Raw genomic sequence first — 57454 nt, 5'->3', positions numbered from 1 at the left:
CTGGGGCTGCTGGGGCTGCTGGGGCTTTTGCGAGGTCGCCGCGGCCGCTTCCGCTTCCCCTTCCGATCCCGCTGCCCCTTCCGCTTCCGCCAGCACCTCGGTCAGGGTCCGCCCGATGCCGTGGAACATCGGATCGCCGCTGGCCAGCACGCACACCCGGCGCCCGGCGTGCGCGGCGAGCAGTCCGGGGACGGCGGGGCGCAGGGGGGAGGGCCACGGGACGCGCTCGCCGCCGCACTCGCCGGGCAGCAGCGCGAGCTGGCGGGGGCCGCCGATCAGCACCTCGGCCCGTTGCAGGGCCTGCCGGGAGGCGGCGGGCAGTCCGTCCCAGCCATCGGCCCCGATGCCGACGACGGACACGGGTTCAGGAGCGGCCGGGGCGGGTGGTGCGGGGCTCACTGCCGAGTACCTCAGAGGTCGGGAGGGACCGGAGCCGGGGAACCCGTCGACGGCGAAGACGACGAAGGGGCACCGGTCCGGGGGACGGGAGCCGAACTTTACTGACCGGTCGTCTCACGCGGTCCCGCTGCCCCCCGGTCAACCCGCGCGGGGGCCGCTTTGCCCCGGTCGACCCGCGCGGCGGCCCCTGCCCCTGGCTCAACCCGCGGGACGGACCCGTTCGCTCACCCCAGCACCACGAGCAGGAACTGCCACGCGAACAGGAACGCCGCGCAGAAACCCACCCCGGCCGGCAGCCACTGCCAGATGCCGCGCGGGGAGTCGAAGCAGACCAGGTAGCCGAGCACGGCGACCACGCCGGTCAGGGCACCCAGCCAGAAGGGGAGGCCGTCGTGGTACCCGTACAGGATCGCGACGGCGGCCAGCAGGCCGAGTACCGCCAGGATCTGGCCCTTGCCGGGTGCGGGCCGCACGGTCTCGCCCGTAGCGCTCATAGCGCCGGATGCTACCCGGGCGCACACGCCCCGGCGGCTTCCCACGCCAGCCGGGAGCGGACATCCGAATTCCGTTTCCCGGCCCCGCTCCCCATTCCGTCCGCACCGCTCTGACCAGGCACGATAGGCCGTTCGACGGTAATGACAACGGTCACCGATGCAGCCTTTGGATCTTTTGCTGAAGTGCGGTTTGCTTCGCAGCAGGGAGCCAGGAAGGAGCGCGCCCATGACCGAGCACGCCCACAGCCACGGGCACAGCCACAGCCACGCCCACGGGGTCGCACCGGACGCCGACCGGCGCTGGCTGCGCAGCGCGCTCCTGCTGCTCACCGCGTACATGGCGGTCGAGGTCGTCATCGGTGTCCTGGCGCAGTCCCTGGCACTGATCTCGGACGCCGCCCACATGCTCACCGACGCGGTCTCGATCGTGCTGGCCCTGGTCGCGATGCGGCTGGCGGCACGGCCCGCGCGCGGCGGGTACACCTACGGCCTCAAGCGCGCCGAAATCCTCTCCGCACAGGCCAATGGCATCACCCTGCTGCTGCTGTCGGTCTGGCTGGCGTACGAGGCGGTCCAGCGGCTGATCTCGCCGCCCGCGGTGACCGGCGGACTGGTGCTGGTCACCGCGCTGTCCGGGATCGTGGTGAACCTGATCTGCACCTGGCTGCTGTCCCGCGCCAACCGCTCCAGCCTGAACGTCGAGGGTGCCTACCAGCACATCCTCACCGACCTGTTCGGCTTCGTCGCCACCGCGCTCGCCGGTCTGATCGTGCTGACGACGGGCTTCGAGCGGGCGGATGCGATCGCCTCGCTGGTGGTCGTCGCGCTGATGCTGCGGGCCGGTACGGGGCTGGTGCGCGAATCCGGGCGGATCTTCATGGAGGCCGCACCGGCCGGTGTCGACCCGGACGCGCTGGGCGAGCGTCTGGTCGCCACGGACGAGGTCGTCGAGGTGCACGATCTGCACATCTGGCAGATCACCTCCGGGCAGCCGGCGCTCTCGGCGCACATCCTGGTGGCGCCGGGCGGCGACTGCCACAAGGTCCGCCGCGGTCTGCAGGAGCTGCTGAGCGGCGAGTACGGCATCAGCCACGCCACCCTCCAGGTCGACCACGTCGGCGAACAGGGCTCGCCCGACGACGTGCTGACACTGGGGCCGCGGCCCGGGGCCGGCGCGCAGGAGGAGGCCGGCCATTGCGAGGACTCCCATGGTCCGGTGCACCGGTCGGGACCGCACCGGCGTTGAGCGGTGGCCACCGCCCGGGTGAGGGGCGGCGGCCACGGCCCCTCACTCGGGTGAACCCGGCCCGGGAGAAGGCCGCCTGCCGCCGGTGACGGGGGCCGCGGTGCTCGGATGACGACATGAGAACCGCCGTTGTCTGCGCGCTGCTGTGCGCCGCCACGCTCCCCGGACCGTCCGCCGCCGCGTACGCCCCGCAGGCACCGCCCGCCGCCGGGTACGTCGCACAGGCCCTGCCCGGCACCGCGTACGTCCCGCACGCGCTGCCCGCCGCCGGGTACGCCCCGGCGCCCCCCGCCGTCTCGGTGACGGTGGCGGTGACCGACGGCCGGGACGACGCCGAGGCCGGAAAACGGCTCGACTACCGCATCACCGTGCACAACCTGGGCCCCACCGCCGTCCACCGGGCCCGCATCGAGCAGGAGATGCCGGCCACCACGACCTCCGCCACCGCGGCCGGCGCCACCGTCGAAGGGCGCGGCGTGGGCCGGCAGAAGGTGATCTGGCGCTCCGATCTGCCCGCGCACGACATCCAGGTGTTCACCGCCACGGCCGTGCTCGGCGACCGGGCCGGCCGCACCGGCAGCGCCGCCCCCGGCACCCTGCGTGCCGCCGCCACGGTCTGTGTCTACGTGGACGAATCCTTCGCCCCCACGGCCTGCTCCGGCGATCTGGACGACCTGCCGGAGACGCATGCGGACGCCGGGGCCGGCGACGCCTGGGGGTGGTGGGCGGCGGCTGCCGCGGCCGCCGCGCTGCTCGGGCCGGGAGTGGTGCGGGCGGTACGGCGGCGGCGCGGCGCCGCGGCGCGCTGAACCCATGGGCCGCGCTGAGCCCACGGCCGCCCGCCGGGTCACCCGGCGCCGGAGCCGGAGCCGCCCGCCGGGTCACCCGTTGGCACCGGCCCCGCTCGCGGGCGGCGAGGGTTCGCACTTGCCTGGAAGCAGGCCGTGGAGCGCGCTGCGGGGGGACGTCCCGCGCCCGGCCGGTCCATGGGTCCGCCGGGCAGGAAGGACCAGACGCGATGTCGGCGAACGCTCCCCTACACCCCGGCGGGCGGGTGCCGGAGCGGGAGCGGTCGCCATGGCGGCGCGGGCGGGCGGTGGCCGGCGGGGTGCTGCTGCTGTGCGGGGCGTTGCTGCTGCCGATGGGGCTGGCGGCGACCTGGGCGCGGGCCGAGCTGACCGAGACCGACAGCTATGTGGCGGCGGTGGCACCGCTGGCCCAGAACCCCGCCGTGCAGCACGCGGTCGTCGACGATGTGACGGACGGGGTGATGGCGCATGTCCGGCTCGACGGGCTGCTGGACGCCGTCCCGCGCGCCGAGCGTCCCGCGCTGCGCAAGCACTTCACCCGCGGCCTGCGCCAGTTCGTGGCCACGCAGGTACGGCAGGTCGTCACCGGGCGCGGCTTTCCCGCGGTGTGGAACGGGGTGCACCGGACCGCCCACCGGAGCCTGGACGGCAGTCTGACCGCCTCCGGCCGCTCCGCGGTCACCCTCGATCTCACACCGGTCGTGGAACGGGTCAAGCGTCAGCTGTCGCACAACGGCATGGGCCTGGACCTCCTCCGCCGGGTGCCGCGGGCCGGGGTGGAGATCGTGCTGCTGAAGGCACCGGACGTGCCGCGGATACGGGCCGTTTACCGGGTCGTGCGGACCGGGGCGCTGCTGTTGCCGCCCGCCGCGGCGCTGTGCCTGACCGGCGGGCTGCTGCTGGCGCGGCAGCGGCGGCGGGCGCTGATCTGTACGGGGCTGGGCTGCGCGGCGGCCGCCGCCCTGCTGGCCGCCGCGCTCGCGCTGGTCCGCGACCGGGCGCTGGAGGCGCTGCCCGCCGTGATCTCCCGGCCCGCCGCGGGCGCCTACGCCGATGCGCTCACCGGTCCGTTGCTCACCGGCGTCTGGCTGATCGTCGGCGCCGGCACGCTGACCGCGGCGCTGGCCGCGGCGGGTCCGCCGGCGGCCCGGACGCTGCGGGCCCGTCGGCTCGCCCGCGACGCCGCCGGGCCCTGAGTCCGCTCAGATCGCCAGGACCGTCTTGCCCTGTGCCCGGCCGCTGCGGCTGGCTTCCAAGGCTTCCGGCGCCTCCTCCAACGAGACCTCGCGTCCCACGAGGACCGTCAGCCGGCCCGCGTCGACCTGGCCGGCAAGGATCTCCAGCAACTGCGGGGAGGGGCGGTTGACGAAGTTGAAGCCGCGCAGGTTGTTGTCGGTCAGCTCATCGGCGTCGGCCGAGCCGAGGAGCGAGACGGCCGTCCCGCCGTCGCGTACGGTCCGGGTCAGCTCGCGGAACTCGGCGGGCCCGCCGACCATGTCGATCAGCACGTCGACGCCGTCCGGATGGGCCGCCAGGACCTGGTCGGCGAGCGGGCCCGCGGCGTGGTCGACGGTCTCCGCGGCGCCCAGGGTCCGCATCAGCTCCGCCTTCGACGGGCGCGCGGTGGCGATCACCTCGGCGCCGCGGCCGGCCGCGAGCTGGGTGACGAAGGTGCCGACGCCGCCGGTCGCACCGACGACCAGCACCCGGGTGCCCTCGGTGACCCGGGTCTCCTCGACCAGGTTGTACGCGGTCATGCCGGCCGTCGGCAGTCCCGCGGACGTGGCGTAGGTGACGCTCCGGGCGGCGTGCGCGAGGCGGCTCTCGTCGGTGACGGCGAGCTCGCAGTAGGAACCGCCGCCCTGCTCCGGCCGCTGGAACTGGCCGAACACCGCGTCGCCGACGGTGAATCGCCGTACGCCGTTCCCGATCGCCAGGACCTCGCCCGCCCCGTCCGACCCCAGGACCAGGGGGAAGGCCGCCGGCACGGCATCGCCGAACATGCCGTCGGCGAGCTTCCAGTCGACGGGGTTGAGTCCGGCGGCGGACAGCCGCACCAGAACCTCACCGGGCCCTGGTTCGGGCTGTGGAAGATCCATGAGCTGCGGCTTCTCACCGAATGCGCTGACTGCTACGGCTCTCATCGTGGCGTTCCCTTCCACCCTTCCGAACGGTGGCCGAAGGGGATCGTAAGCACGCCGGTGGGGCCGGACGCGGCAGGAGGAGAGGCGGTGCGGCGGAAGCAACTCGTACGGCCCCGCGCACCGGGGCTGTCCGGCCCCCCGTTCGACGGGACGCGTCCGCACGGGCCGTCGGCCCGGCCCGTACGTCCCCGGCGCCGGCGGCCACCCGATTGCCCGTGTGACGGGTCGGTTCGCACCCCGCGGGATTCAATGGCGCAATGATCCGGTTCGAGTCCGTCACCAAGCGCTACCCCGACGGGACCACCGCCGTCGACGACCTCTCCTTCGAGGTCGGAGAGGGGGAGTTGGTGACGCTGGTCGGACCGTCCGGCTGCGGCAAGACGACGACCATGATGATGGTCAACCGGCTCATCGACCCCACCCACGGCCGGATCTCCGTCGACGGTGCGGACGTCGCCGGGGTCGACCCGGTCGCCCTGCGCCGCCGGATCGGCTATGTCATCCAGCAGACCGGCCTCTTCCCCCACCGCACCGTCCTCGACAACACCGCCACCGTGCCCTTTCTGACCGGCTGGAAGAAGGCCAGGGCCCGCGAGCGGGCCGCCGAACTCCTGCACCTGGTGGGCCTGGACCCGGCGGTCCACGGCTCGCGCTACCCCGACCAGCTCTCCGGTGGCCAGCGTCAGCGGGTCGGGGTGGCCCGTGCGCTCGCCGCCGACCCGCCGGTGCTGTTGATGGACGAGCCGTTCGGCGCGGTCGACCCGGTCGTCCGCGACCGGCTGCAGAAGGAATTCCTGCGGCTGCAGGCCACCCTGCACAAGACGGTGCTGCTGGTCACCCATGACATCGAGGAGGCCATCCGGCTCGGCGACCGGATCGCGGTCTACGGGGAGGGCCGGATCGAGCAGTACGACACCCCCGCGAGCGTCCTCGGCGCCCCCGCCACCCCCTATGTCGCCGAATTCGTCGGCACCGACCGCGCGTTGAAGCAGCTCTCGGTCACCGGGATCGACCGTGGCGACCTCGAACGCCCTCCGCTCGTGCGGCTCGGCGAACCGGCGGCGGACGCCGGAAGACGGCTGCGGGCCGAGGGCGCCCGCTGGGCGGTGGTGCTCGACGAGGAGGGCGCACTGCACGGCTGGGCGGGCACGGAGGAACTGGCCGCGGTGGCGGGCACGGTCGCCGGTCATGCCCGCCGGATGGAGGCCTGGGTGCCGGTGAGCAGCACGCTCAAGGCAGCCTTCAGCGAGATGCTGAAGCATGACGCGGGCTGGATCGCGGTGCTGGACGGCCACCGTTTCCTGGGCGTCCTCACCCCGACCAAGCTCCATGAGGCGCTGCGCCGCACCATCGGCTCCGACGAGCAAGGGGTGCCGCGCGAGCGGGCCGAGGTGGATTCCGTTCCCACGGAGTGAGGGCGCGGGGCGGGGTGGGCTGTTTCACGTGAAACGCCCCGCCGCCCCACCGTCCCGCTCCCTGCTCCCCGTTCCCCGCGCCGGCGGGCGTCACCCCCTGGGCAACAGTCCTTCGGACCGCAGGTAGTTGCGGGCCACATCCGCCGGCAGGCGCCGCCAGCTGTCCACCTCCTCATTGAGGTGGGCCAGATCGGCGGTGGTCAGGACCTTGTTGAGCCGGTTGAGCGCGGCGGCCACCCGTGCGCTGCCCGCGCGGGCGCGGTGGACGACGGGGACGACGTAGTCCGCGTTCTGGAGCTTCTTGTCGTCGGCGAGCAGCACCAGGCCGAACTGGTCGAGGGTGGCATCGGTGCTGGTGGTCAGCACCATCTGGTCCTGACCGTTCTGGACGGCCTGCTTGGCGGGCGTGGTGCCGACACCCTTCGGGTCGATGGCGGTGAGGTGGATCCCGTACTTCTTCTTCAGCCCCGGTGCGCAGAACGGCCGCTGGACACACTCCTCGCCCGCCGCCAGACGCACCGGCAGCTTGGCGCGGCCCAGGTCGCCGAGGGTCTTGAGGTGGTGCCGGCGGGCATGGGCGGCGCTCACCGCGAAGGCGTTCTGGTCGACGGCCCGGCCGGCCGGGAGCACGGTCAGACCGCGGGGGCCGGCGAGGCGGCGCAGCGCGGCCATGGTCGCGTCGAGGTCCGGCGAGGCGACCGGGGCCGCCTCGGCCCCCTTGTTCTTGGCGTTGAGCCAGTCAGCGAAGGTGGCGGCGTACTCGGGGACCACATCGATCTGCCCGGCCTCCAGGGCCGGTTCGTACAGCTCACGGTTGCCGACCGTCAGGACGTGGGTGCGGTAGCCGGCGTGCTGGAGCAGCGCCGCGTACATCTGGGCCAGCAGCTCGCTCTCCGTGAAGCCCGCCGAGCCGATGGCCAGATCGTGGCTGTCGCCGGGGGAGGCGGTGATCGCGGAGCGGTTCTCCAGGGAGGGGCCGCCGGCGCAGGCCGAGAGCCCGAGTGCGGTGACGGCGGCGACGGCGGTGAGCGCAGCACGCGCCGCACCGGCCGCCCTCACCGGATCCTCCCCCGTGACCGGTCCGGCGCGTACCGCTGGGCCAGCTCGAAGGCGGCCTCCATCAGCAGCGCGAACACCGCGACCAGAACCGCGCCGGCGACCACCTGAGGCGTGCTGGCCAGGTTGAACCCCGCCGTGATGATCCGGCCCAGGCCGCCGCCGCCCACCAGCGCGGCGAGCGTGGCGGTGGCCACCAGCTGGACCGCGGCGATCCGGATGCCGGTCAGGACGAGCGGGAAGGCGAGCGGCACCTCGACCCGCCACACCAGCTGCGTCCCGGTCATTCCCATGCCCCGCGCGGCCCGCACCACGTTCCGGTCCACCTCGCGCATCCCGACATAGGCGTTGGTCAGCAGCGGCGGGACGGCGAACAGCACCAGCGCGATGATCGTCGGCCACTGCCCGTGCCGTCCGAGGGGAGTCAGCAGCAGCAGGACGAGTACGGCGAAGGTCGGCACCGCGCGGCCGATATTGGCGAGGTTGACGGCCAGGGCCCCGCCGCGGCCGAGGTGGCCGAGGGTCAGCGCGACCGGCAGCGCGATCAGGGCGCTGATGACCAGACAGGCGAAGGTGAGCACGAGGTGCTGTTCGAGGCGGTGCCAGACACCGTTCTCACCGGACCAGTGGGCGGCGGTGGTCAGCCAGCTCCAGACCGCGGAGAGGGTGTTCATGTCCGCCGCCCGGCAGCGGTGACCAGCCGCTTCACTCCCTCGCCGGCCCGGGTCCGCCCGCGCGCCCGGTGTCCGGCCCGGCGCCACGGGGTGAGCAGCCGCTCCGCGCCGAGCAGCAGCAGATCGAAAAAGACCGCGAGAATCACGCACAGCACGGACGCGGTGAGCACCTGCGCCTTGAAGAAGGAGTTCATCCCGGCGTAGATGAGGTTCCCCAGCCCGCCGTACCCGACGATCGCCCCGACGGTGGTGAGCGCGACCGCCGACACGGTGGCGATCCGCAGCCCGGCCATCGCGGCCGGTACGGCCAGCGGCAGCTCGATGGCCAGCAGTTGCCGCGTCGGCCCGTACCCCATCCCGCGGGCCGCCTCCTTGGCCTCGGCGGGGACGCCGTCCAGTCCCGCCAGGATGTTCCGTACGAGCAGGGTGAGGGAGTACAGGGCGAGGCCGACCACGACGAGGGTGGCGGACAGCCCGTAGACCGGCAGCAGCAGCGAGAACATCGCCAGCGACGGGATGGTGTAGAGCACCGTGGTGATGCCGAGCACCGGCCCGGCCGTCCAGCGCCTGCGGCGGGCCAGCAGCGCCAGCGGAACCGCGATCACCAGCCCGAGCGCCACCGAGATCACCGTCAGCTGGAGGTGCTGGACGACCGCGTCGAGCAGGATCTGCCGACGGGTGCTCAGGTAGTCGCCGCAGATCCAGTCGTTACGGGCCAGACAGTCGTCCGGCGAGGGCGCGGTCACGGTACGAGTCCACCCCGGCGGGGGCGGGGTGTCGCGGCGGACGCGTCCGATCGGGGTGGGCGCGGACGGCCGCCCCGAGACCCCGGCGCCCGCCCGCCTCCCTTCCCCGCCTCATCTGCGCAGTGCACCTACACACCCCACGTATACACGCAGTGTGTACTGCCTATGTATAGTCCCTATCGGTCTGTTCGACCCCTGTGACCGGAGGGCGGCGCGAGGCGGTGACGCCGCCGTACGCGTCGGCTTTGCCATGCGCAAAAACGCAGGTCATGGGCCCGCTGATGACCGCACCCGCCAGAAGAGAGGCCCGTATGCCGAAGCAGATGTCCACGGCCCGCCGTACGTCCATAGCCGGGCTGCTGGCGGCCACCACCCTGACCCTGGCCCTCAGCGGCTGCGCCACCTACGACGTCACCGCCCCGGCCGACGCCCGTGCCGACGCACCGGCCGCCGACGTCAAGGCGAAGGACGCCCGGCTCGCCGCGGCCGGGGACGCCAAGAAAGCGGAGGGCAAGCACGCGGACGGCAAGCACGCGGACGCCAAGAAAGCGGACGGCAAGGACGGCAGCGGCGACGACGTCGACTGCCGCACGGCGAAGTGCGTCGCGCTCACCTTCGACGCCGGCCCCAGCGAGAACACCCACCGCCTGCTGGACATCCTCAAGAAGGAGAAGGTGCACGCGACCTTCTTCATGCTCGGCCAGAACCATGTCGACAAGCGCCCCGCCGAGGTGAAGCGGATCGACGCCGAGGGCCATGAGCTGGCCAACCACACCTGGTCGCACCAGATCCTGACCGACATCGAGCCCGACGAGGCCACCCGCGAGCTGTCCCGCGTCCAGGACGCGGTCCGCAAGATCACCGGCAAGACGCCGAAGCTGATGCGCCCGCCCCAGGGCAGGACCGACGGAGAGGTCTCCGAGATCAGCAAGCGGCTCGGCCTGGCGCAGGTCCTGTGGAGCGTGACCGCCAAGGCCTACCAGACCAACGACTCGGCCCTGATCACCAAGCGGGTGCTCGACCAGACCGAGCGCGACGGCATCATCCTGCTGCACGACATCTACCAGGGGACCGTGCCGGCCGTCCCCGGCATCCTCAAGGAGCTGAAGAAGCGCGGCTACACGGTCGTCACCGTCTCCCAGCTGCTGTCCCCGGCGAAGCCGGAGCCGGGGATGGTCTACCGCCCGTAGTGTCCGGCACGGGGCGGATGTTTCACGGTGCTACGGGGCGGACCCTACGGAGCGGGCGCCTTGGAGGCTTGGGCGGCTACTGCCCCACTGCCGAGGCCTTTCCCCCGATCCGGTGCCACCAGTGGCGGCGCCGCGGATGCACCGCGCGGCCCAGCCGGAGCCCCAGCAGCAGGTAACCGATCAGCGCGCCGGCGCAGTTGAGGATCACATCGTCGATGTCGAACGCCCGGCCGGTGATCAGCGCCCCCTGCACCAGCTCCACCAGCAGCATCACCAGTGCCGTCGCCACACCGACCCGGAGCAGCCCGCGCGCCCGGGGCAGCAGCACCGGCAGCAGCACCCCGAACGGCACCCCCAACAGGACGTTGCCACCGAGCTGCTTGACCGTATCGGCCAGGTGCGGCTGCGCCAGATAGCTCCGGATCGAGTCGCCGGGGCGGAGGTTGGGGTGGGTCAGCGGCACCGAGGCCGCCGACGGGGTCAGCGTGACCCGGGCCAGCGCCACCGCGAAGGCCACCATCGCGGCGAAGGCCAGCACCAGCAGCAGGATCCGGACGGCCAGCGGGGCCCGCGCGGCCACGGGGGACCACACCGCCTCGTCGCCCTGTTGCGTACGCGCCATGAGGTCACTCCCGGGGGTGCGAGGTGCGCTGTGCGCCGATGGGACATCCAGTTACCCGGGGCCCGGCGAATCATGTGACCGCCACGGACGGCCGCCCCACGCTGCACACACGTCACCCCGCGGGCACACCCGCCGCCAAATCCCGCACCCCGGCCACAGCCCCACCACACGCCACAGGGGCGCCGGACAACTCCGACGCCCCTGCTCTCAGCTCCTCTGCGGCTCACCCCTGGGGGCGCTCCGCCTCCACCCGCCGGCGTCCCTTGTCGTCGGACGCGGTCGGCGACTTGGACGGCCCGGCCTGCTGGTCGGCGCCCGAAGCACTGCCCTTACCCGGCGCGCCGCCCTTGCCCGGTGCGCCCGCGCCCGGCTTCCGCGACGGGGAGGCAGCCTCGGTGTCCTGCGGGAACGTCAGCTGCTGGCTCTGCCACTCCAGGGCCGGCACGACCTCGCGCCGCCAGGTCGTGAACTGGTGACTGCCCCGCGGCAGGATGATCGAGTCGACCGACATCGGCGACTTCGCGGCATGGATGAACTTCATCGTCTCGCCGTAATCCGCCTCGCCCTGGCGGCTGCTGGCGACCAGCGCGGAGATCTGCGGCGCGGGCAGGTTCTTCAGCCGCCACAGCAGATCGTGCTCACGCTCCCGCTTGGCGCCCTCGGGGCCGGGGCCGAAGAGGCTGCCGGTGGTCAGGTCGTCCTTGATCGCGTAGTCACCCGAGAGCGAGACCGCAGAGGTGTAGGCGTTCGGGTTGCGCATCGCCAGCTGCAGCGAGCAGCTGCCACCGGACGAGTACCCGAACGCACCCCAGGCGCTGGGGTCGTGGCCCACCCGGTAGGCCGACTTCATGGCGTCCGGCAGGTCCTTGGTGAAGAACGTCTCGGCCTGCGGCCCGCCCGGCACATCCACACACTCGGTGTCCCGCGGCGGCGCGATCGTCGGCCGGACCATCACGATCACGGTCGGCTGCATCTTGCCCTGCGCGATCAGCCGGCCCGCGTTCTGCGGCACCTGGAGGTGCTGCGCGAGGTTCATGATCCCGCCGGGGTAACCGCTGATGACGACCATGACAGGGAACCGCTGACGGCGGAACTGCTGCTGGAAGTACTGCGGCGGCAGGTAGACGAAGCCGGGGTTTATGGCCCGGCTACGACGGCCGACGATCCGTACGGACTCGACCTTGCCCACCTTGTCCGCGGCCCCCTTGGGCAGTCCGGTCACCCGGTCGAGGCCCTGCGGACCGGCCGGCTGGACCAGCCCGCCCTTCATGTTGCCGACCGAGGCGTACTCCCCGCCCCCCTGGCTCACGGACACCGGGGCCTTGTCGTTGTTGCCCAGCAGCTCGTCCCAGTTGCCGTAGAACTCGAAGTTCGTGTTCACGGCGAGGGCGAGCGCACACACGATCGACACCTGGGTGACCAGGATGGCGCCCAGTCTGCCCAGGACGGGACCCACCCCGCGCCGCGACAGCCGAGGCCAGAGCCACACCGTGGCGGCGACACTGGCCACCGCCAGCACGATCACCGTGTATTCGAGCGACTGACTGGTCAGCCCCATGCGCCCACATCTCCCGTCACCCTCGAAAGGGTTCTTGCCTTCTTACCGGCCGCCTAAGGCACAACGGGCGGCTCTGGACAATGGTCACCGGAGAAGACGGGCACACCTGCCCATCGGATACATGCGCGACTCACTTCTTACCCAGCTCTTGCCACATCGTTTCCGCGGCGTGATGTGGGCGGGCCCGGAGCCGGTGCCGGGCCGGCGCCGTGGCCGGAGTCGTGGCAGGGGTCGCACCAACGCCCCTTCCCCTGCGGCCCCTTGCTGCGCAGGACACGTCGAGCCGGCGGGGACGGGCCGTCGGTGCAGTCAGTGCGCGGCCGCCGGGGCGGTGGGTACGTCCCGGCAGGAGGCTCGTACGGACTGCGGGGAGGTTTTGTGGACGGCCGAGGAGCAGGTGCGGACGACCGGACCACCTCGTACGCAGGGCGAACGCGCCCGGGCCGCGCCGGCTGAAACCACCGGCCTCCGCAACACCCCCGGATGGCCCACCGCACAAGGCGCGGGGTCCCACGATGAGGCCGGTGTCGGCGGCTACCCTTACGTATCCGTCCTGGTCAGGGACATGTCCGCGCTTCACGGACATACGCCGCACCCACCACACGCAAGAGAGGTTCGCCGATGGGCATTCGGAGTCTGCTGCGCAACGCTTTCGGTCGCTCCAAGGCGACCCGTGAAGAAACCGGCGCGGCCCCGAGCGGCGCCGACAAGCCGGAGTCCGCGACCATCCCGGAGGCTCGCGAAGAGTCCACCCCGACCGCCGCTCCGGAGGCCGAGGTGCCGGCCGCACGGACCGCCCCCACGGAGAGCCCCGACGCGGACCCGGCTCCGGCCCCGACCACCGCGACGCTGCCGGCACAGGGCGGCCCGGCGGACCGGGGAGACCGGGCGGACCGGGGAGACCGGGCTGCGGAGACTTCCGTGGTGCGGGAGGACGAGGCTGGTGCCGACGCCGACGCCGACGCCGACGCTCACGCCGACGCCGACGCCGGTGCGCCCGCGGCGGCCGAGCCGTCCGCCGCGGAAGCGGCCCCGGCTGCCACCCCGGCCGCTGCCGCCCCCGTCTCCGACCTGGTGAGCCAGGCCTTCGACAAGCCGGAGCCCGTGACGGAGGCCGAGTCCGTGGTGGAGGCTGAGCCTGCGGAGGCCGAGCCTGCGGCGGAGGTCGTCGCGGAGCCTGCGGACAAGGCCGCTGCCGCGGCTGCCGTCGCCGAGTCCGAGGCCGAGGCCGCTGCCGAGAACGCGACCGAGACCGAGCCGTCCGCGGCAGAGGCGGCGGCAGCGCCGGAAGCCACCCCCGAGCCGGAGGCCACCCCCGAGCCGGAAGCGAAGCCCGAAGAGACGGCGGAGGCAAAGGCCGACACCGAGCCGAAGGCCGACACCAACACCGGCGCCGACGCCAAGGCCGCCGACCAGCCGGAAGCCACCTCCCAGGCTGCCCCGGCGACCGCCCCCGCACCCCGGACCGAGGAGGCCGAGGACAAGGCCGCCGACGTGAAGGCCACCGAGGACAAGGCCGTCGAAGACACGGCAGCCGCCGAAGAGACCGCCGAGGCAAAGCCCGCAGACGCGGAGACCCCCGCAGCCGGCCCGGCGACCGAGGCGAAGCCGCAGGCGACCGAGGCGAAGCCGCAGGCGGAGGACCGGTCCGAGGGCGCGGGCTCCCTCCCCGCCACGGCCCCCGCGCTCCTCAGCCTCTACAAGTCCGCGGCCGCCACCCTGGACAAGAACGGCCTCGCCACCCAGCGCGCCGCCGTCTACCTGGTCCTCGACCGCTCCGGCTCGATGCGCAACTACTACAAGGACGGCACGGTCCAGAACCTCGCCGAGCAGGCCCTCGGCCTCTCCGCGCACTTCGACGACGACGCCACCGTCCCCGTCGTCTTCTTCTCCACCGACATCGACGGCACCGCCGACATCGACCTCACCAATTACGAGGGCCGCATCGCGGAGCTGCACGCCGGCCTCGGCCACATGGGCCGTACGAACTACCACTGGGCCATCAACGCCGTCGTCGAGCACTACAAGAAGTCCGGCTCCACCGCCCCGGCCTTCGTCATCTTCCAGACCGACGGCGCCCCGACCTCCAAGCCGGCCGCCGAAAAGGCGCTCTGCGAGGCGGCCGGACTCCCCATCTTCTGGCAGTTCATCGGCTTCGGTGACCCGGACGCCAAGGGCTTCGACTTCCTCCGCAAGCTCGACGACCTGGCCGTCCCGGAGAAGCGCGTCGTCGACAATGCCGGCTTCTTCCACGCCGGCCGCGCCCCGCGCAGCCTCTCCCACGACGAGCTCTACCAGCAGCTGATGGTGGAGTTCCCCGAGTGGCTTGCCGAGGCCCGCACCGCGGGCATCATCAAGGACAGCTGACCGCTCTTCAGCGGATTGCGCTTCCGCTCCCCTGACGACACCTCACCGGCCGCGGCCGGGCCCCCGGGCCCGCCGCGGCCGTCCCCTTTCGTGCCCGGCGGTACGGGGCCGCCCGCGGGAGAAAGAAAAAGAACCCCGGGGACGGTTATCCGCCGGACACCGCCCCTGGCGTTACCGGTCCCGTATGACAGAGTGTTCCTCGAAATCACCGACCGCGAATACTCCAGGGTGCCGCGCCACGACACCCGCCTATGACGAATACGACGGACGGAATTCGACACGGGAAAGCGTTCATCCGTGAATGCTGAACAAGCCCGAAAATGTGGAACGAGTCCGTCAATCCGGAACGAGGGGGAATAAATGAATACGCCGCAGCAGCCCCAGCCGGGGTCCGGGAATGCACCCGGACACGGTTTCCCGCCCGGCGCGCCGCCGCCCGGACAGCCGGGCGGCCCCCAGCAGCAGGCTCCGGGAGGCTGGATACCCGCGCCCCCGGGTCCGGCCCCGGCTCCGGGTCCGTACGGACAGCCAGGCCCCTACGGACAGCCAGGGCCCACGCGCAGCCAGGCCCCTACGGCGCCCCGCAGCAGGCCCCGTTCGGGTACGGCGGGCCGGGGATGCCGCCGCCCTTCCCGCCCAGGAAAAGCGCCGGGCAGAAATGGGCGATCGCCGGCGCGACGTTCGGCGGTCTGGCGCTCCTGGGGATGGTCGCCTCGGCGGTACTGCACGGCGGCCAGAGCTCCGGTGGCGGCTCCGGCGGTGACGACGGGAGCCCCAAGTACCGGATCACGGTTCCGCAGACGCTGGCCGGCGGGAAGTACAAGCTCGTCAAGGACCTGTCCCAGCAGGCCGATGCGTCGGTGCCGCACGACGGGGCCTACGCGCACGGGCTGAAGACCGCGGGCGGGCAGTACGCGAACGGCACCACGACGCTGGTGATGATGGGTATTTACGGCACCATCGACGACCCGGCGACAGCCGTCGATCACACCTTGCGGGGAATGACGAGCGACGGGAACACGGCCGTCGCGGTGTCGGACCGGAAAATCACCCCGAGCAGCGGCGGAGGCCCGCTGACCTGCGGTGTGGATGTGCGCCGGCAGTCGGGCCAGAAGATCACCCTGTCGTATTGCGTCTGGGCCGATTCCCGTACGAACGCGAGCGTCGCCAAGGCCGACGGCGCGGACCTGGCGCAGGACCCGCAGTCCATCGACCTCCAGGCCCTCGCCGACGAGACGGCCAAGATCCGCACCGAGGTCCGGAAACCCATGGGCTGAGACCGAAAGCCCACGGACCCCGGCACAGCAGGCGCCCTCCCGCCCCACTGCCTACGCTGAATGGGTGAAATGCCCCGCTTTCCCCCTGCCGCTCAGGTGCCGGCCGGCGGGGCGTGCCGGGGCGGCCGTACCAGCGAGCGAGGTGGGTCGTGATGGGTGAGGCGAGCCGAGAGGGGGGCGGCGAGCCGCCTCCGGCGCCGCGCGGGCCCAGCATCCCCTCCTGGGCCACCGCGTCCGAGCCCGATCCACGGCGCTGGTGGGCGCTGGTGGTGATCGCGATTGCCCAGTTGATGGTGGTGCTGGACGCGACCATCGTGAATATCGCGCTGCCGTCGGCCCAGCGGGACCTGGGGATGTCGGACGCGAACCGCCAGTGGGTGATCACCGCGTACACGCTCGCCTTCGGCGGGCTGCTGCTGCTCGGCGGGCGGGTCGCCGACCTGGCGGGGCGGAAGAGGACCTTCATGATCGGGCTGGTCGGCTTCGCCGTCGCGTCCGGGCTGGGCGGCGCGGCCACCGGATCGGGGCTGCTGTTCGGGGCGCGGGCACTGCAGGGCGCCTTCGCGGCACTGCTGGCCCCCTCCGCGCTGTCGTTGCTGACCACCACCTTCACCATCGGGAAGGAACGCAGCAAGGCCTTCGGGATCTACGGGGCGATCGCGGGCGGGGGCGCGGCCATCGGGCTGATCGCCGGCGGGCTGCTGACCGAGTATCTGAACTGGCGCTGGTGCCTGTACGTGAACATCCCGATCGCCGTGATCGCCCTCACCGGCGCCGCCGTCTTCCTGCGCGACCGCCCCGAGCGGGGGCGCGTTTCCCTGGACGTTCCGGGTGTGGTGCTGGGCTGCGGTGGTCTGGTCGCGATCGTTTACGGGTGCAGCGAAGCGGAGCCGCGGGGCTGGGGGGACGGGCTGGTCCTCGGGCTGCTGCTGGGGGGCGTGGTGCTGCTGGGCGTCTTCGCGTGGTGGCAGACCAGGGCGCGCCACCCTCTGCTGCCGTTGCACATCGTCCGCAACCGGAATCGTGGCGGTGCCTTCCTGACCATGGCGCTGGCGGTCATCGGGCTGTTCGGAATGTTCCTGTTCATGACCTATTACCTGCAGACCGTGCTCGGATATTCACCGCTCAGGACCGGGGTGGCCTTCCTGCCGATGGTGGCGGCGATCGTCGTCGGGTCGACGCAGATCTCGGCACGGCTGCTGCACCGGATCCCGCCCCGGTTCCTGATGGTCCCCGGCGCCCTCCTCGCCTCCGCGGGGCTCTTCACCCTGACCTTCCTGACGGCCGAGCCCGCGTATGTCTCCCATGTGCTTCCGGCCATGCTGCTCGTCGGCCTCGGCATGGGCCTGACCTTCATGCCGGTGATGGCGACGGCCACGTCCGGGGTGGCCGCGCACGACTCCGGTGTCACCTCCGCGACGGTCAACACGGCACAGCAGGTGGGCGGTTCGATCGGTACGGCGCTGCTGAACACGATCGCGACCTCGACGAGTGCGGCGTACATCGCGGACCAGCTGGCGGCCGCGGCCCGCAGCAGCGGGGCGCTCGGCCTCACCCCGGCGGTGCGGGAGGGGATCGTCAAGAGCGGAGTGGTGCACGGGTTCACCGTGGCCATCGGTGCGGGTTCAGCGATCATGCTGCTGGCCGCGCTGGTCGCCGGAGTACTGGTCAACGGCCGGCCCGCGAGGCAGGGCCGGACCCCGGCGGAGGACAGCGCGAGGCCGGCGGACGCGGCGGCGTGAGAGGGCGGAACGGGCGGGCCGGTCACCCCGGAAAAGGCCGCGCGGGCACCCCCACCCCGTCCAGTACGATATTGACGTTCCGTAAAGCAAATCCTCACTCACCGTAGCGACTTGGGAGCAGCCGGCAATGGCTCGACACCTCATCACCAGCGCCCTTCCGTATATCAACGGGATCAAGCACCTGGGCAACATGGTGGGGTCCATGCTCCCGGCCGATGTGTATGCGCGCTATATGAGGCAGCGCGGGCACGACGTGCTCTACATCTGCGCGACGGACGAGCACGGGACCCCCGCCGAGCTGGCGGCGAAGGACGCGGGCCAGTCGGTCGACGCGTTCTGCGCGGAGCAGCACGACAAGCAGAAGGCGATCTACGAGGGCTTCGGCCTCGAATTCGACTACTTCGGCCGGAGCTCGTCGCGGGAGAACGTGGAGCTGACGCAGCACTTCGCGCGCAAGCTCCACGAGAACGGCTTCATCGAGGAGCGGGCGATCCGCCAGGTCTTCTCGATCGCCGACGACCGCTTCCTGCCCGACCGCTACATCGTCGGTACGTGTCCGCACTGCGGCTACGACAAGGCGCGCGGCGACCAGTGCGAGAACTGCACCCGGGTGCTCGACCCGACCGATCTGATCGACGCCCGGTCGGCGATCAGCGGCAGCGGTGAGCTGGAGGTGCGCGAGACCAAGCACCTCTTCCTCCTCCAGTCGAAGCTGCAGCACGAGGTCGAGGGCTGGCTGGACGGCAACGGCAGCAAGGACTGGCCGACGCTGGCCTCGTCCATCGCGCACAAGTGGCTGACCGAAGGCCTCCAGGACCGGGCGATCACCCGCGACCTGGACTGGGGCGTTCCGGTGCCGGCCGATGTGTGGCCGGAGCTGGCGGCCGAGGGCAAGGTCTTCTACGTCTGGTTCGACGCCCCGATCGAGTACATCGGGTCGACCAAGGAGTGGGCGGACGCCGTCTCCGACGGCAGCCGCGACTGGAAGTCGTGGTGGTACGAGGCCGATGACGTCCGGTACACGGAGTTCATGGCCAAGGACAATGTGCCGTTCCACTCCGTGATGTTCCCGGCGACGCAGCTGGGCACCCGCGAGCCGTGGAAGAAGGTCGACTTCCTCAAGGCCTTCAACTGGCTCAACTACTACGGCGGGAAGTTCTCCACCTCCCAGCGGCGCGGCATCTTCACGGACGCGGCGCTGGAGCTGCTGCCCGCCGACTACTGGCGCTACTTCCTGATCGCCAACGCCCCGGAGTCGGACGACACCTCCTTCACCTGGGAGCTGTTCTCGGCATCGGTCAACAAGGACCTGGCGGACACCCTCGGCAACTTCGTCAACCGGGTGCTGTCGTTCTCCCGCAAGCGCTTCGGTGACGAGGTGCCCGCGGGCGCCGAGGCCGGGGCCGCGGAGCAGAAGCTCGGCGAGGAGATCGCCGGGCTGCTGGCGGAGTACGAGGGCCACATGGAGGCCCTGCAGTTCCGTAAGGCCGCGGCCTCGCTGCGCGCCCTGTGGAGCGCGGGCAACTCCTACCTGGAGGAGAAGGCCCCGTGGCTGGAGATCAAGACCGACAAGGACGCGGCGGCGCTGACGCTGCGGACCGCGATGAACCTCATCCACCTCTACTCGATCGTCTCCGAGCCGTTCATCCCGTCGTCGGCCAAGGCGATGCGGGGGGCCTTCGCCCTGGAGAACGACACCGCGGTGTGGGTTTCCACGGAGGAGGCGAAGGCGCTGGCCTCGGTGCCCGCCGGGACGCCCTTCACGGTGCCGCCGGTGCTCTTCGCGAAGATCACCGAGGACGATCTGGAGTCCTACCGCGAGCGCTTCGGCGGCGCGGAGCAGTAGGCCAGGTCCGCCCGTGCGCGCCGGCTGCGGCCGGCGCCCCGGGGCGGTAAGCCGGTCCGGGCACGGGCGTGTTCGCGCCCGGACCTCTCAGCACCACACTCGCGCCCGTCCGCCCCCTGGGCCGGACGGGCGCACTGCGTCCGGAGGCCGTCCGGTCCCCGGCAGGACGTCGCTCAGCGCTTGCGCGGCGAGGACACATAAGCGGCCAGCCGCCCGAAGTCCGGCACCGGCGGCAAGGTGACCCGCCGCCAGCCACGGGCGTAGGCCGGCGGCCGCTGACCGCCGGCCACCACGACGGCGACCGGACGGCGCGCCCCCAGCCGGGCCAGGCCCGCGGGGGTGACGCTGGCGTCATGGCCGCGGGGCTGGCGGGACGCACAGCCCGCCCGGTACGCCACCCGTACCGCCTCCTCGCCGCTCACCACACACGGCGGCCGTACGCCGGCCGCCCGCAGCGCCGTGGCGACCCGCTCGACACCGGCCTGTGCCCGTGCGGTGCTCCGCACCATCGTGTGCCAGACCGTCAGTTGGATGACCTCGTGGCTCAGCAGCGCAAGGACGAGGAAGGCCACCGCCCAGGCGTGCCGGCGGCGCGGCAGGAGGGTCAGCCAGTACAGGAACCAGGCGGCCGGCATCATCAGCAGGGCGTAGGCGGGCAGCAGGAAGCGGGGCGCCGCGTAGTCCACCGTCAGGAGGTAGGGGGCGGCCAGGCAGAGGCCGACCAGGGCCGGGAGGACGACGGGAGCCGGGCCGTACCGGTGCAGCGGGCCGCGGGGGTCGCTCAGGCGCACCAGCGGCCAGGCGGGGCCACGGCCGTGCCGCCCGCAGCCGGGCGGGGGACCGTCCGGGTCCGGTCCGATGCTGCGGGGCCGGATGGGCGCCAGCCCGAGGGGGTGCCGGGCCCCGCTGCGCTCCGCCGGCCCGTACCCGTGCAGCCCGCCACGCGGCTCGCGGGCGCGCAGCGCCGCCCACACCGCTCCGGCGACCGCCAGGGGCAGCACCAGCCACCACACCGCCGTCACCGGGTGTTCCCAGCTCAGATGGCAGGGGCGGCACAGGGTCTTGCCCTGCAGTGCCCGTGCGTGGTCGTCGAAGGTCAGATGCCAGCCGAGACCGCCCTGAATCTGCGCGGCCCTGTGCAGCCGCGCCAGCAGCCCGCCGTAGGACAGATACGCCTCCACGACCCAGGGGGCACACCCCAGTGCCAGGCCGGCCGGCAGCGCGAGCAGCACGGCGGGGCGCCGCCAGGACGGGACGCACAGCGCGGCGGCGCAGAGCGGCACGGCCAGCCAGATGGCGTCGGTGGGACGCATCAGCGCGGCCACGGCGACCGCGGCGGCGAGGCCGGCCGCGGCACGCCAGTCGCGGCGCGGGGCCAGTTGGCGGGGCGGCTGCCGTACGGCCCGCAGGAAGCAGCCGGTGGCGGCGAGCGCGGCGTAGCCGACCCACAGGTTGGGCATCGCCTGTCCGCCGTAGAAGAGCGTGACCCACAGCCCGGCGAACAGCGCGCCGCCCAGGGCCGGTACGGGGGCGGGCAGCACCCGGCGCCAGGTGCACAGGGCGAGCAGGAGCGCGGCGCCGGAGAGCACCGCGAGGTAGCAGTGCAGCACGGTCGCCGAGGTCGTCAGGGCCGCCACCGGGGCGAGCAGGAAGGTGACACCGCGAGCGCGCGGGGCGCTGAAGAACGCGGCCGGCGTATGGGGGTCGACCTGGCTGACGTACACCGTCTCGTCCCACCCCAGGCCGGAGGCGGCGACGGCGGAGGCGAGCAGGCAGGCGGTGAAGACGACGGCCACGGCGGTGAGCCACCGCAGGTCGCCGGCCGGAACGGGGCGGGTCACCCGAGCCGGCGGCCCCAGGACGGACCTGGCGGTGAGGAGACTTGCTTGCTGCATGGGCACCACAGTGCGTGCCCTGCCGGGGCCCTGCCACACGGATGGGGCGGTCGGGGCACGCGGCCGGATCCGGAGCCGTCCGCGGGGACGTGCCGCTCCCGGCCGACGGGGCCGCACACGGGCCGGGGCGGCGTTTCACGTGAAACGCCGCCCCTGAGCCTGTCCGGGGCTTCTCGCCCCGGGCGGATACCGCCTACTTCGCCTGCGGCTTGCGCAGGGAGAGGTGCAGCTCCTTGAGGCGCGCCTCGTCGACCTCGCTCGGGGCGCCCATCAGCAGGTCCTGGGCGTTGCCGTTGAGCGGGAAGGCGATGGTCTCGCGGATGTTGGGCTCGTCGGCCAGCAGCATGACGATGCGGTCGACGCCGGGGGCGATGCCACCGTGCGGCGGGGCGCCGAACTTGAAGGCACGGAGCATGCCGCCGAACTCCGCCTCGACCGTCTCCTTGTCGTAGCCGGCGATCGCGAAGGCCTTGTACATGACCTCGGGCTCGTGGTTACGGATGGCGCCGGAGGACAGCTCGGTGCCGTTGCAGACGATGTCGTACTGCCAGGCCAGGATGTCCAGCGGGTCCTTGGTCTCCAGCGCCTCCAGGCCGCCCTGCGGCATGGAGAAGGGGTTGTGCGAGAACTCGATCTTGCCGGTGTCCTCGTCCTTCTCGAACATCGGGAAGTCGACGATCCAGCAGAAACGGAACTCGTCCTCGACGAAGCGGCCGACGCGCTTGGCGGCCTCGACGCGGACCGCACCCATGATCTTGGAGACCTCGTCGAACTCGCCGGCGCCGAAGAAGACGGCGTGGCCGGGCTTGAGGTCCAGGGCGGCGACCAGCGCCTTGACGTCGTCCTCGGTGAGGAACTTGGCGATCGGGCCGGTCAGCGCGTCCTCGTCACCGACGCGGACCCAGGCCAGGCCCTTGGCGCCCTGCTGGACGGCGAAGTCGCCCAGCTGGTCGAAGAACTTGCGCGACTGGTCGGCGGTGTCCGGCACGGCCAGGGCGCGGACGTGCTTGTCGGCGAAGGCCTTGAAGCCGGAGCCGGCGAAGACATCCGAGACATCGACCAGCTCCAGCTCGGCGCGCAGGTCCGGCTTGTCGGAGCCGTACTTGAGCATCGCCTCGCGGAACGGGATGCGCGGGAAGGGGGAGGTGACCGTACGGCCGTTGCCGAACTCGGTGAACAGCTCGGTCATCAGCTTCTCGACGGGCCGGAAGACGTCCTCCTGCTCGACGAAGCTCATCTCGATGTCGAGCTGGTAGAACTCGCCCGGCGAGCGGTCCGCGCGGGCGTCCTCGTCGCGGAAGCAGGGCGCGATCTGGAAGTAGCGGTCGAAGCCCGCGATCATCAGCAGCTGCTTGAACTGCTGCGGGGCCTGCGGCAGCGCATAGAACTTGCCGGCGTGCAGACGCGAGGGGACCAGGAAGTCGCGGGCGCCCTCGGGAGAGGTCGCGGACAGGATCGGGGTCGCCATCTCGTTGAAGCCGAGGGCCACCATCTTGTGGCGGATGGCGGAGATGACGGCGGTGCGCAGCATGATGTTGCGGTGCATCCGCTCACGGCGCAGGTCGAGGAAGCGGTACTCCAGGCGCCGCTCCTCGTTGACGCCGTCGTCCGCGTTGATCGTGAAGGGGATCTGGTCGGCGGCGCCGAGCACCTCGACGTCGGAGACCTCGATCTCGATCTCGCCCGTCGGCAGGTCGGGGTTGACGTTGTCGGCGCCGCGCGCGCTGACCTTGCCGTCGATCCGGACGACGGTCTCCTTGGTCAGGGAGCCAAGGGCCTCGTTGGCGGGGGTGCCGGGGCGGGCGACGAGCTGAACGAGACCGTAGTGGTCGCGCAGATCGATGAAGAGGATGCCGCCCAGGTCACGTCGATTGTGCAGCCAGCCGCTGAGGCGGACGTCGGTGTCGACGTCCGCGGCTCGGAGCTCGCCGCAGTTATGGGACCGGTACCGATGCATCGCTCATCCAAGTCGTCGCGAGGTCGAGGCAGGGAGTTGTCGGGAGAGGGAGAGGAAAAGGAGTACGGGCGCGGGTGCCCGGTCGCTCTCCCCGTGGATCACCCGAAAGGCCACCCCAGGATTGACATAACCGCTCCAGGTTACCGTCCCGGCCCGCACGGCTTCGTTGACATATACGCATCAGCGGGGCGGGGTGTCCGCATTGGGACGATGGTCACGTCCGGATCGCTGGTCCGGTCCCGCTAAACACACATAAAGTGAGGCAATGCGCACCGAGGATCTCCTGGCCGCCATCGCGACCGGCCTGTGGCGCTGGGACAACGCGGCAGGACGGGTGACCCTCGACTCCGAAGCGGCCCGGCTGCTCGGGCTGCCCGCCGCCCCCGTGGAGCTGACCGAGGCCGCGGTGCGCTCCCGTTTTCATCCCGTCGACTTCGCCGAGATCAACGGGATCGTGCAGCTCGCACTCGCCGAGAAGACGCTCGCGGAGGCCCGGCTGCGCATCGTGGACGAGCGCGGACGGGTGCAGCGCATCGTCCGCTCCCGCTCCCGCCCCCGCATCGTCGACGGCGGCTTCGAGCTGGTCGGCACCCTTCAGGAGGTGCCCGAACCGCAGCCCGGCACCTCCGCCGCGCACACCCCGATCACCGGCGACTGGCGCCGCTCGCGCGAGGCGTTCCTGCTGGACGCGGGCCGGGGGCTGGCCGAGGCGCGGTCCACCGCCGAGGTGCTGCGGGTCGCGGCCGGACTGTCCATGCCCGGGTTCATGCCGGACGGGCTGGCGGTCTTCGGCATCGAGGGCGACCGGCTGTCGGTCATCGGCCATCACGGCCACCACGGCGACGACGAGCGGCCGTTCGTCGCCATGACGCTGGAGACCGACTACCCGGCCGCCGAGGTCATCCGTACCGGCCGGGCCATCTACCTGCCCACGCCCGAGGAGTACAGCCGCCGTTACCCCGGCACCTGGCCGCTGGCCGCCCGCTTCCGCCGGACGTCCTGGGCATTCCTGCCGCTGGTGAACGCGGGCCGGACGATCGGCGCCTGGATGGCGGCGTTCGCCCAGCCGGTGGCGTTCACGCCCGATGAGCGCTCGGTGCTGACCACCGTTGCCCGGATGCTGGCACAGGCGCTGGCCAGGGCCGGTATGCAGGAGGAGCAGCAGGAGCTGGCACTGGGGCTGCAGCGCAGCATGATGCCCACGGTGCAGCCGGACATCCCGGGGATGACGGTCGCGGCCCGCTATGTCCCGACTGGCGGCGGGCTGGCGGTCGGCGGCGACTGGTACGACATGATCCCGCTGCCGTCCGGCCGGATCGCGCTGGTCATCGGGGATGTCCAGGGGCACGACGTACGGGCGGCGGGCCTGATGGGGCAGCTGCGGATCGCACTGCGGGCCTACGCCTCCGAGGGCCACCACCCCGATGCGGTGCTCTCCCGTGCCTCCCGGTTCCTGGCCGGGATCAACGAGACCGAACTCCGCGGCCACGGCGAGGACCAGCGCTTTGCGACCTGCCTCTACATCGAGGTGGACCCGGCGACGGGGCTGCTGGACATCGCACGGGCCGGCCACCCCGACCCGGCGATCCGGATGAGCGACGGCACGGTGCTGGTCCGGCCCACCGCGGGCGGGCTGCCGCTGGGCATCGTCCCGGACGCCGACTACCCGACCACCCGGCTCGTCCTGGAGCCCGGCGAGACCATGATGGTGTGCACCGACGGGCTGATCGAGACCGGCGGCCACGATCTGGAGACCGGCCGGGAGCGGCTGCGCGACATCATCGAGGCGCATCAGCCCGACGGGGACGGCGAGAGCCTGGAGCGGCTGGCCGACGCCCTGGTCCAGGCTGTGCACGGACCGTCCTCGCACCACACCACCGGGCCGCTGGCGGACCGCCGCGAGGACGACATCGCCGTGCTGCTGCTGTGCCGCGAGGCCGCCGGCTGCGGGGTCGGGACCGGCGGCCTGTTCGCGCCGCAGCCCATACGGCGCACGGTGCTCTCCGTCGCGCAGGCCGAGCCGGAGCGGATAGCCGAGGCGCGCCGTCAGGTGCGTGACGTGCTGCACGACTGGGCCGACCCGGACCAGGTGGACTCGGCGGTGCTGATGGTCTCCGAGATGGTCACCAACGTCCTGCTGCACACCGACGGAGAGGCGCTGCTGGTCGCCGAGATCACCGGTGAGCGGGGCGCCCGGCGCATCCGCGTCGATGTCGCCGACAGCAGCGATGAGCTGCCGCACCGCCGCTGCCCCGGCGAACTGGCGTCGTCGGGGCGCGGTCTGATGCTGCTGGAACTGCTGGCCGGCTCCTGGGGCGTGGACCCGCGCGGGGACGGCAAGTCGACGTGGTTCGAGCTCTACGAGGACGCGGGGGAGGCGGCGGGTCCGGTGTCACCGGAGTCCGGTCCCGCGGCGTAGTGCTCCCGCAGCTCGTGGAGGATGCCGGTGACGGCCGCGGTCAGCGGTACGGACAGCAGCATGCCGAGGATCCCGGCGACGCTGGCACCCGCGGTGATCGCCAGCAGCACCGTCGCCGGATGCATCTTGACCGTCCGGCTCTGGATCATCGGCTGCAGTACATGCCCCTCCAGCACCTGCACGGCCAGGACGACGCCGAGCGCCCAGAGCGCGATCACAAAGCCGCGGTCGGCCAGCGCCACCAGGATCGCCACGGCGCCGGAGATGAAGGCGCCGAGGTAGGGGACATAGGCGCCGACGAAGACCAGCGCGCCCAGCCCGACGGCGCCCGGCACCCGGAGGATCAGCAGTCCGACGGTGATGCAGACGGCGTCGATCAGGGCGATGAAAGTGGTGCCCCGCATAAAGCCTTCGATGGACTGGAAGCCGCGGCGGGCCATCCGCTCCAGCTGCGGTGCGGAGCTGCCGGGCGCCCAGTGGTGCAAGGTGCGGACGGCCTTGTCCGCGTCCCGCAGGAAGAAGAAGGTCAGCAGCAGGGCCAGGACCGAGGCGGCGAGGAACTGGCCGACCGCGCTGACACCGGTCAGCAGCCCCGAGGCCGCGGTGCCGCCGAACTTGGTCACCAGCCCCTTGGACCGGGAGGCGAGATCGTCGAGCGAGGTACCGGCCGCACCGAAGTGCTGGGAGAGGTCCTTGGCGGCTTGCCTGAGCGAGGAGATGATCTGGTCACCGGTGTCGACCAGCGCGCTGACGACGATGTACCCGGCGCCACCGACCACCACCAGCAGGACCGCACAGGTCAGTCCGGCGGCCAGTGAGCGGTTGAGCTTCATCGCCACCAGCCGCCGGTGGAGCGGTCCGAGCAGCCCGCTGCCGAGCAGCGCCAGCAGTACGGGCGTGACCGCCGCGCTCAGTTCGATGCACAGCCACACCACGAGGGCCGCCACGGCCGCGAGCAGCAGCGCCACCAGACACCAGGCCGCGGCACGGCGGGCCTGGACCGGCAGCAACGGCGGTGCGGACCGTGGCCGTTCACGTCCGGCGCCGGGCCCGTTTTCCTCCGAGTCGTTTTGCACCTCGACAGTCCACCACGGCCACCCGCCCGGACCCGGTCCCCGAAACGGGTCAGGGGCGGCGTTTCACGTGAAACGCCGCCCCTGCTGCCGGCCGGGCGTCAGTGCCCGTCGGCGGGGATCGTCCCGAGCCGGCCGGCCTGGAAGTCCTCGAAGGCCTGCGCCAGTTCGGCGTGGGTGTTCATCACGAACGGGCCGTAATGCATCATCGGCTCGCGGATCGGCAGCCCACCGAGCAGCACCACCTCGAAGTTCGGACTGCGCGACTCCTGGGACTCGTCCGCCCGGATCGTGAGCGAGTCCCCGGCACCGAACACGACCGACTGCCCCATACGGAACGGGCGCCCCTCCGCACCGGCCGAGCCGCGTCCGGCCAGGGCGTAGGCGAGGGCGTTGAAGTCCTTGCGCCAGGGGAGGGTCAGCTCCGCGCCCGGGCTCACCGTCACATGCATCATCGTGATCGGCGTATGGGTGATGCCCGGCCCGTCGTGGCCGTCGAGGTCACCGGCGATCAGCCGCAGCAGCGCTCCGCCGTCGCCCGAGGTCAGCAGCTTGACCTGGCCGCCGCCGATGTCCTGGTAGCGAGGGGCCATCATCTTGTCGCTCTTCGGCAGGTTCACCCACAGCTGGAGGCCGTGGAAGAGGCCGCCGGACATGACCAGCGACTCCGGCGGCGCCTCGATGTGCAGCAGGCCCGAACCGGCCGTCATCCACTGGGTGTCGCCGTCCTTGATGACGCCGCCGCCCCCGTGCGAGTCACGGTGCACGAAGGTGCCGTCGAGCAGATAGGTCACCGTCTCGAAGCCGCGGTGCGGGTGCCAGGGCGTGCCCTTGGCCTCTCCGGGTGCGTACTCCACCTCGCCCATCTGGTCCATCATGATGAACGGGTCGAGGTGCTGGTAGTCGATGCCGGCGAACGCCCGGCGCACCGGGAAGCCCTCGCCCTCGAAGCCGCTCGGAGCGGTGGCAACGGCCAGCACGGGACGGGCGTGCGCCGTGACGGGCGCCGCCACACGCGGCAGGGTCAGCGGGTTCTCTACGGTCACTGCGGGCATGACGGCCTCCTCGGTCGTGGCAACAACTTAGTTGAATGGTGAACAACCCGCAAGGCGTGCCGCATTCCCGTCCGTGTTGCCGCAGGTCAAAGGGGCTGCTCCGGGCCGGCACGACCCCGGCCCCGGACACACTTCGGGCCGGCCCCGTCCCGGGACCGGCCCTCGATGCCGCCGTGACGGCGACCCTTGACCCGCTGCGCGGCAGGGGTGGTCAGCCGTACATACGCCGCATCGCGAAGTCGACCATCTGCTCCACGGCCTTCGCGTCGAAGACCATCCGGTGATCACCCTCCATGTCGAGGACGAACCCGTAACCGGTCGGCAGCAGGTCCAGCACCTCCGCGCCGGTGATCACGAAGTACTTCGACTCCTTGCCCGCGTACCGCCGCAGCTCCTTGAGGGAGGTGAACATCGGGATCACCGGCTGCTGGGTGTTGTGCAGCGCCAGGAAGCCGGGGTTGTCACCGCGCGGGCAGTAGATCTTGGACGTGGAGAAGATGCCCTGGAAGTCCTCGGCCGACATCGAGCCGGTGGTGAAGGCACGCACCGCATCGGCGAGCGAGGGCGGGGACGGCTCGGGATACAGCGGCGCCTCACCGTAGCCCCCTTGGGGCGCTTGCTGCGGCGGGGGCGGCGGCGCTCCGTATTGCTGCTGCCCGGCACCCGCGTTCTGGTCGTAGCCGTACATGCGCCACAGCGTACTGAGTCGGCGATTCGCCGGGGGACGCTCGTCACAGATGGGCGGTAGGGGTTGATTCTTATTACCGGTGGGTAGCATCATCGTAGGCACTTGCTACTTGCTGGTATTTGCGTTTGAGGTCCTCCCTCCCGAACCCTTACGGAGCCGTATCCATGGGGCACTACAAGTCGAATCTCCGCGACATCGAGTTCAACCTCTTCGAGGTGCTCGGCCGTGACAGCGTGTACGGCACCGGACCGTTCGCGGAGATGGATGTCGACACCGCCAAGAGCGTGCTGTCCGAGATCGCCCGGCTGTCCGAGAACGAGCTGGCCGAGTCGTTCGCCGACGCCGACCGCAACCCGCCGGTCTTCGACCCGGACACCAACACCGCGCCGGTACCGGACACGTTCAAGAAGAGCTACCAGGCCTTCATGGACGCCGAGTGGTGGCGCCTGGGCATCCCGGAGGAGCTCGGCGGCACCACCGCGCCGCGCTCCCTCCTGTGGGGCTTCGCCGAGACGATCCTGGGCGCCAACCCGGCCGTGTGGATGTACGCGTCCGGCCCCGCCTTCGCCGGTGTGCTCTTCGAGGAGGGCACCGAGGAGCAGCACCGCATAGCCCAGCTGATGGTGGACAAGCAGTGGGGCTCCACCATGGTGCTCACCGAGCCGGACGCCGGTTCGGACGTCGGCGCCGGCCGCACCAAGGCCGTGCAGCAGGAGGACGGCACCTGGCACATCGAGGGCGTCAAGCGCTTCATCACCTCCGGTGAGCACGACATGTCCGAGAACATCGTGCACTTCGTCCTCGCCCGCCCCGAGGGTGCCGGCCCCGGTACCAAGGGCCTGTCGCTGTTCATCGTGCCGAAGTACGACTTCGACTGGGAGACCGGCGAGCTGGGCGAGCGCAACGGCGCCTACGCCACCAACGTCGAGCACAAGATGGGCCTGAAGGCCTCCAACACCTGCGAGATGACCTTCGGCGCCAACCACCCGGCCAAGGGCTGGCTGCTCGGCGAGAAGCACGACGGCATCCGCCAGATGTTCAAGATCATCGAGTTCGCCCGGATGATGGTCGGCACGAAGGCCATCGCCACCCTCTCCACCGGCTACCTCAACGCGCTGGAGTACGCCAAGGAGCGCGTGCAGGGCCCGGACCTGGCCGCCTTCACCGACAAGACCGCGCCGCGCGTCACGATCACCCACCACCCCGATGTGCGCCGCTCGCTGATGACGCAGAAGGCGTACGCCGAGGGCATGCGCGCCCTGGTGCTCTACACCGCCACGGTCCAGGACGAGATCATCGTCAAGGAGGCCGCGGGCGAGGACGCGAGCGCCGCGATCCGCCTCAACGACCTGCTGCTGCCGATCGTCAAGGGCTACGGCTCGGAGAAGTCCTACGAGCAGCTGGCGCAGTCGCTGCAGACCTTCGGCGGCTCCGGGTACCTGCAGGAGTACCCGATCGAGCAGTACATCCGTGACGCCAAGATCGACACCCTCTACGAGGGCACCACCGCGATCCAGGGCCAGGACTTCTTCTTCCGGAAGATCGTCCGCGACCAGGGCCAGGCGCTCACCGCCCTCTCCGACGAGATCAAGAAGTTCCTCGCGGACAACACCGGCGGCGAGGAGCTGGAGCAGGCCCGCGGCGAGCTGGCCAAGGCGGCCGCCGACCTGGAGGCGATCGTCGGCGCCATGCTGACCGACCTCGCGGCGACCGAGAAGGACGTCAAGTCCATCTACAAGGTCGGCCTGAACACCACCCGCGTGCTGATGGCCTCCGGTGACGTCGTCATCGGCTACCTCCTGCTCAAGGGTGCGGCCGTGGCCGCGGAGAAGCTGGCCGGCACCTCGGCGAAGGCTGTGTCCGCCAAGGATGTGCCCTTCTACACCGGCAAGATCGCCGCGGCGAAGTTCTTCGCGCACAACGTCCTGCCGGGCGTCGGCGTCCAGCGCGGGCTGGCCGAGTCCGTCGACCAGTCGCTGATGGAGCTCGACGAGGCCGCGTTCTAGGAGCGCCTTGCGCGGCCCTGCTGCGACGGCGGGTCTCTCAGGAAACTCTCAGACGGGCCGTCCAGACTGATGGCGCCCGCCTCTCTTCCCCCGGAGAGGCGGGCTTCGTCATGTCCGGCAGACGGCAGGGCAGGCCTCCGGGGGCCGCGGGGGCCTGCTGCGGGGCGCGCGGGCAAGGCGCGGCGTACGCGCGGGCAGGGCGCGACGTGCGCCGGGCCATCGGCCCGTAGCCCGGAATCCCCTGCTCCGGAGGCTTACGGTCCCGAATATTGAAATCCTGGCCGGAAGGGAGCGGAGTCACCATGCATGCACACGGGGAATGCGGGGTCCGGCTCCTTATGCTGAATCCATGACCAACTCCGCCCGCTTCGATCGCGGCCACACCGACGACCTGATGTCCTTCCTCGCCGCCAGTCCGTCGCCCTACCACGCAGTGGCAAATGCGGCGGAGCGGCTGGAAAAGGCCGGGTTCCGGCAGGTCGCCGAGGTCGACGAGTGGGACGGCGGAACCGGCGGGAAGTTCGTGCTGCGCGGCGGCGCGATCATCGCCTGGTACGTGCCCGAGGGCGCACGCCCCTCGACTTCGTACCGAATTGTCGGTGCCCACACAGACTCTCCCAATTTGCGCGTCAAACCGATTCCGGACACCGGCTCGCGCGGCTGGCGGCAGATCGCCGTCGAGATCTACGGCGGCACGCTGCTCAACACCTGGCTCGACCGCGACCTGGGGCTGAGCGGGCGGGTGACGCTCGCCGACGGCAGCCACCGGCTCGTCCACGTCGACCGGGCGCTGCTGAGAGTGCCCCAGCTGGCCGTGCACCTCGACCGCTCGGTGAACGCCGACGGCCTGAAGCTCGACAAGCAGCGCCATATGACGCCGATCTGGGGCCTGGGCGAGGTCGCCGAGGGCGATCTGATCGCCTTCGTCGCCGAGGAGACCGGCATACCGGCCGACGACATCAAGGGCTGGGACCTGATGGTGCACAGCATCGAGGCGCCCGCCTACCTGGGCCGCGACCGCGAGCTGGTGGCCGGACCGCGGATGGACAACCTGCTCTCGGTACACGCCGGCACGGCCGCACTCACCGCGGCGGCGGCCGCCGGCAGCGCGCTGACCAGCATTCCGGTGCTGGCCGCCTTCGACCACGAGGAGAACGGCAGCCAGTCCGACACCGGCGCCGACGGACCGCTGCTCGGCACGGTCCTGGAGCGCTCGGTGTTCGCCCGCGGCGGCTCGTACGAGGACCGGGCGCGGGCCTTCGCCGGCACCGTCTGCCTGTCGTCCGACACCGGGCACGCCGTCCACCCCAACTACAGCGAACGGCATGAGCCCGGGCACCACCCGATGCCCAACGGCGGGCCGATCCTCAAGGTCAACGTCAACCAGCGCTATGCGACGGACGGCAGCGGACGGGCCGTTTTCGCGGCGGCCTGCGAGCGGGCCGGAGTGCCGTGGCAGAGCTTTGTGTCCAACAACTCCATGCCGTGCGGCACCACCATCGGGCCGATCACCGCGGCCCGGCACGGCATCGCCACGGTCGACATCGGCGTGGCGATCCTTTCCATGCACTCGGCGCGTGAACTGTGCGGCTCCGAGGACCCGTATCTGCTGGCGAACGCCCTGACGGCCTTCCTGGAGGGCTGAGTTGGAATTCTCACTGCTCGGTCCGATCGCCGTGACGACCGGCTCCACGGAGCTGTCGCTCGGGCCCGCCAAACGGCGTAGTGTGCTGGCGCTGCTGCTGCTGCAGCCCAACACCACCGTCCCGCTGGAGCAGTTGATCGACTCCCTGTGGGAGGACGAGCCCCCCGAACACTCCCGCACCGTCGTCCAGGGGCATGTCTCGCGGCTGCGCGCCACGCTCGCCGAGGGCGGCGCGGAGGCGTACGGCATCGAGCTGACCACCCATGGCTCCGCCTATCTGCTGCGCCTGCCGGAGGAGTTGATCGACGCCCACCGCTTCGGTGAACTGGTGGCTCTGGCGCGCCCCGAGGCGGCGCCGGGCGACGCCGTACCGCTGCTGCGGGAGGCGCTGGGGCTGTGGCGCGGTCCCGCGCTGACCGGCACGGTCACCAGTCCGCCGTTCGCGGCCGCCGCGCATGCGCTGGAGGAGCGCCGGCTGACGGCCGTGGAGGCGCTGGGGCGGGCGCACGGCGCCCTCGGCGAGCACGAACAGGCCGCCGCCGTCCTCTACTCCGCCGCCGTCAACCACCCCTTGCGGGAGGGCCTGATCGCCGGGCTGATGCGGGCGCTGTTCCATACGGGGCGGCAGTCCGATGCGCTGGAGTGGTTCCACCGCACCCGCCGGCTGCTCAACGAGGAGCTGGGTGTCGATCCCGGCGAGCGGCTGCGCAACGCGTACGAGGAGATTCTGCGCGCGGAGGCGGCCGGCGGGAACCGGCAGGGCGCGGCGACGCCCGGCGCGCCCGGCGCGGGCTCCGCTCCGGGCGGGGCGCCGTCCGGAGGGGCTGGTTCCGGGGAGGTTTCCGGAGGCGGCCGTACCGGTGCTCCGGCAGCGGAGCGCTCCACAACGGGCGGCGGAGCGCGTCCCGTTGGCGGTGAGGGGCCGGCGCCCGCCCCGGGGGGCGCCCACCGGAGTGCGGCGGACGGCGGTCCCCAGGCGCCGGGTACCGGCCGGACGCAGCCCGGCACCACGGGCGGCGGACGTGACGGGTCCGGCTCCGGGCGGGGCGGCGCGGCACCGCGGCTGCTGCCCCGTCCGCCCGCCCGCTTCCTGGGCCGGGAGGACCAGCTGGCCGCACTCACCGCGGTGCTGACGGACCGTACGACGGGCGAGAGCCCGCTCGCGGTGGTGGCGGGACCGGCCGGCGTGGGCAAGACCGCCTGCGCCGTGCAGTGGGCGCATCTGTACGCCGGGGCCTTCCCCGACGGGCAGCTCTTCGCCGATCTGCGCGGCTTCGGCGAGGGCGACGAGGCGCCCCCGGCCGAGATCCTGCGCGACTTCCTGCTGGCGCTGGGCACTCCTCCGGAGCGCGTACCCGGTTCGGCGCAGGCCGCATCGGCGCTGTTCAGGTCGCTGGTCGCGGAGCGCCGGATGCTGGTGGTCCTCGACAACGCCAGCAGCTCGGCGCAGGTACGGCCGCTGCTGCCCGGTGGCCCGCACTGCGCCACGGTCGTCACGAGCCGCAGCCGCCTCGACGGTCTGGTCGCCACCGACTGCGCCCGGCCGGTCGGTATCCAGACGCTCGGCCACGAGGAGGGCGCGGCGCTGCTCGGCGCCATGCTCGGCCCGGAGCGGGTCGCCGAGGACCCGGCCGCCGCGCGGGAGCTGGTCGACCTGTGCGACGGTCTGCCGCTGGCGCTGCGGGCCGCGGCCGCCCAGCTCACCGCCCGGCCGCGCTGGCGGCTGGCCCGGCTGGCGGCGGCGCTGCGCGACGAACGGCGGCGGCTGGCACTGCTGTCGGCCGAGGACACCGGTATCGCGGCGGCGCTGCGGATGTCCGTCGCCCGGCTGTCGGCGGACGACGCACGGCTGCTCAGCGCGCTGGCGACCAGCGCGGACGGCCACCTCAACGCCTCGTTGGCGGCGGCGCTCGCCGGGTACGACCCGGAGCGCACCCAGGACGGTCTGGACCGGCTCGCGGAGATGCATCTGGTGGACGAAGAAGCCACCGACGTCTACACGATCAGCACGCTGACGCAGCTGTTCGCGCGGGACGACCGCGGTGAAGGCGGCGAAGGGGGCGAAGGCGGCGAGGGGAAGCACGAACGGAACAGGTGACGGGTGCAGGGGGAGTGACGGCCCCGGCGGCTGAGCTGCGGCCGTCGCTCCCCCGGCCCCGGGGGACGGCCTGGCTCGGGGCGGCGCGGACGGTCGGAATGGCGCCGACGGACGGCGCGGACGGTCGGGACGGCACGGGCGGCTGGGACGGCTGGGACGGCCGGGGCAGTCCCGGCAGCCGGAATCGTCCGAACGCGGAAACGTTAGGCGCACGTTAGTGGCACGGCAGCGGCGGGCGGCAATCTGGTGTTCAGGCCGCAGGAGAGAGTCGGCCAGACCGCAGGACGTACCGCCGGGGCGGTGCGGACCACCGACCGGGGGAGACCGGACATGCCGCGCAGCCACGCCCGATCCGAAGCCGCCAGCGAGACCGGCACCCGGACCGTCACCGTTGCCTCTCGTGGTTCCCGTACCGTCCGCCGCCGTACGCTGCGGATCGCCGCGGCCGGGCTGACCGCCGCCGCCGCGCTCACCCTCACCGCCTGCGGCGGCCAGGACAACCCGCTCAAGACGAGCGCGGCCAAGCCGTTCAACCCGTCGCCCCAGGTCGCCGAGCCCCCGGCGGCGCAGGGCGGGGAGGCCGGGCAGGGCGGCACCCGGACCGACGGCGGGCAGAGCGAAGGCGGCCGGACGGAGCAGGTTCACGCGGAGCGCGGCGGCAACGGCACCGGAACGGATGCGGAGACGAACGCCACCGGGCCGGGCTCGCGCCGCGCGGCCACCTCCCCGAACGCCTCCGCCCGCGTCTCCGCCGTCCGGCACACCGCGTGCGACGCCGCGAAGATCCGGATCGTCGCCGAGCGGCTGACCCGGCCGGTCAACCACCTTCTGCTGAAGGCCACCAACACCTCCGGTGCCGTCTGCGACCTCTATTACTCCCCCTACCTGCGGTTCGACCAGGCGCAGTCCCCGCTCGCCGAACTGCCGGCCAGCAGGCCGCAGTCCGTGGTCACCCTCGCCCCCGGCGAGTCCGGCTACGCCGGCGTGCTGACCTCGTCCGCCGACGGCTCCGGCGGCAACGGCCGCACCGTGACCTCGCTGTCGGTCAGCCTCCCCGGCCGCGACGGCAAGGGCAGCATCGGCGGCTCGGCGACGGTGGCGCTCCCCGGCGGCTCGGTGCACCTCGACGACAGCGCGTGGGTGACGTACTGGCAGTCGGACGCGAACGACGCAGCCGCCTGGTGACCCCGGCCCGCTGAGCCGGGCCGCGCGACGCGACGCAACCGGCGAAGGCCCCCTGAACCAGGGCGCCCGCACTCCCCCAGCGGGCGCCCTGTCTGCTGCCCGGACGCTCTCCGGTGCCTGCCCCGGGGCGGCCCCGCGCCGCCCCGGGGCCGCTCTTCGTCCCCGGCCACGGGCCGGTCTCCGCTGCGTACGGACCATCTGCCCCGCTTTGCTGCCACATCGGCCACGGCCCCGGCGAACCCACCCTGGCGCATCCGCCGGCAATGGATATCGTGGCCGTGCCATGCCAGTCGCGCCTCGCTGATTGCAGCACTCCACGGGGGGAACCACCCATGACCGCACGCCGCTCCCGCAGCCGTTCCGCCGCGTACGCCGCACTGGCCCTCGGACTGGCCGGCTCCCTCGCCCTGACCGGCTGCAACAGCCACTCCTCGAAGAAGTCGAAGAAGTCCTCCTTCTCGTCTTCCAAGACGTCCAAGACGTCCAAGACGTCCAAGACCAAGAAGCGCAGGGTCATCGGCGGGAGTGCGGCCGCGGCCGGCGCAGCGGGGACGGCGTCCCGGCGGGTGCCCGACTGCTACCCCAGCACGTACAAGGTCACGTTCTCGCAGCAGACCGGCCCGAAGAGCCATGTGGCGGTGAAGTTCAAGAACTCCGCCAGCCGCGACTGCAAGCTCTACAACGCGCCGCTGCTGCGCTTCAACAACGCCAAGTCCCCGCTGCCCCTGCTGCAGGGCACGCCCGGCCACTTCGACGGCACCCGCATCACCGTGCCCGCCCACGGTTACGCCTACGCGGTCATCCCGACCAACACCGCAGCCACCAAGGGCACCGAGCAGAAGTCGGTGACCATCGACTTCATGGGCATCTCGGCGAGCTCGGTCACGCACGGTCCGGTCACCGTCAACTTCGCGGAGAAGCGCCTCCACGTCTCCGTCGGCAAGAGCAAGGTCACCAACTGGAGCTCCAGCCTTCACGGGGCACAGCTGGCGGGCGGCGTCGGGAACTGATCCGCCGACGCACCGGACTGACGGCCTGACGCCGTCCCGGGCCCGGCCGACGGACCCGGGACCCCGCTCCTACCCGGCGTCCAGGCCCGCCAGGACGAGCCCCAGCCGGGCCACCCCGCCCTCGGCGATCTCGACCGGGACGCCCCAGTCCTGCTGGTGCACATGGCAGGCGGGGTACTCGATGTCCGGGGCGTCGTCGCAGGACGCGGCCATCGCCGAGACATGCAGCACCCCCTCGGTCACCCCGTCCGCGAGCACCAGATCCCGCGCGAGGTCGGTGCCCGCGCCCGCACCGTTGGCGAGGAGTTCCGGCGGCGTCGCGCTGACCAGCAGCCGCGTCGAGGGGCCGTAACGGGTGTCGAGCTTCTGACCGGCCGGGGCCTGGAAGACCACCTCCAGCCGCAGCGCGCCCGGGGCGACCTCGGTGGCCGCGCGCTGGGTGCGGTGCGCCACCGAGGCGACGCGGATGGCCTCCTCGGGCAGCCGCAGCCGGGTCAGCCGGTGCCGCGCCGACTCCACCACCACGATGTCGTCGTCGACGAGCACCGCGGCCGACGGCTCGCGCAGATCCGTCGCCAGTGTCGTCACCTCGCCGGTCGCCGGATCGAAGCGGCGCAGTGCGTGGTTGTAGGTGTCCGCGATGGCGACCGAGCCGTCGGGCAGGGCGGTCACGCCCAGCGGGTGCTGGAGCAGCGCCTGGTCCGCGGCGCCGTCGCGGTGTCCGAAGTCGAAGAGGCCGGTGCCCACGGCCGTGCGGATGACATAGCCGTCCCCTGGTGCGGAGCGCTCCACCCAGCGGACCGCGCTGGTCTCCGAGTCCGCGATCCACAGCCGGTCGCCGGCCGCGGCGAGGCCGGACGGCTGGGCGAACCACGCCTCCGCTGCCGGGCCGTCCACCAGGCCCTCATTGGTCGTGCCGGCCGCGACCCCGACCGTGCCGGCGGCCGGGTCCCAGGTCCACAGCTGATGCACCCCGGCCATCGCGATCCACAGCCGGTCCTGCCACCAGGCAAGGTCCCACGGTGAGGAGAGATCCACTTCGCGCGCCGGCCCGGAGGTGGGCGAGCCCTGCCACCACTGCTTGCCGGTACCGGCCACGGTCTCCAGCGCACCGGAAGCCGGGTCGAAGACGCGGAGGGCATGGTTCACGGTGTCCGCGACGGCCACCCGGCCGTCGGGCAGCAGTGCCAGGCCCTGCGGTTCGTTGAAGGAGTCCGGCGTCAGACCGCGCTCGCCGGTGCCGATCCGCCGCAGCACCCGCTCACCGTCCGCGGCCAGCTCCACCAGCTGGTTCCGGGTGGTGTCCGAGACGAGGAAGCTGCCCCCCGGCAGCCGGACCGCCTTGCCGGGGAAGCGCAGATCGGTGGCGACCGGCTCCGGCGGTACGTAGGGGCCGTCACCGCGGCGCAGGGTGCCCTTCGCCGCGTGCTCGTCCTCCAGCTCCTCGACCAGCTTCTCGATGGCGTGCGCATGGCCCTCGCCGGCGTGCTGGGCGACGACATACCCCTCGGGGTCGATCACCACGAGCGTCGGCCAGGCCCGTACCGCGTACTGCTTCCACGTGGCGAGGTCCGGGTCGTCGAGGACCGGGTGCTCGACGCCGTAACGCTCCACGGCGTCCACGACCGCCTGGTGCTCGGCCTCGTGCACAAACTTCGGGGAGTGCACACCGATGATCACGACGGTGTCGCGGTGCCGCTCCTCCAGCTCCCGCAGCTCGTCCAGGACGTGCAGACAATTCACACAGCAAAAAGTCCAGAAATCCAGAACGACAATGCGTCCCCGCAGGTCAGAGAGGGTCAGATCCTTGTTACCGGTATTCAGCCAGCCACCCTTGCCGATCAGCTCGGGAGCGCGGACGCGTGCACGTGAAGCCATGTGCACATTCAACGTCACTCCGGTGCGTGCGCATTCCGCAGGTCCCCGCGGGAACACGTCAGCCATGCAGCAATCCCCCGGGGGGTCACCCCGGCACTCGGGCAAGTACCTGGTGCGCGACCGCATCTTCGGCATCGGCGACGACTACTGGATCGACGACGAGCACGGGCGGCACGCCTACCTCGTGGACGGGAAGGCGCTGCGGCTGCGGGAGACCTTCGAGCTGAAGGACACCGAGCGGCGGGTGCTGATCACCATCCGCAAGAAGATGCTCAGCCTGCGCGACACCATGACCATCGAGCGGGATGAGCAGCCGCTGGCCACGATCAAACGCAAGCGGCTCTCGCTGCTGCGCAACCACTACCGCGTGGCGCTGGTGGACGGCACCGAGCTGGATGTCAGCGGAAAGATCCTGGACCGGGAGTTCGCGATCGAGTACGAGGGCGAACTGCTGGCGGAGATCTCGCGGCGCTGGCTGACCGTGCGCGACACCTATGCCGTCAATGTCGTACGGGACGACGCGGATCCGCCGCTGCTGATCGCCGTCGCGGTGTGTGTGATCCGGCTGGCGGAGCGGGAGCGCGGAGACGACTGAGGAGCGGGCTTCCCGGCCGTACGGCCCTCTGCGGCTTGGCGACATCGGCCTACGATGGTCACCCGAAAGCACTGCCGGGGTGCCCGTGCGCAGCGTAACTTAACTGCACAGACAGCAGCCCGCGTACGAACCGTCCGAGGGGTCCCGTGACCGTCCATCCCAGCCTTCAATCCTCCATCGATGCCTGGACTCACTCCATAGAAGCGATAACCGAGCTGGTCACTCCGCTCGTCGAAGGCGAGTGGAACGGGGCGACGGGCCTGCCAGGATGGTCCGTTCGCGATGTGGTCTCCCATGTCATCGGCCTGGAATGCGAAATGCTGGGTGACCCGCGGCCGATCCATACGCTGCCGCGCGATCTCTACCACGTACGCAGCGAGTCGGCGCGACGCATGGAGGTGCAGGTCGACGTCCGCCGGCACCACACCGCGCCGGAGATGCTGAGCGAGCTGGAATACACCGTCATCCGCCGCTCACGGCAGCTGCGCAACGAGTCCCGGCAGCCGGACGCGGTGGTGCGCAGCCCGCTCGGTGAGGACCGTACGCTGGAATTCGTGCTGCAGCAGCGGGCGTTCGACGTCTGGGTCCATGAGCAGGACCTCCGCCGAACCCTCAAGAAGCCCGGCAATCTCGACTCCCCCGGCGCGCATGTGACCCGCGATCTGCTGGTGAAGGCGCTGCCCGGCATCGTGGCCAAGAGGGCCCAGGCGCCCGCCGCTTCGGCGGTGGTCTTCGATGTCAGCGGGCCGCTGGAATTCCTGCGCACGGTCCGCCTCGACGCCGAGGGCAATGCCACGATCGACGGCAGTGTCTCGCTCGGCCCGACCGTGACGCTCGCCCTGGACTGGGACACCTTCCACCAGCTGGCCTGCGGCCGGGTCCGCCCGGCGGCCGTGGCCGAACAGATCAAGATCGACGGCGATGAGGAGCTGGCCCGGGCGATCCTGGGCAACTTCGCCATCACGCCGTAGCGGGGCGGGGCCGGTGGGGGGGACCCCACTCGATGCCATGCCCTGACCGTCGGCCGGCCACGCGCAGTTGGCCCCGGAGTGAGCCGTTTCACGTGAAACAGCCCTGTCCGTTTCACGTGAAACGGACCGGCCGCCGACCGACCGGCCTGCAGGCCTCATGCGGGCACGTGAACCGCTTCCACCCGGCTGACCACCAGCCGTTCGCGCTCGCGCCGCGCCGCGCGCCGCCGCAGCCGCAGGATCTGGGAGACCCCGGTCGCCTCCAGGACGAAGATCGAGGCAAAGGCGATCCGGTAGTTGTCGCCGGTCGCGTCCAGCAGGACGCCGATGGCGAGCAGCGTCGTCATCGAGGCCGTGAAGCCGCCCATGTTGACGATGCCGGAGGCCGTGCCCTGACGCTCCGGCGGGTTGGCGGGCCGCGCGAAATCGAAGCCGATCATCGAGGCGGGGCCGCAGGCGCCCATCACCGCACAGAGCACGATCAGCAGCCCCATCGGTGCATGGTCGGCCGGCCAGCACAGGACCGTCGCCCACATCAGAGCCGTGGCGCCGGCCGTGCCCAGTGCCAGTGGCATGCGGGCGGCGTGATGGCGGGCGATGACCTGGCCGTAGATCAGGCCCACCGCCATGTTGGAGAGCACCACGAGGGTGAGCAGTTCACCGGCGGTGCCACGCGACAAGCCCTGCGCCTCGACGAGGAACGGCAGCCCCCAGAGCAGCAGGAACACCATGGCGGGGAACTGGGTGGTGAAGTGCACCCACATGCCCAGCCGGGTGCCGGGCTCCCGCCAGGCATCCATGATCTGGCGGCGCACGAACCCCGTGCCGGTGTGCTCGGCGGATACGGGCGGCGGCTCGAAGCCCTTGGGGTGGTCCGAGAGGAAGAGCAGCAGCACGATCAGCACGACGATGCCGCCGACTGCGCTGGAGGCGAAGGTCGGGGTCCAGCCGAAGCTGTGCAGGAATCGGGCGAGGATGAGGGTGGAGATCAGATTGCCCGCCATCCCCACGAGCGCGGCGATCTGGGCGATCATCGGGCCGCGACGGGCCGGGAACCACCGCGAGCCCAGCCGCAGCACGCTGATGAAGGTCATCGCGTCCCCGCAGCCGAGCAGCGCACGGGAGCCGAGCGCCATGGCGTACGACGAGGAGAGCGCAAAGCCGAACTGGCCGACGGTGTAGAGCACCACGCCGAGGGTCAGCACCTTCTTGGCGCCGAGCCGGTCGACCATCAGACCCACGGGAATCTGCATCCCCGCGTACACCAGCAGCTGAAGGATGGAGAACGTCGACAGCGCCGAGGCGTTGATGTGGAAGCGCTCGGCGGCGTCCAGGCCCGCCACGCCGAGGCTGGTGCGGTAGGTGATCGCGACGAAGTAGACCGCGACACCGATGCCCCAGACGGCCATGGCCTTACGGCCGCCGGGCGGGTCGGCGGGCAGCAGCCGGGCGGAGCCCCCGCCTATACCGGAGCTGCCGGAGCGGCCGGCACTTTCGGAACCTCCGCTCATCGCACGTCCCCCTGCGCGAGGTGACGGACCCAGCTGACGTGCCGCTGCACGGCGTCGGTCGCGGCGTCCGCATCCCCGGCGCGCAGGGCCTCGAGGATCTCCGCATGCTCGCTGATGTTCTTGGCGATCCGGTCGGGGTGGGCATGCATCACGGCGACGCCCATCCGCAACTGGCGGTCGCGCAGCTGCTCGTAGAGCCGGTCCAGGATCTGATTGCCGGCGCTGCGCACGATGGCGGCGTGGAAGGCGCGGTCGGTGACGGAGACGGCGGCCAGATCACCGGACGCGGCCTGCTCCCGCATCGTCTCCAGCAGCTCGGTCAGCTCGCCGGCCAGCGCCTCGCTCACGGGCACCGCCTTGGCCGCGGCGTGCTTCTCCACCAGCAGCCGGGTCTCGACGACATCGGCGATCTCCTGCGCGGAGACCGGCAGCACCAGGGCGCCCTTCTTCGGGTAGAGCTTGATCAGCCCCTCGACCTCCAGCCGCAGCAGCGCCTCCCGCACCGGCGTCCGCGACACCCCCACCGCGTCGGCCAGTTCCCCCTCGGTGAGCAGCATCCCGCCCTCGTAGCGGCGGTCCAGGACGGCGTCCTTGATGTGCGCATAGACGCGCTCGGCGGCGGGCGGCTGCTTGGCGGCGGACTCTCCGGCAGGAGCGGTGGGCGTGGAGGCGGAGGGCATGCACACAGGATAGATACAACAGGTATGCGTCCGGAACTTCATTCCGCGATGCGGACAGGAGCGGGGTGGGGTGAGGTGGCGTGGGGGAGGGGAGGCGGGGCCAGGGGTCCTGGTGGGGCACTGCCGGAGTCGCGGCCGCCGCGGAGGGGCGGCCGGGCGGCGGGCCCCCGGCCCCGGCCGCCCCGGCCCGACCTCCGCCCCCCGGCCGCCGCGCCCTCAGCCCGGCATCCGCCCCTGGGCGATCAGCCGGTTCACCACCTGCGAATGGGCGGGGGCACAGCGCTCACGCGCCTCCTGGCGGTCGAACCAGGCGAACTCGGCGATCTCCCGGCCGGGGACCGGTGTGATGTCCTGGGGCCCGCCGGTGAAGCAGGTCATCCGCAGCCGGCGCCCGTTCTTGCCGTGAGCCACGTCATGGATGACGAACGCCTCCGAAAGGTCTTCCACCGGCACCACCAGGCCGAGCTCTTCGCTGAGCTCACGCGACAAGGCCTCCCGCGCGGTCTCCCCGGGCTCGTACTTGCCACCGGGGAGATAGAACGTGTCATTCCCCCGCGTCCGTACGCTCAGCAGCCGCCCGTCGCGCACATGCAGCCAGCCCACCGACTTCAGCGGCGCGGCCCGGTCCAGGGCGATCACTGGATGGCCGGTCTCCTCGTCCGTCCGCCGCCCCCGCTCCGTGAAGCCCTGACGCGCGAAGAAGCGCCGGGCCGTGTCGTTCCCCTCGAAGACCTCCAGGGCCAGCGCACCGTGCAGCGATGCCGCATGCTCCAGCAACTCCCGCCCGATGCCGCCCCCTTGGGCTTCCGGCGCCACAACGAGCCCGCCGACACCGGCCCCTGCCCCTGCATCTGCCCCTGCCCCGCCGGGCAGCAGTCCGAGCAGCCCGACGACGCTGCCCTCACGCTCGGCTACCCAGTTCTCCGTCCGGACGAGGTCGACCTCACGGAGGATCCGGGCCCCGTCGCCCCGGTCCTCCCCGTCGAGAAAGGGATGCGCCTTCTGCACGGCCCGGGACCACAGATCGGTGACCACGTCCTGGTCGGATGCCCGGTAGCGCCGGATGATCATTTCGCTGCTCATTTCGCCGACCGTAGGCAGCCCGGCCGACGGCCGCAAACCCTTTCCCGCAACAGGCCCGCCCTCTGCCGAAAGGGGTACCGGAGAGCGATGCCGGGTCCGCCTCAGGTCTGACAAGAGTCCATACCTGCCGCGTACGGTCCGGCACGGATTCCGTGGGTGAATAGAGGCAGGGAGCCGGGGAGGCTCCCACACCCAAGGGGAGTTGACCATGCAGCCCAGGACGAACGCCGGCCGCCGTACGCGGAACACCGTCGTGCTGGCATTGATCGTCGCCGGCCTGTGGGCGAGCTTCGCACTGACCCGCGGCGCCACCCACCCGGATGAGTCGGCCCCGGTTGGACCGGTGGCTCACTTCAGCCGCGCCGTGGAGCTCATCCGCGGCTGACCGGCATGGATGCGCTGCGGCGCGCGCCGAGGATGTCTCTCTGCTCCGGCCTGCCGGTAGCCGCACACGCGCTGCCGTACGGCCGGAGCGGGGGCGCGGGGCGGGCGAGCAGATGCTCGTCCACGGGGCCGGGGCGGTCCCGAGACGGAGTTTCACGTGAAACACCGCTCCGAACCGCCCGGTCCCGCACCCCGGCTCAGCCCCAGGTGATCAGGCGCTTGGGCCGTTCCAGCACGGCCGCGACATCCGCGAGCAGCTTGGAGCCCAACTCACCGTCGATGAGCCGGTGGTCGAAGGACAGCGCGAGGGTGGTGACCTGGCGCGCCTTCACCTTGCCCTTGTGGACCCACGGCTGGAGCTTGACCGCTCCGAAGGCGAGGATCGCCGACTCCCCCGGGTTGAGGATCGGCGTCCCGGTGTCGACGCCGAAGACGCCGACGTTGGTGATGGTGACCGTACCGCCGGTCATCGCCGCCGGGGACGTCTTGCCCTCGCGGGCGGTGGCGACCAGGTCGCCCAGTTCCGCAGCGAGTTGGGGGAGTGTCTTGACCCCGGCGTCCTTGATGTTCGGGACGATCAGACCGCGCGGGGTGGCCGCCGCGATCCCGAGGTTCACGTAGTCCTTGTAGACGATCTCCTGACGCGCCTCGTCCCAGGCGGCGTTGACCTCCGGATGACGCTTGATGGCGACGAGGAAGGCCCTGGCGACGAGCAGCAGCGGGTTGACCCGCAGCCCCGCCATGTCCGGGTCCTGCTTGAGCTCCTGGACCAGCTTCATCGTGCGGGTCACATCGACGGTGATGAACTCCGTGACATGCGGCGCGGTGAAGGCGCTGGTGACCATGGCCTGCGCGGTGGCTTTGCGTACGCCCTTGACCGGTACCCGCCGTTCCCGGGCGGCGGCATCGACGAGACCGGGCTCGGCCGGGGCGGCCACCGGGGCGCCGGAAACCGGCCCGGGAACCTCCGTCGTGGACGGCGCAGCTGCCGGGGTGGCGGCCGCATGGACGTCCTCGCGGGTGATGACGCCGTCCGGGCCGGTCGGGACGATCGTCGCCAGGTCGATACCGAGGTCCTTGGCGAGCTTGCGCACCGGCGGCTTGGCCAGCGGCCGGCCGACGGGCCCCGCACCCGCGCCGTTGGCGGCCGGAGTCACCGGAGCGGCGGCCGGGGAGATGGCGGGAGCAGCGGGAGCGGCCACCGGGGCGGCGGATGCGGCCCGTCCGTTCAGCTCCGCCTGGAGCGCGGCACGCGCGGGCTCCGGCTGGGCCGGCACCCCTGCCTGGGGCTTGCGCGCCCGGCGCTTGGTCGAGGACGGCGCGGCACCGTAGCCGACCAGCACCGCCTGCCGGCCCTGAGGCTCGGCCTCCTCCTCGGTGGACGCGGCGGCCTGCGGCGCCTGCTGCGCGGCCGGTGCCGCGACCGGTCCGGCGCCGGGGTCGGTGTCCACGGAGATGATGACGGTGCCGACGTCGACGGTGACGCCCTCGCCGAAGTTCAGCTCATGCACCACTCCGTCGTAGGGAATGGGCAGTTCCACGGCGGCCTTGGCGGTCTCGACCTCACAGACGACCTGGCCATCGGTGACGGTGTCACCCGGCTGGACGTACCACTTGAGGATTTCGGCCTCGGTGAGGCCCTCGCCCACGTCGGGCATCTTGAACTCGCGGAAGCGCTGGGCTCGGGCGGTACTTGCAGTCATGGTTACGAACTCTCCTCAAACCCTCAGTACGCCAACGCACGGTCGACGGCGTCGAGCACCCGGTCCAGTCCCGGAAGGTACTCGTCCTCCAGACGGGAGGGCGGATACGGGGAATGGAACCCGCCGACCCGCAGGACGGGGGCCTCCAAGTGGTAGAAACACCGCTCGGTGATCCGGGCGGCGATCTCCGCACCCGCACCGAAGAAGACCGGGGCCTCGTGGACCACGACCAGCCGTCCCGTCTTCTGCACCGACGACTGCACGGTGTCGAAGTCGATCGGGGAGAGCGAGCGCAGGTCGACGATCTCGATCGACTTGCCCTCCTCGGCCGCGACGTTGGCGACGTCCTGGCAGACCTTCACCATCGGGCCGTAGGCGGCCAGCGTGAGGTCGGAACCGGTCCGGGTGACCCGGGCCTTGTGCAGGGGGTCGGGGATCGACTCGGTGTCCAGGCGCGACTTGTCGTGGTAGCGGCGCTTGGGTTCGAAGTAGATGACCGGGTCGTCACCCGCGATGGCCTGCTGGAGCATCCAGTAGGCATCGGAGGAGTTCGAGGGAGAGACGATCTTGAGCCCCGCGACGTGCGCGAACAGCGCCTCGGGGGACTCGGAGTGGTGCTCGACCGCGCCGATGCCGCCCGCGTACGGGATGCGGATGACGACCGGCACCTTGACCTTGCCCAGCGCGCGGGCGTGCATCTTCGCGAGCTGGGTGACGATCTGGTCGTAGGCGGGAAAGACGAAGCCGTCGAACTGGATCTCGACGACCGGGCGGTAGCCGCGCAGCGCCATGCCGATCGCGGTGCCGACGATGCCGGACTCGGCGAGCGGGGTGTCGATCACCCGCTCCTCGCCGAAGTCCTTCTGCAGACCGTCGGTGACCCGGAAGACGCCGCCGAGCTTGCCGACGTCCTCGCCCATGACGAGGACCTTGGGGTCCGCCTCCATGGAGGCACGCAGCGATTCGTTGATCGCCTTGGCAATGGTGATCTTCTCGAAGACGGTCATGGTCAGTTCTCCTCCGCGGCGGCATCGGCATCGACGAACGACGCCTGGTACGCGGCGAACTGCGCGCGCTCCTCATCGACGAGCGCGTGCCCGTCGGCATAGACATTCTCGAAGATCGCCATGGTGTCCGGGTCGGGCATGGCACGCACGGCATCGCGGACCCGCTTGCCCAAGGCCTCGCTCTCCTCGTCGATCGAGGCGAGGTACGCCTCGTCGACCAGGCCCTCGGCCTCCAGATACGTCCGCAGCCGCAGGATCGGGTCCTTGGCCTCCCAGGCCGCCCGCTCCTCGTCCTCCCGGTACTTCGTCGGGTCGTCGGAGGTGGTGTGCGCACCCATGCGGTAGGTGAAGGCCTCGACGAGCATCGGGCCCTGGCCGGTACGCGCGCGCTCCAGCGCCACCTTGGTCACCGCGAGACAGGCCAGTACGTCATTGCCGTCGACCCGTACGCCGGGGAATCCGTAACCGCGGGCGCGCTGGTAGAGCGGCACTCGGGTCTGCTTCTCGGTGGGTTCGGAAATCGCCCATTGGTTGTTCTGGCAGAAGAACACGACCGGGGCGTTGTAGACCGCGGAGAAGGTGAAGGATTCCGCGACATCTCCCTGGCTGGAGGCACCGTCACCGAAATACGCGATCACCGCGGAATCCGTGCCGTCCTTCTGCACACCCATCGCATAGCCGGTCGCATGCAGCGTCTGCGAACCGATGACAATGGTGTACAGGTGGAAGTTGTTGCTGTTGGGGTCCCAGCCGCCGTGATTGACACCGCGGAACATGCCCAGCAGATTCGTCGGGTCGACGCCGCGGCACCACGCCACACCGTGCTCGCGGTAGGTCGGGAAGACATAGTCGTCGTCGCGCAGCGCCCGGCCGGAGCCGATCTGGGCGGCCTCCTGGCCCAGCAGCGAGGCCCACAGACCCAGTTCGCCCTGGCGCTGGAGGGTGGTCGCCTCGGCGTCGAACTTCCGCGTGAGCACCATGTCGCGGTAGAGCCCGCGCAGCTCGTCGGCGGAGAGATCGATCGAGTAATCCGGGTGCTCGACCCGCTTCCCTTCGGGGGTCAGCAGCTGTACGAGCTGGTCCTGCTCCGCCTGCTCGGGCCGACCGGAGTTCCGGTTCTTGGCCGGGGACGCCTTCTTCGCCGACGTCGCCTTTTTGGCGGTGGTGCGCTTGCTGCTGCCGCGGGCGTTTTTCCGCTGCGCAGTGCCTTCCACGGTCACGTGCTGCTCCTCCGTCTGTCCGGCCCCCGGGGTCCGCCGGTGGCCGTATTGCGGCTCACCCGGTATCCGATACGGCGCACGGGGTGTGTGCGAACGCGGCCGGCTCCGGGTGGAACAAAGCTCCCGGAAGGTGGCCTGCTCATTGCACGTTACCCATTGTCAAAGCCGAAGTGGAAACGGCGCTGACCTGCGATTTTGCTTGGATTTCCAAGTAAACCGCGGAGGCTTGGAACAACTCCTGGTCACAGCGTTGCAGGCCGCCGGGACAACGGCACGTTATATCGCTGACCTGGAGCACGGGAAGGGTTGATGTGTGAGACTGGTGTGGTGCGCGAAGACGGAAAAATCACGGTATTCCTGCTCGATGACCACGAAGTTGTCCGGCGTGGCGTTCACGAAATGCTGTCGGTCGAGGACGACATCGAGGTGGTCGGCGAAGCGGGAACCGCCGCAGATGCCCTGGTCAGGATCCCGGCGACGCGTCCGGACGTGGCGGTGCTCGATGTCCGGCTGCCGGACGGGAGCGGTGTCGAGGTCTGCCGTGAGATCCGTTCGCAGGACGAGGACATCAAATGCCTGATGCTGACCTCGTTCGCGGATGACGAGGCCCTTTTCGATGCGATTCTGGCCGGTGCGGCCGGTTATGTCCTCAAGGCCATCCGGGGCAACGAACTGCTCTCCGCGGTGCGCGAGGTGGCGGCCGGGAAGTCCCTCCTCGATCCCGTGGCCACCGCCCGGGTGCTGGAGCGGCTGCGCGACGGCAATACCGCGAAGGGCGACGACCGGCTGGCGAGCCTCACCGACCAGGAACGCAGGATTCTCGACCTGATCGGCGAGGGGCTGACCAATCGCGCCATCGGTGAACGACTCCATCTCGCCGAAAAAACGATCAAGAATTACGTCTCCAGCCTGCTGTCCAAGCTCGGCATGGAGCGCCGCTCGCAGGCCGCCGCGTACGTCGCACGACGGCAGGCGGAGCGCCACTGAAACAGCCGGGCGCCGTCTGCCCGGCTCATGGCGATTCAGGACCATCGACCCGGTCCGCCGGGGGCTGCCGGCCCCTACGTGCCGACCGGAACCACCCGGCAAGGTGGTGACATGCCCACCGACAACTACCGTGCCATCGACCTGCTGAGCCGCACGCCCTACGGGCGCGTCTCCGCCAGTCGGCGGGCGCTGCCCTTCACCACCGTCACCCGTCACCTCGTCCTCGACGGACGGCTGGTCCTGCGGCTGCACCGCGGCTACGGCTACCACCATGCCCTGGACGGCAGCGTGGTCGCCTACGAGGCCGACAACGTCAACAGCGGCGAGCCCGACACATGGTCGGTGCAGTTCACCGGCACCGCCCGGGTCATCGAGCCCACCCCCGCCGTGCGCGCGCTCTTCGGCCGCACTCCGCTGCTCGCCGACGGCGTCCCCTTCGACCCGGTCTTCCTGCGCATCGAGCCGGAGTTCGTGACCATGCACTGCCTCACCGATGTACCCGTCTTCCGCTATGCGCACTCTGCGTAAGGCTTTCCGGCACACCCACTCCGACACGCGCAGTTGATCTAACATCTGGCGCGTGCTGCGCTCATCTGTAGTCCGGACGGCGGCAACGCCCGACAAAGACACCCTCGGATCCCTGCTCCGCCACTACGCCGGCGCCGGTGCGCCGCTGTCGTGCGAACCCGTCGCCGAGGGCCTGCTCAACCACGGCTACTTCCTCGCCACCACCCGCGGCCGCTACTTCCTCAAACACCACCTCGACGGCGACCGCGCGGCCCTCACCCGCCAGCACCGCGCCACCCGCCGGCTCGCCGCGCTCGGCCTGCCGGTCGTCCCGCCCGTCGCGGACGACGACGGCCACACCGTCACCGTCCTCGACGGCCGCTGCTACGCCCTGCACCCCTGGGTCGAAGGGGGGCACCTGGGCGGCACCGCACTGACCCACGGCCAGTCCTGGCAGCTCGGCGCCCTGCTCGGGCTCGTCCACACCACGCTGGAGCAGGTCATGGCCGACGAGCCGCATCCGCCCCGGCCGCCCTGCGCGGACGCCGGCGCCGACCCCGAGCGGACCTTCGAGACGATCGAGGAACTGCTGGCCCTGGCCCGCGGCGCCCGGCCGCGCACCAGCTTCGACGAACTCGCCGAACACCGTCTGCTGGAGCGCCGGGCCCTGCTGGCGCAGCTGGCGCACCACCGCCCGGCCCCCGGCGCGGAGCCGCCGGCCGGCTGGGTGCACGGGGACTTCCATCCGCTGAATGTGCTCTACCGCGACGCGGAGCCGACCGCGATCGTCGACTGGGACCGGCTGGGCGTCCACCCCCGGGCCGAGGAGGCGGTGCGCGCCGCCGCGATCTTCTTCGTCCGCCCGTGCGGCACGCTGGACCTGGCGAAGGTGGCGGCGTACGCGAGCGCCTACCGCAGGACTTGTCAGGCCGGCGCCGATGAGCTCGCGGCGGCCGTCCACCGGGTGTGGTGGGAGCGGCTGAACGACTTCTGGATGCTGACCTGGCGCTACCAGCTGGGCGACCGTCGCACCGATCCACAGTTCCCGGCGGCGGCCGCACTGGCCGTGTGGTGGACCCGCGAATACCGGGCCGTACGGAACGCCTTCACCGGCTGAACCGGGAAGGGCGCCGGTTCAGCCGGTGCCACCGAGCGTGGCTCCGGGGCCGCCGTCCGAACCGGCGGTGGCGCCGCCGTCCGCGCCGGTGCTCGCCCCGCCGTCGGCGGTGCCGCCGTCCGCGGCGCCCCCGTCAGCGGTGCCGTCCGTGGGGCCACCGTCGGACGTCCCGCCGGTGTCGCTGGGCGGCGCGGACGTCGGCGGCTCCGATGTCGGGGGCTGTGACGTGGGCGGCTGTGAGGTCTCCGGCGTGCTGGGCTGCGAGGGCGGCGGCTCGCTGTACGTGCTGTCGTCCTCACCCGTGTTGCCGGGGTCGGTCTCCGTGGGGCTCGGCTCCTCCGAAGGCTCCTCGCTCGACTTGTCGTCCTTCGTCGGCTTCGGCGACTGCGACGTGGGGGTGTCGTGCTTCTTGCCCTGACCACCGGTGTTCTGCATCGCGAAGGCCACACCCATGGCGATGGCGATCACCGCGAGCGCGGCGATCAGCCAGACCTTGCCGCGGCCGCCCTTGGCCGGCCGGGGCCCGCCGTCGAAGCCGCCGTCGTCGGCCCGCATACCGGGCGTGAGGATCGGCTGCGCCGTGGTCTGCCCGGCGTCGGGGTGCGGCAGCGCGGTGGTGGCCGCGGCCCCCAGGGACGAGGTGTGGCCGCCCTCGTGCACCGCGACCGGGCCGGTGCTCCAGGTGCCGGTGTGACCGCCCTGCTCGTGCAGCATCTGCAGCGAGTACTGGACCAGGCCGCGCATCTCCTCGGCGGACTGGAAGCGGTCGTCGGGGTCCTTCGCCAGCGACCGCATGACCAGGCCGTCCAGCTCCGGGGGCACCGCGTCGGCAACCTCGGAGGGCGCCACCGGCATGTCCTGGACGTGCTGGTAGACGACCGACAGCGGGGTCTCGCCGGTGAACGGCGGCCGCAGGGTGAGGAGTTCGTAGAGCAGGCAGCCGGTGGCGTACAGGTCGGAGCGGGTGTCGACGGTCTTGCCGAGCGCCTGCTCCGGGGAGAGGTACTGAGGGGTGCCCATGACCATGCCGGTCTGGGTCATGGTGGAGGCGGCGCCGTGCAGGGCACGGGCGATACCGAAGTCCATGACCTTGACGGCGCCGGTGTTCGTGATGATCACGTTCGCGGGCTTGATGTCACGGTGCACGATGCCGTGCTGGTGGCTGTAGGCCAGCGCCTCCAGCACACCGGAGACGATGATCAGCGCCTGGTCCGCCGGCGGGGCGTCGGCGTTGAGCAGCAGATCGCGGATGGTGTGGCCCTCGACCAGCTCCATCACGATGTACGGCACGGTGTTGCCGCCGACCAGGTCCTCGCCGGAGTCGTAGACCGCCACCACCGCGTGGTGGTTCAGCCCGGCCACGGACTGTGCCTCACGCGTGAAGCGGGCCTTGGAGACCGGGTCCTCGGCGAGGTCCGCGCGCAGCAGCTTCACGGCGACGGTCCGGCCGAGACGTACGTCCTCGGCCGCGAACACCTCCGCCATTCCGCCGCGGCCGAGCCGTCGCGTGAGCCGGTAGCGGCCATCGCCGACCAGCCCGCCGTTGCCCCACATCTCCGGTGCGTCGGGGATATTGGAGCCGGTGGCGTCAGGATCGGACGGGCCCTGGGGGCTCTGCGTCGGTGCCATCGGTCCTCGCCGTCGAATCAATCCGCATGAGAGCGGTAAGGTCATCGGTCTTCGCTAGAGCACGCTACAGGCTCCGCGGCACTCGCCGGTCCGTCGCGGACCGGCCATCAAACCTCCCGCGCGTCACTTGCCGCAAGCTCACCTGGGGTAATGAGGCACGGAACCGTCTTCTGACCGCGACGGGATCTTGCACATCTGGTCACGGAACGGGCACACGGCTTGACGTGTCCGAGGCCTGGGGCAGACTTGGCTGCGGAATTCCAGATTTTGATCGCTATACATGTGCGTATAGCGCCTAGGGGGAAGCGGAACGATGAGCCAGGACGGCGCTCAGGGCCAATTCGAGGGCCGTGCGGTCGGCGGGGGACGTTACCAGCTTCGTGATCTTCTGGGCGCCGGTGGCATGGCCTCCGTGCACCTCGCTTACGACAGCGTGCTGGACCGCGAGGTCGCGATCAAGACGCTGCACACCGAGCTCGGCCGCGAGCAGGCCTTCCGTGAGCGCTTCCGGCGTGAGGCCCAGTCTGTGGCGAAACTCACGCACACCAATATCGTCTCGGTCTACGACTCGGGCGAGGACGAGCTCGACGGCGGCATGGTGCCGTACATCGTCATGGAGTACGTCGCGGGCCAGCCGCTGCGCTCCGATCTGGACAACGACATCGCCCAGCATGGCGCGATGCCGACGGAAAAGGCCCTGAAGATCACGGCCGATGTGCTGGCCGCGCTCGAGGTCAGCCATGAAATGAGCCTGGTCCACCGGGACATCAAGCCCGGCAACGTCATGCTGAACAAGCGTGGCGTGGTCAAGGTCATGGACTTCGGCATCGCCCGCGCCATGCAGTCCGGCGTGACGTCCATGACCCAGACCGGCATGGTCGTCGGCACTCCGCAGTACCTGTCGCCCGAGCAGGCCCTCGGCCGGGCCGTGGACGCCCGCTCCGACCTCTACTCCGTCGGCATCATGCTCTTCGAGCTGCTGACCGGTCAGCTGCCGTTCGACGCGGACTCCCCGCTCGCCATCGCCTACGCCCACGTCCAGGAAGAGCCCCCGGTCCCGTCGAGCATCAACAGCTCGCTGCCGCCGGCCGTGGACGCGCTGGTGGCCCGCGCGCTGAAGAAGAATCCCAACGAGCGGTTCCCCACCTCCGAGGCGATGCGGGACGAGTGCCTGCGGATCGTCGGCTCCGGGCAGTCCGGTGCCACACCACTGATCATCGGCGAGGGCCCGCGGGCGCGCACCAGCGGCGCTTCGGTCTCCTCCGCGGTGTTCCCCACCGCCTCCGGCAACCCGCAGACCCCGGCGCCGCCGAGCGTGCAGCAGCCGTATCAGCCGACGCAGGCGGCCGGGTTCGGCCCGTCGACGCCGGCGCCGCCGAACAACACCTACCCGACGCCCCCGCCGCCGAACAGCGGCTACTCGACGCCCGCGCCGGGGCCCGTTCCGGGGCCGGCCCCCTTCAACTCGGGTGGCTTCCAGCCGCCGCCGTACAGCCCGCCGCCCGTGACGGCCTCGATGCCGCCGGCCGGTGGCCCCGCCCGGCGCAAGAACAACACCGCGGTGGTCGTCATCTCGGCGATAGTCGGCGTGATCGTGGTCACCGCGCTCGCGATCGGCATCGGTCTGAGCGCCGGCTCCAGCGAGAACAACGGCGGTGGCGTCAGCCCGTCCTCGGCCTACTCCGGCGACACCGACATCGAGACGGCCTCGCCGGCTCAGAACGTCAAGCCGGAGGACAAGTCGGCGACGATCCTGATGTCCGAGTGCACCAACCCGAGCAAGAGCTTCAGCGAGAAGGGCAAGATCCTCGTCCCCTCGTTCCGCTTCAAGAACCTGGGCTCGGTGAAGAAGTGCATCGAGGCAGCGGGCTGGAAGTACAAGATCGTCGCGCACGAGGACAGCGCGCTCTGGGGCAAGAACACCGTCACCAGTCAGACGCCTGCCGCCTTCACCTACTGGCTCCCGAGCAAGACCGAGCCCATCGAACTGACCGTCTCGACCGGCCGCAGCGGCTGACGGCGGTCGCCGACGGCGACGGCGACGGCCCGCCAGGGCCGCCCGTGGACAGCAAAGGGGCCGGCACGCGCACAGCGTGCCGGCCCCTTCCGTCTGTATCCGCTTCTGTCTGTTCCGTGCGTGGTGCGCCGGCTCCGGCGTAACAGTTCGTGGGACAGCGTGAGAGGTGCAAGCCCGAGTGAGGAGAAGTACGGGCCGGGTGAGAAGTACGGACCGGGTTAGAGGTACGGGCCCGAGCGGGCGCCGCCCTGGCCGGGCTTGACCTCTTCGCCGTCCATCGGAACGGCTCCGGGCGGCAGCGCGCGGCGCATCGACTCCAGCTGGGCACGGGCGGCCATCTGCTGGGCGAACAGTGCGGTCTGAATGCCGTGGAAAAGGCCCTCCAGCCAGCCCACCAGCTGAGCCTGGGCGATCCGCAGCTCCGCATCCGTCGGCACCGATTCATCGGTGAACGGCAGCGACAGCCGCTCCAGCTCCTCGACCAGCTCGGGCGCCAGCCCGTCCTCCAGCTCCTTGACCGAGCTGGCATGGATCTCCTTGAGCCGGACCCGGCTCGCCTCGTCCAGAGGCGCGGACTTCACCTCCTCCAGCAACTGCTTGATCATGCTGCCGATGCGCATGACCTTCGCAGGCTGTTCAACCATGTCCGTCACGGGGGTCTCACGGGGCTCGTCGCCCTCGCCCCCGCCACCGGAGCTGCCGAGTGCCATGCCGTCCGGGCCGACCACCAGGACGTGCGGATTTTCCTGCGACCGTTCATTCATCGGCATATCCATGCCGCCATTCTCTCGTACGAGGGGTCATGAGGGGTGGTGCCCCTGAGAGAAGGTGATCCACCCTTCCGGGCGGACTCGGCTGCCGCGGTTTCACGTGAAACAACGGATTCCCACCGTTTCACGTGAAACCGCCGACAACGCCACGGACAAGACAGCCCCCAGGACCGCCGGCAGGACCGTCGGCAGGTTCCGCCGGCAAGCGGCCGGCCTCAGCTCCGGCGCAGCCGAAGGGCGAAGAAAGCCAGCCCCAGGCCCGTGAGAGCGAGGCCGGCGCCCAGCGGAAGGACCCGCTCGACCGGTGCGCCCGGGGGTTCCATGGCGTAAGGGCTCGCCGTTGCGGCCGCTTCGCCGTCCGCGCTTTCCCGTACCGAGCGCGCCTCCTCCGGGGCGGAAGGGGTCGGAAGCGGCGGCAACGCCTCGTAGGGACGCCGGGTGAACCGGTCGGCGACATCGAAACGATGCGAGGACGACAGCCGTGCCGGGGAGCTCTCTGCCGCATGGGACGCGGACGGCGCGGGCCTGGGGTGCTTCGACGCCGGGGGGCGCGGAGCGGGGCGGCGGTGCGCACGGTCGGCGTCCGGAGCGTTCGCCCCGGCGGTCGGCCCGTGATGACCCGCCCCCGGGAAGCCCGCGCCGCCGTAGTCAGGTCCCGGGAAGGGGTACGACGGACCGTCCAGCCCGACGAAGCCAGGGCTGAACGGGTGATGCGGGCGGTGGTGCCACCGTCCGGGCAGATGAGGACCACCGAAGTGGCGGTGCGACGGCCGGTGCGGGAAGCGCGGAAAGGCGTCCGGGGTCCCGGGGAAGCGAGGCGACAGCTCCGGGAGGCGCGCCGGTGCCCCGTGACGGCCGGGGTGACCGTGGTGGCCCCGGCCCACTCCGTCATCGCGGCCACCGAACGGACGACGGTCGGCCGCGAAGTCGTCGGGCCCGTAGTCGTCGAACCCGTACTCATCGGGTCCGGTCTCGTCCTGCGCATAGTCGTCGGGCTGATCGCCCGGGCGGGCGAGGTGCGGGAGGTGGTCGACCGGTGTGACCCGCCGGTCCGCGGCCGCAGCCGAGGTGGCTCCTATCGGAACGGGCAGGACGACGGCGGCCACCAACAGACCGGTGGCAATGCGCGAACGGAAACCTGGAGCGACCACAGTGCCCCTCCCGTGCCGAGCCGTCGGGTGACCTCCTCAGAGTCACATGTGATGAGATTCACGGCATCTCGGACATATCGGGCGGGTTACCCGACAGGACGCGGGAGGGGCGGGCCCGGGCGGCGCGGGTGACGGGAGGGGCGGCCGGGCCGGCTCAGAGCGTCAGCACGACCTTGCCGACATGCGCACTGTCCTCCACGATGCGGTGCGCCTCGGCGGCCTCGGGCATCGGGAGCGTACGGTCCACGATCGGCCGCACCTGTCCGTTGCCGACCAGCGGCCAGACATGCTCCCGGACGGCGGCGACGATGGCCGCCTTCTCGTTCAGCGGGCGGGCCCGCAGCCCGGCGCCGGTGATCGCGGCGCGCTTCGCCATCAGGGCGGCGAGATTCAGCTCCGCCTTCACCCCGCCCTGCAGCCCGATGACGGCCAACCGCCCGCTGACCGCCAGCGCCTTGATGTTCCGTTGCAGATACTTCGCACCGATGATGTCGAGGATGACGTCCGCGCCCCTGCCGTCGGTGGCCTTGCGGATCTCCTGGACGAAGTCCTGCTCGCGGTAGTCGATGAGGATGTCCGCGCCCAACTCGGCGCAGCGGGCCAGCTTCTCGGGGCCGCCGGCGGTGACCGCGACCCGCGCACCGACCGCCTTGGCGAGCTGGATCGCCATGGTGCCGATGCCGCTGGCACCACCGTGGACCAGCAGCGTCTCGCCGGGCCGCAGATGCGCGATCATGAAGACGTTCGACCAGACCGTGCAGGTCACCTCGGGCAGCGCGGCGGCCGAGACCAGATCCAGGCCGTTCGGCACGGGCAGGACCTGCCCGCCCGGGACGGCGACCTTCTCCGCGTATCCGCCGCCCGCCAGCAGCGCGCACACCTCGTCCCCGACGGCCCAGCCGTGCACACCGGGACCGAGCCCGATGATCCGCCCCGCGCACTCCAGCCCCGGATACGGGGAGGATCCCGGCGGCGGGTCGTAGAAGCCCTGGCGCTGGAGCAGGTCGGCGCGGTTCACGGCACTGGCCACGACCTCGATCAGGACCTCGCCCTCGGCGGGCTGCGGATCGGGCACCTCCGCCCAGACAAGTGCTTCGGGTCCACCGGGCTCCGGGATAGTGATCGCTCGCATGGCGCGAGGCTACTCGTCGTCCGCGCACAGGGCGACGGTGCGGGGGCCCACAACTACCGCCGGGTCGGCCACCGGCCCCCGGATGACGTGCGGTTATTCCTCCGTCCGGCGCACGGGGGCAGCCCCGGGCCGAGGCAGCGGGCGGCTCGGGGCGCGGTGCCGGGCCGGTCCGGGACGGGGGCGCCGGGGGGCCGGCCGGGCCCGGCGGGGCGGTACCGGGCCCCGGCGAGCGGCCCTTGGGGCACGGCGGGGTGCCGGGCCACGGCCGTCTGCTCTCCGGTACGACTTGCCACTCCACCGGGTGAGCGCCCCGGCATCACCCCACCACCGCCCCGCCACCGGCGATATCAACGCTCCGTGATCACCACCACAGCTCACCCCAGCTCGCACCCCGGCCGGGGGGGGGGGCGGCAGCCCCCCCCCCCCCCCCCCCCCCCCCCCCCCCCCCCCCGGGGGGCCGGAACAAACAGACGGGGGGCCAACTGTAGAAAACACA

46 protein-coding genes (1 of these 46 running past the window's edge) are annotated in these 57454 nt (G+C 71.5%); 22 read left to right on the top strand and 24 right to left on the bottom strand.

The window, feature by feature from the left end:
• Together cbiT and ABZ851_RS02945 are read right to left on the bottom strand one after the other, a co-directional pair.
• On the bottom strand, positions 1-399 hold the beginning of the coding sequence (cbiT, locus tag ABZ851_RS02950; RefSeq protein ID WP_361121192.1) for a precorrin-6Y C5,15-methyltransferase (decarboxylating) subunit CbiT. It extends 1053 nt beyond the left edge of the window; the window shows 399 of its 1452 coding nt (coding positions 1-399); the start codon lies at positions 397-399; the stop codon falls past the left edge of the window.
• Positions 400-623: 224 nt separating this feature from the next.
• On the bottom strand, positions 624-893 hold the full coding sequence (locus ABZ851_RS02945) for a hypothetical protein (protein WP_256331427.1): 270 nt from the start codon (positions 891-893) through the stop codon (positions 624-626).
• A gap of 226 nt (positions 894-1119) precedes the next feature.
• Between ABZ851_RS02945 and ABZ851_RS02940 the strand changes: the two genes are divergently transcribed.
• The 3 genes from ABZ851_RS02940 (at position 1120) to ABZ851_RS02930 (ending at position 4144) form a co-directional block, all read left to right on the top strand.
• Complete coding sequence (locus tag ABZ851_RS02940) at positions 1120-2139, top strand: cation diffusion facilitator family transporter (RefSeq protein WP_361121189.1); 1020 nt, start codon at positions 1120-1122, stop codon at positions 2137-2139.
• A gap of 116 nt (positions 2140-2255) precedes the next feature.
• The gene (locus ABZ851_RS02935) at positions 2256-2948 is read left to right on the top strand and encodes a hypothetical protein (RefSeq protein WP_361121186.1); all 693 of its coding nucleotides are present in this window, start codon (positions 2256-2258) and stop codon (positions 2946-2948) included.
• A 209-nt stretch (positions 2949-3157) separates the two neighbouring features.
• A complete protein-coding gene (locus ABZ851_RS02930) occupies positions 3158-4144 on the top strand; it encodes a hypothetical protein (protein WP_361121183.1) in 987 nt (328 codons plus the stop codon).
• 6 nt (positions 4145-4150) lie between these two features.
• Here ABZ851_RS02930 and ABZ851_RS02925 read toward each other — a convergent pair whose 3' ends face one another.
• A complete protein-coding gene (locus ABZ851_RS02925) occupies positions 4151-5047 on the bottom strand; it encodes an NADP-dependent oxidoreductase (RefSeq protein ID WP_361121180.1) in 897 nt (298 codons plus the stop codon).
• 302 nt (positions 5048-5349) lie between these two features.
• On the opposite strand from ABZ851_RS02925, the gene ABZ851_RS02920 reads away from it, so the two are divergent.
• Positions 5350-6507, top strand: a complete 1158-nt coding sequence (locus ABZ851_RS02920) for a betaine/proline/choline family ABC transporter ATP-binding protein (RefSeq protein WP_361121177.1) — start codon at positions 5350-5352, stop codon at positions 6505-6507.
• A gap of 90 nt (positions 6508-6597) precedes the next feature.
• On the opposite strand, the gene ABZ851_RS02915 is transcribed toward ABZ851_RS02920, so the two are convergent.
• The 3 genes from ABZ851_RS02915 to ABZ851_RS02905 are packed head-to-tail and all read right to left on the bottom strand — an operon-like array spanning position 6598 to position 8983.
• Positions 6598-7566, bottom strand: a complete 969-nt coding sequence (locus ABZ851_RS02915) for an ABC transporter substrate-binding protein (protein WP_361121174.1) — start codon at positions 7564-7566, stop codon at positions 6598-6600.
• Entirely contained in the window at positions 7563-8237 is a 675-nt protein-coding gene (locus ABZ851_RS02910) for an ABC transporter permease subunit (RefSeq protein ID WP_361121171.1), read from the bottom strand. Before ABZ851_RS02910 ends, ABZ851_RS02915 begins: the two co-directional genes overlap by 4 nt.
• Positions 8234-8983 (bottom strand): ABC transporter permease, encoded by a 750-nt coding sequence (locus ABZ851_RS02905; RefSeq protein WP_361121168.1) that lies wholly within the window; start codon positions 8981-8983, stop codon positions 8234-8236. Before ABZ851_RS02905 ends, ABZ851_RS02910 begins: the two co-directional genes overlap by 4 nt.
• Before the next feature lie 311 nt (positions 8984-9294).
• Here ABZ851_RS02905 and ABZ851_RS02900 point away from each other — a divergent pair, with 311 nt between their 5' ends.
• A complete protein-coding gene (locus ABZ851_RS02900) occupies positions 9295-10173 on the top strand; it encodes a polysaccharide deacetylase family protein (protein ID WP_361121165.1) in 879 nt (292 codons plus the stop codon).
• Positions 10174-10249: 76 nt separating this feature from the next.
• Here ABZ851_RS02900 and ABZ851_RS02895 read toward each other — a convergent pair whose 3' ends face one another.
• Entirely contained in the window at positions 10250-10795 is a 546-nt protein-coding gene (locus tag ABZ851_RS02895; protein WP_361121162.1) for a VanZ family protein, read from the bottom strand.
• A gap of 223 nt (positions 10796-11018) precedes the next feature.
• Positions 11019-12353, bottom strand: coding sequence for an alpha/beta hydrolase-fold protein (locus tag ABZ851_RS02890; RefSeq protein ID WP_361121159.1), 1335 nt, complete (start codon positions 12351-12353; stop codon positions 11019-11021).
• Positions 12354-12974: 621 nt separating this feature from the next.
• On the opposite strand from ABZ851_RS02890, the gene ABZ851_RS02885 reads away from it, so the two are divergent.
• From ABZ851_RS02885 to metG, 4 genes are all read left to right on the top strand, one after another.
• Positions 12975-14720: a VWA domain-containing protein gene (locus ABZ851_RS02885; RefSeq protein WP_361121156.1), complete on the top strand. Its 1746-nt coding sequence runs from the start codon at positions 12975-12977 to the stop codon at positions 14718-14720.
• 617 nt (positions 14721-15337) lie between these two features.
• Positions 15338-15997 (top strand): hypothetical protein, encoded by a 660-nt coding sequence (locus tag ABZ851_RS02880; protein ID WP_361121153.1) that lies wholly within the window; start codon positions 15338-15340, stop codon positions 15995-15997.
• A 152-nt stretch (positions 15998-16149) separates the two neighbouring features.
• Positions 16150-17739, top strand: coding sequence for an MFS transporter (locus ABZ851_RS02875; protein ID WP_361121150.1), 1590 nt, complete (start codon positions 16150-16152; stop codon positions 17737-17739).
• 127 nt (positions 17740-17866) lie between these two features.
• Positions 17867-19585 (top strand): methionine--tRNA ligase, encoded by a 1719-nt coding sequence (gene metG / locus ABZ851_RS02870; RefSeq protein WP_361121147.1) that lies wholly within the window; start codon positions 17867-17869, stop codon positions 19583-19585.
• A 173-nt stretch (positions 19586-19758) separates the two neighbouring features.
• Here the strand turns inward: metG and ABZ851_RS02865 are convergent, their stop codons facing one another.
• Positions 19759-21480, bottom strand: a complete 1722-nt coding sequence (locus ABZ851_RS02865; protein WP_361121144.1) for a hypothetical protein — start codon at positions 21478-21480, stop codon at positions 19759-19761.
• A 193-nt stretch (positions 21481-21673) separates the two neighbouring features.
• Positions 21674-23437 carry an aspartate--tRNA ligase gene (gene aspS / locus ABZ851_RS02860; protein ID WP_361121141.1) on the bottom strand — a complete coding sequence of 588 codons (1764 nt, stop codon included), beginning with the start codon at positions 23435-23437 and terminating at the stop codon, positions 21674-21676.
• A gap of 265 nt (positions 23438-23702) precedes the next feature.
• Here aspS and ABZ851_RS02855 point away from each other — a divergent pair, with 265 nt between their 5' ends.
• Positions 23703-25856: a SpoIIE family protein phosphatase gene (locus ABZ851_RS02855; RefSeq protein ID WP_361121138.1), complete on the top strand. Its 2154-nt coding sequence runs from the start codon at positions 23703-23705 to the stop codon at positions 25854-25856.
• Here ABZ851_RS02855 and ABZ851_RS02850 read toward each other — a convergent pair.
• The 3 genes from ABZ851_RS02850 to ABZ851_RS02840 form a co-directional block, all read right to left on the bottom strand.
• Positions 25796-26932, bottom strand: a complete 1137-nt coding sequence (locus ABZ851_RS02850; protein WP_361121135.1) for an AI-2E family transporter — start codon at positions 26930-26932, stop codon at positions 25796-25798. The genes ABZ851_RS02855 and ABZ851_RS02850 overlap by 61 nt on opposite strands.
• Before the next feature lie 98 nt (positions 26933-27030).
• Complete coding sequence (locus ABZ851_RS02845) at positions 27031-27984, bottom strand: pirin family protein (RefSeq protein ID WP_336047446.1); 954 nt, start codon at positions 27982-27984, stop codon at positions 27031-27033.
• Positions 27985-28195: 211 nt separating this feature from the next.
• On the bottom strand, positions 28196-28672 hold the full coding sequence (locus ABZ851_RS02840) for an SseB family protein (protein WP_311623081.1): 477 nt from the start codon (positions 28670-28672) through the stop codon (positions 28196-28198).
• Positions 28673-28836: 164 nt separating this feature from the next.
• Between ABZ851_RS02840 and ABZ851_RS02835 the strand changes: the two genes are divergently transcribed.
• The 5 genes from ABZ851_RS02835 (at position 28837) to ABZ851_RS02815 (ending at position 36616) form a co-directional block, all read left to right on the top strand.
• Complete coding sequence (locus tag ABZ851_RS02835) at positions 28837-30678, top strand: acyl-CoA dehydrogenase (protein WP_361121131.1); 1842 nt, start codon at positions 28837-28839, stop codon at positions 30676-30678.
• A 349-nt stretch (positions 30679-31027) separates the two neighbouring features.
• Positions 31028-32323 (top strand): M18 family aminopeptidase, encoded by a 1296-nt coding sequence (locus tag ABZ851_RS02830; RefSeq protein WP_361121128.1) that lies wholly within the window; start codon positions 31028-31030, stop codon positions 32321-32323.
• A 1-nt stretch (position 32324) separates the two neighbouring features.
• Positions 32325-34421: a BTAD domain-containing putative transcriptional regulator gene (locus ABZ851_RS02825; protein WP_361121125.1), complete on the top strand. Its 2097-nt coding sequence runs from the start codon at positions 32325-32327 to the stop codon at positions 34419-34421.
• A gap of 330 nt (positions 34422-34751) precedes the next feature.
• Positions 34752-35606, top strand: coding sequence for a DUF4232 domain-containing protein (locus ABZ851_RS02820; protein WP_361121122.1), 855 nt, complete (start codon positions 34752-34754; stop codon positions 35604-35606).
• A 332-nt stretch (positions 35607-35938) separates the two neighbouring features.
• Positions 35939-36616, top strand: coding sequence for a DUF4232 domain-containing protein (locus ABZ851_RS02815; RefSeq protein WP_361121119.1), 678 nt, complete (start codon positions 35939-35941; stop codon positions 36614-36616).
• 69 nt (positions 36617-36685) lie between these two features.
• Here the strand turns inward: ABZ851_RS02815 and ABZ851_RS02810 are convergent, their stop codons facing one another.
• Positions 36686-38494 (bottom strand): NHL domain-containing thioredoxin family protein, encoded by a 1809-nt coding sequence (locus ABZ851_RS02810; RefSeq protein WP_361121116.1) that lies wholly within the window; start codon positions 38492-38494, stop codon positions 36686-36688.
• A gap of 64 nt (positions 38495-38558) precedes the next feature.
• Between ABZ851_RS02810 and ABZ851_RS02805 the strand changes: the two genes are divergently transcribed.
• Positions 38559-39089 (top strand): LURP-one-related family protein, encoded by a 531-nt coding sequence (locus ABZ851_RS02805; protein WP_361121113.1) that lies wholly within the window; start codon positions 38559-38561, stop codon positions 39087-39089.
• 146 nt (positions 39090-39235) lie between these two features.
• The gene (locus ABZ851_RS02800) at positions 39236-40060 is read left to right on the top strand and encodes a maleylpyruvate isomerase family mycothiol-dependent enzyme (RefSeq protein WP_361121110.1); all 825 of its coding nucleotides are present in this window, start codon (positions 39236-39238) and stop codon (positions 40058-40060) included.
• Positions 40061-40215: 155 nt separating this feature from the next.
• On the opposite strand, the gene ABZ851_RS02795 is transcribed toward ABZ851_RS02800, so the two are convergent.
• The 3 genes from ABZ851_RS02795 to ABZ851_RS02785 form a co-directional block, all read right to left on the bottom strand.
• Positions 40216-41469 carry an MFS transporter gene (locus ABZ851_RS02795; RefSeq protein WP_361121794.1) on the bottom strand — a complete coding sequence of 418 codons (1254 nt, stop codon included), beginning with the start codon at positions 41467-41469 and terminating at the stop codon, positions 40216-40218.
• A gap of 98 nt (positions 41470-41567) precedes the next feature.
• The gene (locus ABZ851_RS02790) at positions 41568-42251 is read right to left on the bottom strand and encodes a GntR family transcriptional regulator (RefSeq protein WP_361121107.1); all 684 of its coding nucleotides are present in this window, start codon (positions 42249-42251) and stop codon (positions 41568-41570) included.
• A 216-nt stretch (positions 42252-42467) separates the two neighbouring features.
• Complete coding sequence (locus tag ABZ851_RS02785) at positions 42468-43334, bottom strand: GNAT family N-acetyltransferase (protein WP_361121104.1); 867 nt, start codon at positions 43332-43334, stop codon at positions 42468-42470.
• A gap of 208 nt (positions 43335-43542) precedes the next feature.
• Here ABZ851_RS02785 and ABZ851_RS02780 point away from each other — a divergent pair, with 208 nt between their 5' ends.
• A complete protein-coding gene (locus ABZ851_RS02780) occupies positions 43543-43719 on the top strand; it encodes a hypothetical protein (protein WP_176956477.1) in 177 nt (58 codons plus the stop codon).
• Positions 43720-43915: 196 nt separating this feature from the next.
• On the opposite strand, the gene ABZ851_RS02775 is transcribed toward ABZ851_RS02780, so the two are convergent.
• The 3 genes from ABZ851_RS02775 to pdhA are packed head-to-tail and all read right to left on the bottom strand — an operon-like array spanning position 43916 to position 47648.
• Positions 43916-45421: a dihydrolipoamide acetyltransferase family protein gene (locus tag ABZ851_RS02775; RefSeq protein WP_361121101.1), complete on the bottom strand. Its 1506-nt coding sequence runs from the start codon at positions 45419-45421 to the stop codon at positions 43916-43918.
• 23 nt (positions 45422-45444) lie between these two features.
• Positions 45445-46428 carry an alpha-ketoacid dehydrogenase subunit beta gene (locus tag ABZ851_RS02770; RefSeq protein WP_311623094.1) on the bottom strand — a complete coding sequence of 328 codons (984 nt, stop codon included), beginning with the start codon at positions 46426-46428 and terminating at the stop codon, positions 45445-45447.
• Between the two features lie 2 nt (positions 46429-46430).
• Complete coding sequence (gene pdhA, locus ABZ851_RS02765; protein ID WP_336047458.1) at positions 46431-47648, bottom strand: pyruvate dehydrogenase (acetyl-transferring) E1 component subunit alpha; 1218 nt, start codon at positions 47646-47648, stop codon at positions 46431-46433.
• 327 nt (positions 47649-47975) lie between these two features.
• Here pdhA and ABZ851_RS02760 point away from each other — a divergent pair, with 327 nt between their 5' ends.
• The 3 genes from ABZ851_RS02760 (at position 47976) to ABZ851_RS02750 (ending at position 50259) form a co-directional block, all read left to right on the top strand.
• Entirely contained in the window at positions 47976-48635 is a 660-nt protein-coding gene (locus ABZ851_RS02760; protein WP_129295375.1) for a response regulator transcription factor, read from the top strand.
• A 111-nt stretch (positions 48636-48746) separates the two neighbouring features.
• On the top strand, positions 48747-49163 hold the full coding sequence (locus tag ABZ851_RS02755) for a pyridoxamine 5'-phosphate oxidase family protein (RefSeq protein WP_361121096.1): 417 nt from the start codon (positions 48747-48749) through the stop codon (positions 49161-49163).
• Between the two features lie 52 nt (positions 49164-49215).
• The gene (locus ABZ851_RS02750; RefSeq protein ID WP_361121093.1) at positions 49216-50259 is read left to right on the top strand and encodes a phosphotransferase; all 1044 of its coding nucleotides are present in this window, start codon (positions 49216-49218) and stop codon (positions 50257-50259) included.
• A gap of 18 nt (positions 50260-50277) precedes the next feature.
• Here ABZ851_RS02750 and ABZ851_RS02745 read toward each other — a convergent pair whose 3' ends face one another.
• The gene (locus ABZ851_RS02745; RefSeq protein WP_361121090.1) at positions 50278-51888 is read right to left on the bottom strand and encodes a protein kinase; all 1611 of its coding nucleotides are present in this window, start codon (positions 51886-51888) and stop codon (positions 50278-50280) included.
• 313 nt (positions 51889-52201) lie between these two features.
• Between ABZ851_RS02745 and ABZ851_RS02740 the strand changes: the two genes are divergently transcribed.
• Positions 52202-53905: a protein kinase gene (locus ABZ851_RS02740; RefSeq protein WP_361121087.1), complete on the top strand. Its 1704-nt coding sequence runs from the start codon at positions 52202-52204 to the stop codon at positions 53903-53905.
• A 218-nt stretch (positions 53906-54123) separates the two neighbouring features.
• On the opposite strand, the gene ABZ851_RS02735 is transcribed toward ABZ851_RS02740, so the two are convergent.
• From ABZ851_RS02735 to ABZ851_RS02725, 3 genes are all read right to left on the bottom strand, one after another.
• Positions 54124-54681, bottom strand: coding sequence for a bacterial proteasome activator family protein (locus ABZ851_RS02735; RefSeq protein ID WP_361121084.1), 558 nt, complete (start codon positions 54679-54681; stop codon positions 54124-54126).
• Between the two features lie 209 nt (positions 54682-54890).
• Positions 54891-55826 (bottom strand): hypothetical protein, encoded by a 936-nt coding sequence (locus ABZ851_RS02730; RefSeq protein ID WP_361121081.1) that lies wholly within the window; start codon positions 55824-55826, stop codon positions 54891-54893.
• 154 nt (positions 55827-55980) lie between these two features.
• On the bottom strand, positions 55981-56958 hold the full coding sequence (locus tag ABZ851_RS02725) for an NAD(P)H-quinone oxidoreductase (RefSeq protein ID WP_361121079.1): 978 nt from the start codon (positions 56956-56958) through the stop codon (positions 55981-55983).
• Between the last annotated feature and the right edge of the window lie 496 nt (positions 56959-57454).

This window comes from Streptomyces sp. NPDC047049, from assembly GCF_040643995.1.
Classification (GTDB): Bacteria; Actinomycetota; Actinomycetes; order Streptomycetales; family Streptomycetaceae; genus Streptomyces; species Streptomyces mooreae.
The sequence above is the reverse complement of the archived record's forward strand: the minus strand, read 5'-3'. Positions and strand labels throughout refer to the sequence as shown.

Excerpts from the sequence above, each read along its gene's own strand:
- ABZ851_RS02945 (WP_256331427.1), bottom strand. The coding sequence starts at position 893 with ATGAGCGCTACGGGCGAGACCGTGCGGCCCGCACCCGGCAAGGGCCAG.
- ABZ851_RS02940 (WP_361121189.1), top strand. The coding sequence starts at position 1,120 with ATGACCGAGCACGCCCACAGCCACGGGCACAGCCACAGCCACGCCCAC.
- ABZ851_RS02935 (WP_361121186.1), top strand. The coding sequence starts at position 2,256 with ATGAGAACCGCCGTTGTCTGCGCGCTGCTGTGCGCCGCCACGCTCCCC.
- ABZ851_RS02930 (WP_361121183.1), top strand. The coding sequence starts at position 3,158 with ATGTCGGCGAACGCTCCCCTACACCCCGGCGGGCGGGTGCCGGAGCGG.
- ABZ851_RS02925 (WP_361121180.1), bottom strand. The coding sequence starts at position 5,047 with ATGGATCTTCCACAGCCCGAACCAGGGCCCGGTGAGGTTCTGGTGCGG.
- ABZ851_RS02920 (WP_361121177.1), top strand. The coding sequence starts at position 5,350 with ATGATCCGGTTCGAGTCCGTCACCAAGCGCTACCCCGACGGGACCACC.
- ABZ851_RS02910 (WP_361121171.1), bottom strand. The coding sequence starts at position 8,237 with ATGAACACCCTCTCCGCGGTCTGGAGCTGGCTGACCACCGCCGCCCAC.
- ABZ851_RS02900 (WP_361121165.1), top strand. The coding sequence starts at position 9,295 with ATGCCGAAGCAGATGTCCACGGCCCGCCGTACGTCCATAGCCGGGCTG.
- ABZ851_RS02895 (WP_361121162.1), bottom strand. The coding sequence starts at position 10,795 with ATGGCGCGTACGCAACAGGGCGACGAGGCGGTGTGGTCCCCCGTGGCC.
- ABZ851_RS02890 (WP_361121159.1), bottom strand. The coding sequence starts at position 12,353 with ATGGGGCTGACCAGTCAGTCGCTCGAATACACGGTGATCGTGCTGGCG.
- ABZ851_RS02885 (WP_361121156.1), top strand. The coding sequence starts at position 12,975 with ATGGGCATTCGGAGTCTGCTGCGCAACGCTTTCGGTCGCTCCAAGGCG.
- ABZ851_RS02880 (WP_361121153.1), top strand. The coding sequence starts at position 15,338 with ATGCCGCCGCCCTTCCCGCCCAGGAAAAGCGCCGGGCAGAAATGGGCG.
- ABZ851_RS02875 (WP_361121150.1), top strand. The coding sequence starts at position 16,150 with ATGGGTGAGGCGAGCCGAGAGGGGGGCGGCGAGCCGCCTCCGGCGCCG.
- metG (WP_361121147.1), top strand. The coding sequence starts at position 17,867 with ATGGCTCGACACCTCATCACCAGCGCCCTTCCGTATATCAACGGGATC.
- ABZ851_RS02865 (WP_361121144.1), bottom strand. The coding sequence starts at position 21,480 with ATGCAGCAAGCAAGTCTCCTCACCGCCAGGTCCGTCCTGGGGCCGCCG.
- aspS (WP_361121141.1), bottom strand. The coding sequence starts at position 23,437 with ATGCATCGGTACCGGTCCCATAACTGCGGCGAGCTCCGAGCCGCGGAC.
- ABZ851_RS02855 (WP_361121138.1), top strand. The coding sequence starts at position 23,703 with ATGCGCACCGAGGATCTCCTGGCCGCCATCGCGACCGGCCTGTGGCGC.
- ABZ851_RS02845 (WP_336047446.1), bottom strand. The coding sequence starts at position 27,984 with ATGCCCGCAGTGACCGTAGAGAACCCGCTGACCCTGCCGCGTGTGGCG.
- ABZ851_RS02840 (WP_311623081.1), bottom strand. The coding sequence starts at position 28,672 with ATGTACGGCTACGACCAGAACGCGGGTGCCGGGCAGCAGCAATACGGA.
- ABZ851_RS02835 (WP_361121131.1), top strand. The coding sequence starts at position 28,837 with ATGGGGCACTACAAGTCGAATCTCCGCGACATCGAGTTCAACCTCTTC.
- ABZ851_RS02830 (WP_361121128.1), top strand. The coding sequence starts at position 31,028 with ATGACCAACTCCGCCCGCTTCGATCGCGGCCACACCGACGACCTGATG.
- ABZ851_RS02820 (WP_361121122.1), top strand. The coding sequence starts at position 34,752 with ATGCCGCGCAGCCACGCCCGATCCGAAGCCGCCAGCGAGACCGGCACC.
- ABZ851_RS02815 (WP_361121119.1), top strand. The coding sequence starts at position 35,939 with ATGACCGCACGCCGCTCCCGCAGCCGTTCCGCCGCGTACGCCGCACTG.
- ABZ851_RS02810 (WP_361121116.1), bottom strand. The coding sequence starts at position 38,494 with ATGGCTTCACGTGCACGCGTCCGCGCTCCCGAGCTGATCGGCAAGGGT.
- ABZ851_RS02805 (WP_361121113.1), top strand. The coding sequence starts at position 38,559 with ATGCAGCAATCCCCCGGGGGGTCACCCCGGCACTCGGGCAAGTACCTG.
- ABZ851_RS02795 (WP_361121794.1), bottom strand. The coding sequence starts at position 41,469 with ATGGCCGTCTGGGGCATCGGTGTCGCGGTCTACTTCGTCGCGATCACC.
- ABZ851_RS02790 (WP_361121107.1), bottom strand. The coding sequence starts at position 42,251 with ATGCCCTCCGCCTCCACGCCCACCGCTCCTGCCGGAGAGTCCGCCGCC.
- ABZ851_RS02785 (WP_361121104.1), bottom strand. The coding sequence starts at position 43,334 with ATGAGCAGCGAAATGATCATCCGGCGCTACCGGGCATCCGACCAGGAC.
- ABZ851_RS02780 (WP_176956477.1), top strand. The coding sequence starts at position 43,543 with ATGCAGCCCAGGACGAACGCCGGCCGCCGTACGCGGAACACCGTCGTG.
- ABZ851_RS02775 (WP_361121101.1), bottom strand. The coding sequence starts at position 45,421 with ATGACTGCAAGTACCGCCCGAGCCCAGCGCTTCCGCGAGTTCAAGATG.
- ABZ851_RS02770 (WP_311623094.1), bottom strand. The coding sequence starts at position 46,428 with ATGACCGTCTTCGAGAAGATCACCATTGCCAAGGCGATCAACGAATCG.
- ABZ851_RS02755 (WP_361121096.1), top strand. The coding sequence starts at position 48,747 with ATGCCCACCGACAACTACCGTGCCATCGACCTGCTGAGCCGCACGCCC.
- ABZ851_RS02745 (WP_361121090.1), bottom strand. The coding sequence starts at position 51,888 with ATGGCACCGACGCAGAGCCCCCAGGGCCCGTCCGATCCTGACGCCACC.
- ABZ851_RS02740 (WP_361121087.1), top strand. The coding sequence starts at position 52,202 with ATGAGCCAGGACGGCGCTCAGGGCCAATTCGAGGGCCGTGCGGTCGGC.
- ABZ851_RS02735 (WP_361121084.1), bottom strand. The coding sequence starts at position 54,681 with ATGGATATGCCGATGAATGAACGGTCGCAGGAAAATCCGCACGTCCTG.
- ABZ851_RS02725 (WP_361121079.1), bottom strand. The coding sequence starts at position 56,958 with ATGCGAGCGATCACTATCCCGGAGCCCGGTGGACCCGAAGCACTTGTC.